This is a genomic window from Pseudomonas sp. Leaf127 (genome assembly GCF_001423155.1).
GTDB classification, from domain to species: domain Bacteria; phylum Pseudomonadota; class Gammaproteobacteria; order Pseudomonadales; family Pseudomonadaceae; genus Aquipseudomonas; species Aquipseudomonas ovata.
On record NZ_LMOA01000020.1, the window covers coordinates 56,973 to 113,622 of the forward strand.

Sequence of the window (56,650 nt, forward strand, 5' to 3'; positions counted from 1 at the left end):
CAGGCGCGCGGCGCCTGTTATATGTGTCATGTAACCCGGCAACCCTGGCCCGCGACACGGTCGAGCTGGTCAGGCAGGGCTACCGGTTAAAACGCGCCGGAATTCTCGACATGTTTCCGCAGACGGCGCATGTCGAGGCGATGGCTTTATTCGAAATGAGTGAGTGAGCAACGGTTCAGAGGATCGAGCCGGTACTGACAGGGAATCTCGTTTAATCCGACCGGCCCGCGAATGCCGGTGCTTGTGGGCCCCGCAAGTGGCATTCGCGCAAGAAGGCAGGCGACTGTCGGCGCTATTCATCGCGCCGTAGGGAAGGTAATGCATGGTACAGGTGAGAGCACACCAGCCGGTCAACACTGACGGCAGTATCAATCTCGACGCATGGCTCGATCATATCGTCAGCGTCGATCTGATTCTGGATCGCGAGGCCATGAAAGCGGCCTGCGAATTCGCCCGGCAAGCCGAGCAGCAGAACAAGGCCACCACCAACGATTGGGCGGATGGCACGTCCAGTTTCCAGACGGGACTGGAAATCGCCGAAATTCTGGCGGACCTCAAGCTCGACCAGGACACCCTGATCGCGGCGGTCATCTATCGCGGCGTGCGCGAAGGGGTCATCCCGCTGGCGCAGGTCGAAGAGCGCTTTGGTGCGACCGTGGCCAAGCTGATCGACGGCGTGCTGCGCATGGCCGCCATCAGCGCCAGCCTCAGCCCGCGCCAGTCGCTGGTGCTGGGCAGCCAGACCCAGGTCGAGAACCTGCGCAAGATGCTCGTGGCCATGGTCGACGACGTGCGCGTGGCGCTGATCAAGCTGGCCGAGCGTACCTGCGCGATTCGGGCGGTGAAGAACACCGACGAAGAAAAGCGCAACCGCGTCGCCCGTGAAGTCTTCGATATCTATGCGCCGCTGGCGCATCGCCTGGGCATCGGCCATATCAAATGGGAGCTGGAAGACCTGTCTTTCCGCTACCTGGAGCCCGAGCAGTACAAGCAGATCGCCAAGCTGCTGCACGAGCGGCGCCTGGACCGCGAGCGCTTCATCAATGATGTGATGAGCCAGCTCGACAACGAGCTGCAAGCCACCGGCGTCAAGGCCGACATCAGCGGCCGGGCCAAACACATCTATTCGATCTGGCGCAAGATGCAGCGCAAGGGCCTGGCCTTCAGCCAGATCTACGACGTGCGCGCCGTGCGCGTGCTGGTGCCGGAAATGCGCGACTGCTACACCGCGCTGGGTATCGTGCACACCTTGTGGCGGCACATTCCCAAGGAGTTCGACGACTACATCGCCAACCCCAAGGAAAACGGCTATCGCTCGCTGCACACCGCCGTCATCGGCCCGGAAGGCAAGGTGCTGGAAGTGCAGATCCGCACCCACGCCATGCACGAAGAGGCCGAGCTGGGGGTGTGTGCGCACTGGCGCTACAAGGGCACCGACGTCAAGTCCGGCTCCAACCACTACGAAGAGAAAATCTCGTGGCTGCGCCAGGTGCTGGAATGGCACGAAGAACTGGGCGATATCGGTGGCCTGGCCGAACAGCTGCGGGTCGACATCGAACCCGACCGTGTCTACGTGTTCACCCCGGACGGCCACGCCATCGACCTGCCCAAGGGGGCGACGCCGCTGGACTTTGCTTACCGGGTGCACACCGAGATCGGCCACAACTGCCGGGGCGCCAAGATCAACGGGCGCATCGTGCCGCTCAACTACAGCCTGCAGACCGGTGAGCAGGTCGAGATCATCACCAGCAAGCACGGCACGCCGAGCCGCGACTGGCTGAACTCCAACCTGGGCTACATCACCACCTCACGGGCACGGGCCAAGATCGTCCACTGGTTCAAGCTGCAGGCACGCGACCAGAACGTCGCCGCCGGCAAGACCCTGCTCGAACGCGAGCTGGCGCGTGTGGCGCTGGGCCAGGTCGACTTCGACAAGCTGGCCGAAAAAGCCAACTACAAGACCGCCGAGGACCTGTTCGCGGCCTTGGGTGCGGGCGATCTGCGCCTGACGCAACTGGTCAACCTGGCGCAACAGCAGGTCGAGCCGGAGCGCCTCAACGAAGTCGAGTTGATTCCGCGCAAGGCCACCGGCTACCGGCCGGGCAAGCGCGGCGACATCCAGATCCAGGGCGTCGGCAACCTGATGACGCAGATCGCCGGCTGCTGCCAGCCGGTGCCGGGCGACGCGATTGTCGGCTACATCACCCAGGGACGCGGCGTGACCATTCACCGTCAGGACTGCGCCTCGGTGCTGCAGCTGGGCGGCCGCGAGCCGGAACGGATCATCCAGGTCAGTTGGGGGCCGGCGCCGGTGCTCACCTACCCGGTGGACATCATCATTCGTGCCTATGACCGTTCAGGTCTGCTGCGTGACGTCACCCAGGTGCTGCTCAACGAGCGCATCAACGTGCTGGCGGTCAACACCCGCTCGAACAAGGAAGACAACACCGCGCTGATGTCGCTGACTATCGAGATTCCAGGGCTTGAGGCCCTGGGCCGGTTGCTGGGACGAATTGCCCAGTTGCCGAACATCATCGAAACCCGACGCAACAAGACATCGTAGGAGCGCACCGGCCAGGAAATCCCCCATGTATCAGTTGCAAGACCTGTTGAACCTCATGGCCCGGCTGCGTGATCCGCAGTACGGGTGCCCATGGGACGTGAAGCAGACCTACGCCAGTATCGTGCCGCATACGCTGGAAGAGGCTTATGAAGTGGCCGATACCATCGAACGGTCCGACTTTGCTCATCTTCAGGGTGAGCTGGGCGACCTGTTGTTTCAGGTGGTGTTCTACGCCCAGTTGGCCAAGGAAGAAGGGCGCTTCGAGTTCGATGCGGTGGTGGACGGCATCACCCGCAAGTTGCTGCGCCGCCATCCACATGTGTTTCCCACCGGCGAGCTGTATGCGCCGCTGGAAACCCCGCGCCTGAGCGAAAGCGAGGTCATTCGGCGCTGGGACGAGATCAAGGCCCAGGAGCGCGCTGAGCAGGCCGATGCCCCGGAGCAGTTGTCGTTGCTTGACGATGTGCCGGTGGCCTTGCCGGCGTTGTCGCGGGCCGGCAAATTGCAAAAGCGCGCGGCGCAGGTCGGATTTGACTGGCCGGCCGCCTTGCCGGTGGTCGACAAGGTCCGCGAAGAACTCGATGAAGTGCTGGAGGCCATGGCCGAAGGCGATGCCGGGCACATGGCCGATGAGATCGGTGATTTGCTGTTTTCAGTGGTGAATCTGGCGCGCCACCTTAAAGTCGACCCCGAAACTGCGCTACGCTCGGCAAACGGCAAGTTCGACCGGCGCTTTCGCTTCATCGAAGCGGTGGTGCGTGATCAGGGCCGTGCGCTTGAGGCGTGCAGCCTGGAAGAACTCGATGCCCTGTGGGGCGAAGCCAAACGACAGGAAAAGCATCCATCCCTGTGTGGTGTGGTGCGTGAAATCGAATAAGCGAGTAGACAATGAGCCTTTCCCTACGCGACCAGTTGCTCAAGGCAGGTCTGGTCAACGAAAAGCAGGCCAAGCAGGCCGGTAAAGCCAAGCAGAAAGAACAGCGCCTGGTGCACAAGGGCCAGATCGAGGCCGACGACTCGCAAAAGCGTGCCGCCCAGGAAGCGATGGCCGAAAAGGCCAGGCGTGACCAGGAGCTCAATCGCCAGCAGCAGGAAAAGGCCGAAGCCAAGGCCCGTGCCGCGCAGGTCAAGCAATTGATCGAAGTGTCACGCATTCCCAAGCTGACCACTGAAGACTATTACAACTTTGTCGACGACAAGAAGGTCAAGCGCATCCCGGTCAATGCGCTGGTGCGCAACAAGCTCAGCAGCGGCTCGCTGGCGATCGTGCACCATGGTGGGGGCTACGAGATCATCCCGCGCGAGCCGGCCCTGAAGATCCAGGAGCGCGACCCGCGCCGTATCGTGTTGCTCAATACCCCGACCGAAGCACCGGATGCCGACGACCCGTATGCGGCCTATCAGATCCCTGATGACCTGATGTGGTAAGCCTCTTCATCGGCTGATCAACGCAAAGACAAAACCCGCTCAAGGCGGGTTTTGTCTTTCAAGAGATCAGGCTCAGTGGCCTCTGCGATTTTCCTGTTCTTCGAGCTCGGCCTTGTAGCGCTGGGCATCGGACTCGTCATGGAACATGCCGACCAGTTGATCCTGCTGGTAGACGTCCCAGACGTGAATGCCGTGGGCTACGGTTTCATGGGAAAGGTGGGCATCGTCGCGCTCGGTCACTTTTACAGTCATGTCGTTCAGCTCCTGAATCTGGAAACTGCGGCGATCTGTCGCAGGCCTTCTTTATAGGTTTTGTTAGCTTCCTAAGTAAAGCCCTTGTGCAGGGCAATATGTGGCTGAACTATCCTGAAAATTATTCAAGCTATTGATTTATAAGGATTTGATTGTTTCTTAATGTTTCATGAAGCATTTTTCATGTAGGCGCCCGGCACTTTTCTACTGGCGAAAAAAAGCCCCGGTTCTCGCGAGCCGGGGCTTTTTGCTGCCGCAGGCCTGGCGCTTAGCTGCCCTTGACGGCCTTGCCGTTGACCGTACCGTCCTGAAGCATGATGTTGTACTCCTTGCCGTCGGTCTCGACCTGTTGCAGGCGCACCAGCAGGTAATCCCAGTCCTTGGCGAACCAGAGCACGGTGGTGCGTTTGCTCTGCGTCGGGTCGCGCACGCGCTCGACCTTGATGGCATCGATCTGGCCGGCCTTGGTGCTGACCTTTTCAGACCCCAGGACGCGGAAGTCATAGGTGTCCAGTTCGTCGCCGTCGACCACCTGGTAGCTCATGCTTTTCTTGCCGGCGGCCACGTCGTGCTGCAAGGCCAGTTGATAGGTGGACTTGTCGAGCACGCCGCGGTTGATCGGCAGTTTGACGGCATCGCTGCGGTCGGAGCCGGTGACGAACTTGGTCGACCAGTCGAACACCAGGTCGACCTTCTTGGACTTGCCCAGGCCGCTGCGTTCAAAGTTGTAGGTCAGCGGCACCATGACGTCTTTGTCGACCTTCAAAGTGCTCGACTCGGACAGGCTGGCAATGACCATCGACGCCTTGAAATCGAGATTCCAGACGCCATCGGCACCGGCTTTCAGGCTGCGCTCGGCGGTGCCGCTCATGGGCAGTTGCTTCCAGTCGGCGGTGTAGCTGGCGGAGAAGGGCTGAAGGTCGGCTGCCTGGCTGGCGGGCAGGGCAAGCAAAGCAGCAGCGAAGAGCAAGGCACGACGCATGGAATCTCCTAGTTTCGAATCAGATGGCCGCTGGCCGGGAGCAACTGGCCATCGAGGGAAGCGCCTTGTTCGTCAAGACGCAGACGGTCTTCGACGAACCAGCGGATGGCCAATGGGTAAATCCGGTGTTCCTGGGCATGGACACGCTGCGCCAGGGTTTCAGGGGAGTCGTGCAACTCTACCGAAACCACCGACTGTACGACCAGCGGTCCGCCATCGAGTTCCTCGGTGACGAAGTGCACGCTGCAGCCATGCTCGGTATCACCGGCCTCCAGCGCCCTTTGATGCGTGTGCAAGCCCTTGTAGAGGGGCAGCAGCGAGGGGTGGATGTTGAGCAGGCGACCCTGGTAGTGGCGCACGAAATCGCCGCTGAGGATGCGCATGAACCCGGCCAGCACGACCAGGTCCGGCGCGAAACCGTCGATCAGTTCGGCCAGGGCGGCGTCGAAGGCCTCGCGGCCCGCGAAATCCTTGTGGTCCAGGACACGGGTGCTGATACCCGCGTCCCTGGCCCGTTGCAGGCCGAAGGCATCGGCGCGGTTGGAAATCACCGCGACGATGCGCGCCGGGCTGCCGGCCTCACTGAACTGGTCGATCATCGCTTGCAGGTTGCTGCCGCTACCGGACAGCAACACCACTACATTGCGCGCCACTGGACTCGACGCTGGCATCAATGTGCCTTGAGGTTTTTCAGCTCGACCTGGGCCGCGCCTTCGGCGGCCGTGGCGATCTGGCCGATCACCCATGGCTGCTCGCCGGCCTCGCGCAGTACGTTCAGCGCCTGCTCGACGTGCTCCTGGGCCACACAGATGACCATGCCCACGCCGCAGTTCAGGACACGGTGCATTTCGTGTTCTTCGACGTTGCCCTGCTGCTGCAGCCAGTCGAAGACCGCCGGACGCTGCCAGCTGGCCACGTCGACCACGGCCTGGGCGCCTTCAGGCAGCACGCGCGGGATGTTGTCCAGCAGGCCGCCACCGGTGATGTGGGCCATGGCCTTGACCGCGCCGGTGTCCTTGATCAGCTTGAGCAGTGGCTTGACGTAGATGCGCGTCGGGGCCATCAGCAGTTCGGTCAGCGGCTTGCCGTCGAGCTGGATGTTCTCGATGTCGGCACCGGCCACTTCGATGATCTTGCGGATCAGCGAGTAACCGTTGGAGTGCGGGCCCGACGACGGCAGGGCGATCAGGGCGTCACCGCTGGCCACTTTGGAGCCGTCGATGATCTCGGCCTTTTCCACCACGCCGACGCAGAAGCCGGCCAGGTCGTAGTCTTCGCCTTCGTACATGCCGGGCATTTCGGCGGTCTCGCCGCCCACCAGCGAGCAGCCGGCCAGTTCACAGCCGGCGCCGATGCCGGTCACCACCTGAGCGGCGGTGTCGACATTGAGCTTGCCGGTGGCGTAGTAGTCGAGGAAGAACAATGGCTCGGCGCCACAGACCACCAGGTCGTTGACGCACATGGCCACCAGGTCGATGCCGATGGTGTCGTGCTTGTTCAGGTTCAGCGCCAGGCGCAGCTTGGTGCCTACACCGTCGGTGCCGGAAACCAGCACGGGCTGTTTGTAGCCGGCCGGGATTTCGCAAAGCGCGCCGAAACCTCCCAGACCGCCCATGACCTCGGGGCGCGCGGTCCGCTTGGCCACGCCTTTGATGCGTTGGACCAATGCTTCACCGGCGTCGATGTCTACACCGGCGTCTTTGTAGCTGATGGAGGGTTGCTTGCTCATAAAAAAATCCAGGCCTTCAGGGGGATTCGGAGGATCGACCGCGACACCCAGGTTTTGCACATGCATGCATGCCGTACCGGAGTCGGTGCCATTTTCGGTCTGTGAAGGCGCGCGATTTTAGCAGGCTTGCCGCGCCGGGGCCATCCTTGGGGCCGAGCGGTGCCGGTGCTCAGGTTCGGTTAAGGCGTCGACCTGTACAATAACGCCCTTGATGTGAATGATTGAGGCTTTGTTGTTGTCTCAAGCCTCGTATTGACTGCTGCCATCTTCCGTTCGGGAACTGCCCCATGCGTCTTTCCAGCTACCTTCTTCTTGGCTGCCTGAGCCTGGCAAGCCTGCCGACGCTCGCGCAGACCGTGAACAACCTTTATCAAGTGCGTGAGCCGGTGGCCAGCCAGGCGCCCGACGAGCGCGACCGTGCCACCCAGGCGGCGGTGCAGACCCTGGTGCAGCGCCTGACCGGCAATGCCAAGGCGCCGCTGGCCGAGGTGCGCAAGAACCCTCAACAGATCATCAGCCAGTACGGCTATGAAGCGGGGCCGCCGGAGAAGCTGCTGGTGGATTTCGACCCGGCCAGCACCGACCGCGCCTTGCGTCAGGCCGGGCTGCCGATCTGGGGCAGCAACCGGCCCAGCATTCTGGGCTGGTGGCTGATCGATTCCGTCGAAGGTTCCAACCTGGTTGGCGACGGCCAGGGCGCCGCCGAACCGCTGCGCCGCGCCGCCGAGCATCGCGGTCTGCCCTTGCACCTGCCGCTTGCTGACCTGGGCGAGCAGGGCGTGGGCACCGCCGAGCACCTGGCCGACAAGGACGGCGTTGACATCAAGCAGGCTTCCGAGCGTTACGGCACCGACGCGATCCTGGCCGTGCATGCCCGTGAAGAAAGTGGGCAGTGGCAAGGCACCTGGCGTCTGTGGCTGGGCGATACCCGGGAGCAGGGCAAGGCCAGCGGGGCGAGCGTCGAAGCCTTGGCCGATGCCGTGATGCTGGCAGTCAGCGAGCGCCTGGCGCCGCGCTTTGCCGTCAAGCCAGGCGCGGTCGCCAGTGCCTTGCAGGTGCAGTTCCAGGGCTCGACGCTGGAGCGTTATGCCGAGCTGCAACGCTTGCTCGACCCCTTCGGCGGGCGCCTGGCGCTGGTCGAAGGCGACCGGCTGACGTTCGACGTCAGTGCCAGTGCCGAGCAGGTCCGTTCGCAACTGGCCCTGGCCCGCTTGCAGGAAGTCCCGGCCAGCGAGGCGCTGCCGGTCCAGGCGAGCGGGCCGGTAACCGCGCCCGCAACACCACCAGGTACTGCTGCACCGGCGCCCGCGCCGGCCAATGCCCCCCAGTTATACTTTCGCTGGTAAGGGTGCAAATGATGTTTTCCAGGTGCAGAGGCATTAAATGACGGATTCGCGGCGTTGGTTCTGGCTGGGTGGTGCGGTGTTGCTGCTGGTCTTTCTGGGGGTGCTGCACACCATTCTGATGCCGTTTCTGGTGGCATTGCTGCTGGCTTATATGGGTGACCCGCTGGTCGATCGCCTGGAGCGACTCGGCCTGTCCCGTACATTGGGCGTGGTGGCGGTGTTCGGCTTGTTCACTCTGGTGCTGATGGCCTTGCTGCTGGTGCTGGTGCCGATGCTGTTCCGTCAGTTGATGCGCCTCTACGAGCTGGCGCCGCAAATACTCGACTGGCTGCAGCACACAGCGTTGCCCTGGGCCCAGGCCAAGTTTGGCCTGTCCGATGGTTTCTGGCGTTTCGACAAGCTCAAGACCTCGCTGTCCGGGCACATAGGCGAAGCGGGTGATGTCGTCAGCCTGGTGTTGTCGCAGGCCACGGCTTCAAGCCTGGCGTTGATTGGCTGGCTGACCAACCTGGTGCTGATCCCGGTGGTGTGCTTCTACCTGTTGCGTGACTGGGACGTGATGATGGGCAAGATCCACGGCCTGCTGCCGCGCCAGCGCGAGGCGCGCATCGTCAGCCTGGCCGGTGAGTGTCATGAGGTGCTGGGCGCGTTCATTCGCGGTCAGTTGCTGGTGATGGTGGCGCTGGGGGTGATCTACGCCGCCGGCCTGATGCTGGTGGGCCTGGAACTGGGCCTGCTGATCGGTGTGATCGCCGGGCTGGCGGCCATCGTGCCTTATATGGGCTTTGTGATCGGCATTGGCGCGGCGCTGATCGCCGGGCTGTTCCAGTTTGGCGGTGACCTGTATCCGATGCTGGGCATCGTGGCGGTGTTCATGGTCGGCCAGGCACTGGAAGGCATGGTGCTGACGCCGTTGCTGGTGGGCGATCGCATCGGCCTGCACCCGGTGGCGGTGATTTTCGCGATCCTGGCCGGTGGCGAACTGTTCGGTTTTACCGGCATCCTGTTGGCACTGCCGGTGGCTGCGGTGATCATGGTGCTGTTGCGTCATGTTCATACGCTATACAAGGCGTCGGATGTCTACGCCGGCACGCGCGATCCGGAGCTTTGAGCGCACTGGCACTGGGCGCGCCTGCAAGCCTTTGATTTTCCTTGGGGTGCGTCGCATTGTGCGGCCCGCCTTGCAGGTATAGACTTTGCATTCTTTTTCGCGAGGTTCGCTTGCTCCCAGGAAGCGCCCAGCCAGCATGAAACCCGTTCAGCTGCCCTTGAGTGTGCGTCTGCGTGACGACGCCACGTTCGTCAATTACTACCCCGGCGCCAATGCAGCGGCGCTGGGCTATGTCGAGCGCCTGTGTGAAGCGGACGCGGGGTGGACCGAAAGCCTGATCTACCTGTGGGGCAAGGACGGGGTAGGTCGTACGCACCTGTTGCAGGCCGCGTGCCTGCGTTTCAAGCAGCTCGGGGAGCCGGCGGTGTACTTGCCCCTGGCCCAGTTGCTCGAAGAGGGTGTGGAGCTGTTCGACCATCTGGAGCAATACGAGCTGGTGTGCCTGGACGACCTGCAGGCCATTGCCGGCAAGCCGGACTGGGAAGAAGCGCTGTTCCATCTGTTCAATCGCCTGCGCGACAGCGGCCGACGCCTGCTGATCGCCGCCTCCAAGTCGCCCCGTGAACTGCCGATCAAGCTGCCCGACCTCAAGTCGCGGCTGACCATGGCCCTGGTGTTCCAGATGCGCGGCCTGTCCGATGAAGACAAACTGCGTGCACTGCAATTGCGCGCGTCACGCCGCGGCCTGCACCTCACCGACGACGTCGGGCACTTCATCCTCACGCGCGGCACGCGCAGCATGAGCGCGCTGTTCGATCTGCTTGAGCGCCTCGACCAGGCGTCATTGCAGGAGAAGCGCAAGCTGACTATTCCCTTTCTCAAGGAAACCCTTGGGTGGTAGACCCGCAGTTGATGCGCCAGGCCGGTGCAGCGTTGCGCCATGCCCGCCGCATTCTGGTGATCACCGGGGCCGGGCTGTCCGCCGATTCGGGGTTGCCGACCTACCGGGGCGTCGGCGGCCTGTACAACGGCCGCACCGATGACGACCTGCCCATCGAAGTGGCCCTGTCGGGGCCGATGCTGCGCCGCGACCCGGCACTGTGCTGGAAGTACATTGCTCAGCTGGGCAGTGCCTGCCTGGGCGGCGAACCCAATGTCGCGCATTACGCCATTGCCCAGTTGCAGCGTCTCAAGCCCGAGTGCTGGGTGCTGACCCAGAACGTCGACGGTTATCACCGTGCCGCTGGCAGTCCGCCGGAACGACTGATCGAAATTCATGGGCAGATGGCGCCGCTGTTCTGCCAGGCATGCGGCGCACAGGATCCTCACCTGAGCGAGCACCTGCAACGACCCTTGCCGCCCCTCTGCAGGGTGTGTAATGGCATTTTGCGACCGCCGGTCGTGTTGTTTCAGGAAATGCTGCCGGAACAGGCCTTGAGCGCTCTGGAACAGCAGATGAGCCTGGGGTTCGATGCGGTTCTAAGCATTGGCACCACTGCCAGTTTTCCTTATATCCAGGAACCTGTGCTGCGCGCCCGTGTCTCAGGCGGGTTTACCTTGGAAATCAATCCTTTGGCCACTGATCACAGTGCCGCCATGGACGTGTTTCTCAAGGGGCGGGCGGCACATGTCATGCCTGAACTCATAAGTCACATTTAATTCGATAGAATTTGCAAATCACTTTCATTGAAGGCATAGTCGCGGCTCCTGAATTTTCCGCCACGGTCGTGCCCATGCAAGTTGTTCGCTTCGCACCCCTCGTGCCACTGCTTTTTGCCACGTTTCTGTTCGGTTGCTCGACCCAGTCATCGGTCACCCAGCCGCAGCCTGAACACCAGGCGCAGTACACCCATTCCATCACCGCCCAGTCCGGCGCGCGTCATGCCCACACTGCTCAATTGCAGCAGGAGCAGGAAGCCGAAGAAGAACTGGCCGGGTTCTCCAGAAACACCTCCTACCAGTTGCCGTTGCTGGCCGACTCCATTCTGGAACGCGGCAAGTCGCTGATCGGTACGCGCTACCGTTTTGGCGGCAGCTCGACTACCTCGGGCTTCGATTGCAGCGGTTTCATCAATTTCCTGTTCCGCGAAGAGGCCGGCATGAGCCTGCCGCGTTCGAGCCGGGAAATGATCAATATCGATGCACCGCAGGTTGCCCGCCGCGACCTCAAGCCGGGTGACCTGCTGTTCTTCAGCACCGCCGGTCGCGGTCGTGTCAGCCATGCAGCGATCTACCTGGGGGATGCGCAGTTCATTCATTCCAGCAGCCGCCGCAGCGGCGGAGTCCGGATCGACAGCCTGGACGACTCGTACTGGAGCAAGACCTTCATCGAGGCCAAGCGCGCCCTGGTGCTGGCACCGCCAAGCGGCGACGTGCAGACCACGGCGATGACCTCGACCAGCGTAAAACCCGCTACTATCAAACGCCATAAATAACGTGATGCCCGGTCCCTGACCGGGCTTTGTGCTTTCGGCAACAAGGCCGCATCCGAAGGGAGTAGTTGTGGTTATGTCGATGACGTTACGCCTGATGGTGATTTCCCTCGCAGCGCTGCTCGGCGCCTGCGCCAGCGCACCACCCCCCCAGAAACCCCGTATCGTTCAGCGCCCCGTGCTGGCTGCGCCCGCGACCGTAGCGTCACCGGCGGTCGAGGATGTGCTGTTTCGTGCCTTGGGGCTGGTGGGTACGCCATATCGCTGGGGCGGCAATACCCCGGATTCCGGTTTCGATTGCAGCGGGCTGATCGGCTATGTGTACCGTGACATGGCCGGCATCAGCCTGCCACGCTCGACGCGCGACATGATCGTGATGAATGCCCCCACCGTGGGGCGTGAACAGTTGCAGACCGGCGACCTGGTGTTCTTCGCCACCTCCGGCGGCTCGCAGGTGTCGCATGCCGGTATCTATGTCGGTGAAGGGCGCTTCGTGCATGCACCGGCCACCGGTGGCACGGTCAAGCTCGACAGCCTGAGCAAGCCTTACTGGCAGAAGGCCTATCTGAACGCCAAGCGCGTGATCCGCCCGGAAAGCCTGGCGCAGAACGGCCGGTGATTCACAGTCTTTATTCTGCCCGGTAGGAGCGCGCTTGCCCGCGACCGGCTGCGTTAGCAGTCGTAAAATTTCAGCGTTTAATCAATTTCTGTGAGCGCTACGCACTCGGTCGCGGTGGTCCGGCATTCCGTCCTACCTGGCTGATGTCACGCGCCAGATGCGGTTGCCTACATCGTCCGCCACCAGCAGGCCGCCACGCTGGTCGTTGACCACGCCCACCGGGCGGCCCAGGGCTTTCTCGTCCTTGTCCAGGAATCCGCTCAGCACATCGACCGGCTGGCCTGCAGGCTTTCCGGCCTTGAACGGGATGAACACCACCTTGTAGCCGCTGTGCGGCTTGCGGTTCCATGAGCCGTGCTGGCCGATGAACATTCCCTGATCGAACGGCGCGGCCAGGGTCTTGCCGTCGGCGAACACCAGCCCGAGCGAAGCGGTGTGCGGCCCCACGGCGTAATCGGGCACCAGGGCGCTGGCGACTTTCTGCGGGTCTTGTGGCTGCACGCGCTCATCGACGTGTTGGCCGTAGTAGCTGTAGGGCCAGCCATAAAAGCCGCCGTCCTGCACCGAGGTCACGTAGTCGGGCACCAGGTCGCTGCCGATTTCGTCGCGCTCGTTGACGGCGGTCCAGAGTTTGCCGGTCACCGGTTCCCAGTCCATGCCGTTGGGGTTGCGCAGCCCCGAGGCGAAGAGGCGTTTCTGCCCTGAAGCGCGGTCCACTTCCCAGATGGCGGCGCGCCCCTGTTCCTGGTCCATGCCGTTCTCGCCGACATTGCTGTTGGAGCCGACCGTGACGTACAGCTTGCTGCCGTCGAGGCTGGCGATCACGTTTTTGGTCCAGTGGTGATTCAGCTCGCCACCTGGCAGGTCAGTGATCACCGCAGGTGGCCTGCTGATCCGGGTCTGGCCGCTTTCATAGGGGAAGCCGAGCAGGCGATCGGTGTCAGCGACGTACAGCGTATTACCCACCAGCGTCATGCCGAACGGTGAGTTGAGGTTTTCCAGCAGCACCGAGCGGGTCTCGGCAACGCCGTCACGGTCGGCATCGCGCAGCAGGGTGATGCGGTTGGCGCTGGGCACGCCGGCCCCGGCGCGGCTCATGATCTTTCTGGCGATCCAGTCACGCACGCCCCCAGTATTTTCCTTAGCGGGCGTGTTGGATTCGGCCACCAGCACATCGCCGTTGGGCAAGACATACAGCCAGCGCGGATGGTCCAGGCCTTCGGCAAAGGCGGCCACTTGCGTGCCGGGGGCGGCGACCGGCTTGCCGCCCTCGGGCCAGCCGATGGCCGGGGCGATATTGACCGTCGGCAGCAGGGTCTTGTTGGGGGCGGGCAGCTGCGGGGCAGGGCCCGAGCCGTCGGCCACTTGCAGGCTGGCGGTTTCGCCACAGGCTGCCAGGCCGCCTGCGGTGAGCAGGATGATTGCGCAATGCGGGACACGCTTGAGCATGGTGAGGCCTCGCCATAAACCAAAAGCTGATTATGGATAGAGAAAGCGCCGTCCGTGAGGTTCAATTCAATACTGTTTGACGCTGTTTACCCAACCCTCTACCCTTCGCCGCTTGTTTCAGGTGCCTTGCAATCATCGATTGGCGAGGTGAAACAGGGAAGCCGGTCAGGACCTGTCCAATTCCGGCGCTGCCCCCGCAACGGTAGATGAGTCAAGGCGGTGTCCAACGCCACTGGGTTTGCCCGGGAAGGCGCACCGCCAGGGGTAACACCCGCTCATGAGCCCGGAGACCGGCCTGTCACTCTTTCCACAGCATCACGGCGGGCGATGCTCTGCAACGGGTACGCGCCTGGCGGCCCGAGGCTGTCCTGTCGTCTGCTTTCGCGTGCCCCCCAGCGGAGAGCTGAAGATGAACCCATCCCCCGAACGTGACGAACGCCACCTGGCGCGCATGCTGCGCAAGAAAGCCATCATCGACGAGCGCATTGCCAATTCGCCCAATGAGTGCGGCCTGCTGTTGGTGCTCAGCGGCAATGGCAAGGGCAAGAGCAGCTCGGCGTTCGGCATGCTGGCCCGGGCCATGGGTCACGACATGCAATGCGGCGTGGTGCAGTTCATCAAGGGCCGCAACAGCACCGGCGAAGAGCTGTTTTTCCGGCGTTTTCCCGAGCAGGTGCGCTATCACGTGATGGGCGAGGGCTTTACTTGGGAAACCCAGGACCGTCAGCGCGACATCGCCGCTGCCCAGGCGGCCTGGGAGGTGTCGAAGCAATTGCTCAGCGACCCGGCCATCAGCCTGGTGGTCCTCGATGAACTCAATATTGCCCTCAAGCACGGCTACCTGGACCTCGACCAGGTGCTGACCGACCTGCAGGCGCGCCCGCCCATGCAGCATGTGGTGGTCACCGGCCGCGGTGCCAAGCCCGAATTGATCGAACTGGCCGACACCGTGTCGGAGATCGGCATGGTCAAGCATGCCTTTCAGGCCGGCATTCGTGCGCAAAAGGGCATCGAGCTGTGAGTGACGCTGCCCGCCAGTGCCCCGCCGTATTGATTGCCGCCCCGGCCTCCGGGCAGGGCAAGACCACCGTCACCGCTGCGCTGGCCCGGTTGCATCGCAATCAGGGGCGCAAGGTGCGTGTGTTCAAATGCGGCCCGGATTTTCTCGACCCGATGATTCTGGAGCGCGCCAGCGGTGCGCCGGTCTATCAACTGGACCTGTGGATGATCGGCGTCGAAGACAGCCGCCGTCTGCTCTGGGAGGCGGCCGGTGAGGCCGACCTGATTCTGATCGAAGGGGTCATGGGCCTCTTCGACGGCACCCCGTCCAGCGCCGACCTGGCGCGGCACTTCGGGGTGCCGGTGCTGGGCGTCATCGACGGCACCGCCATGGCCCAGACCTTCGGCGCCCTGGCCTTGGGGCTGGCGCGTTATCAGCCGGACCTGCCGTTTGCCGGCGTGCTGGCCAACCGGGTCGGCACTGTGCGCCATGCGCAACTGCTGGAAAACAGCCTGACCGAAGGGCTGCGCTGGTACGGCGCGTTGTCGCGCGAGACCGGCATCGAGCTGCCCAGCCGCCATCTGGGTCTGGTGCAGGCCAGTGAATTGAATGATCTGGACGCGCGCCTGGACGCCGCCGCCCAGGCGCTGGGCAGCACTTGCGAAGTGACGCTGCCGCCGCCGGTGACCTTTGCTGCGCCCGAGCCGCAACCGGTCGAGCCGTTGCTGGCCGGGGTGCGCATCGCCATCGCCCGCGACGAAGCGTTTGCCTTTGTCTATGGCGCCAGCCTCGACCTGCTGCGGGGCATGGGCGCCGAGCTGAGTTTCTTCTCGCCGATCCATGACACGCAGCTGCCCGAGGCCGATAGCCTGTACCTGCCCGGGGGGTATCCCGAGCTGCACCATGTGGCCCTGGGCGCCAACCGTTTGATGCGCGAGGCGATTGCCGCCCATCACGCGGCAGGCAAACCGATCCTGGCCGAGTGCGGCGGCATGCTCTACCTGCTCGATGCCCTGACCGATGTCCAGGGCGTGCGCGTCGAACTGGCCGGTTTGGTGCCGGGCGAGGCGGTGATGCAAACGCGCCTGGCGGCCCTGGCGTTGCAGAACGTGGCGCTGCCCGAAGGCTTGCTGCGCGGGCACACTTACCATCACTCATTGACCAGCACTGAACTGACACCGATCGCCCGGGGCGTGAGCCCCAATGGCGGGCGCGGGGCCGAGGCGGTCTATCGCCTGGGCCGGTTGACGGCCTCGTACGTGCATTTTTATTTCCCTTCGAGCCCGCCTGCGATTGCGGCGCTGTTCACGCCATGAGCGACGCAGCCTTCAGCCCCGATGAGCGGGCGGCGGTGTACCGGGCCATTGCCGAGCGCCGTGACATGCGCCACTTCAGTGGTGGCACGGTGGCGCCCGAACGGCTGGCGCGTTTGCTGGAGGCCGCGCACCAGGCGCCCAGCGTCGGTTTGATGCAGCCCTGGCGTTTCATCCGCATCACCGACCGGACCTTGCGTGCCAGCCTGCAGGCCCAGGTCGAGCAGGAGCGGGTGCGCACTGCCGAGGCCCTGGGCGAGCGCGCCGATGACTTCATGAAACTCAAGGTCGAGGGCATCAGCGATTGCGCCGAGGTGATCGTCGCGGCGCTGATGGACGGCCGCGAACAGCATATCTTTGGCCGGCGTACCTTGCCGGAGATGGACATCGCGTCGTTGTCCTGCGCCATCCAGAACATGTGGCTGGCGGCGCGGGCCGAAGGCCTGGGCATGGGCTGGGTGTCGCTGTTCGACCCCGATGCGTTGGCCGCCTTGCTCGACATGCCCGCCGGCGCGCGGCCCCTGGCCATTTTGTGCCTGGGACCGGTCGATGGCTTTTATCCGGCACCGATGCTGGTGCTCGAAGGCTGGGCGCAGGCGCGCCCGCTCGAACAATTGCTGTATGAAAACCAATGGGGAGTGCATCCATGAGTGTGGCGCTGTTGAGCGCGGCGGGGGTGGCGCTGGATGCGTTGCTGGGCGAGCCGAAACGTTGGCATCCGCTGGTGGCGTTCGGACGCTATGCCGAGCGTATCGAGCAACGCTTCAATGCCGCTGGTCGTGGCTGGCGCAGCCATGGTGTCACCGCCTGGGTGCTGGCCGTGGTGCCGTTGACCCTGTTGATCACGCTGCTGAGCTGGTTGCCGTACCTGGGCACGCTGGTCGAGATCCTGGCGCTGTACTGCGCGCTGGGGCTGCGCAGCCTGGGCGAGCATGTGCAACCGGTGGCGGCCGCCTTGCGTGGCGATGACCTGGACGAGGCGCGCAAGCGGGTCGGCTACCTGGTCAGCCGGCAGACTTCGGAACTCGATGCCAATGGCGTGGCCCGTGCCGCCACCGAGTCGGTGCTGGAGAACGGCAGCGATGCGGTGTTTGCCGCGCTGTTCTGGTTTGTCGTGGCCGGGGCGCCGGGCGTGGTGCTGTACCGGCTGAGCAATACCCTGGATGCCATGTGGGGCTATCGCAACGAGCGTTTCGAGCGTTTCGGCTGGGCGGCGGCGAAGATCGACGATGTCCTCAACTATATGCCGGCGCGGCTGGTGGCCCTGACTTACGCGGTGCTGGGCAAGACGCGCCTGGCGCTGCGCTGCTGGCGCACCCAGGGGCCGACCTGGGACAGCCCCAATGCGGGCCCGGTGATGGCGGCCGGCGCCGGTGCGCTGGGCGTCGAGCTGGGCGGGCCTGCGGTGTATCACGGTGAGGTGCATGAGCGCCCGCCGTTGGGTGAAGGCAAGCCTGCCGATGCAGAGTCCATCGAGGCCGGCTGGCAACTGGTGCAGCGCGGCGTCTGGCTGTGGCTGCTGGTGCTGTGTGCAGGAGCACAATTGTATGCTTGAACACGGAGGCCGCTTGCGGGCGGCGGCGCAGCGTTACGGGATGGCCGAGGCCGACTGGCTGGATGTGTCCACCGGTATCGCACCCTGGGCCTGGCCGATTCCGCCCATCGAGGCGCAAGACTGGGCACGCCTGCCGCAAGCCGATGACGGCCTTGAAGCCGCGGCTTGCGCGTATTACAACGCCCCGCGTGCCTTGCCGTTGCCGGGTTCGCAAGCCGCGATCCAGGCCTTGCCGCGCCTGCGCAGTGGCGGCAAGGTCGGCGTGGTCTCGCCCTGTTACGCCGAGCACGCGCATGCCTGGCGCAAGGCCGGCTTTCTGGTGCGTGAAGTGCTGGCCCATGAGGTCGACTATTTTCTCGACAGCCTCGACATTCTGGTGGTGGTCAACCCCAACAACCCCACGGGGCTGCTGCTGGCGCCTGAGCGCTTGCTGGAATGGCACGCCCGGCTGGCCGAGCGCGGTGGCTGGCTGGTCATCGACGAGGCCTTCATGGACAGCACCCCGGCCTCAAGCCTGGCCGCCGAAACCACGCGCAGCGGCTTGATCGTGCTGCGCTCGTTCGGCAAGTTCTTCGGCCTGGCCGGGGTGCGCCTGGGCTTTGCCCTGGCCGAGCCGAGCCTGCTCAAGGCACTGGCCCGCGAGATCGGCCCCTGGGCGGTCAGCGGTCCCACCCGCAGGATTGGCCTGGCCTGCCTGAGCGACCAAGGCGGCCAGCAGCGCCAGCGCCAGCGACTTGAACAGGCCTCTATACGACTGGCCGGGTTGCTGGCCGCCCACGACCTGGCACCGACCGGCGGTTGCGCCTTGTTTCAATGGCGGGTCACGGCCCATGCGCAACCTTTATATGAGTTTGCCGCCCGGCGTGGCGTGCTGTTACGTCTGTTCATCGGCGAAAACGCCGACGCCTGCAGCCTGCGCTTTGGCTTGCCGGCCAGCGAGGCTGACTGGCAGCGCCTGGACACCCTGTTGCATGACTATTTCAAGGAACTGACATGACCACCCTGATGGTGCAGGGCACCACCTCCGATGCCGGCAAGAGCACGCTGGTGACCGGGCTGTGCCGCTGGCTGGCGCGCCAGGACGTCAGCGTGGTGCCGTTCAAGCCCCAGAACATGGCCCTCAACAGTGCCGTCACCGCCGACGGTGGCGAGATCGGACGCGCCCAGGCGGTACAGGCCCAGGGCTGCGGGCTGGCGCCGCACACCGACATGAACCCGGTGCTGCTCAAGCCCAACAGTGACACCGGGGCGCAGGTGATCATTCATGGCCGGGCGGTGACCACCATGAATGCCGTGGCCTACCACGGCTACAAGACCATCGCCATGCAGGCGGTGCTGGCTTCGCACCAGCGCCTGAGCGAGGCCTATCAGGTGGTGATGGTCGAAGGCGCCGGCTCCCCGGCCGAGATCAACCTGCGCGAGAACGACATTGCCAACATGGGCTTTGCCGAGGTGGTCGACTGTCCGGTGCTGCTGATTGCCGACATCAATCGTGGCGGGGTCTTTGCCCATCTGGTCGGCACGCTGGAGCTGCTGTCGCCCAGCGAGCAGGCGCGAGTCAAGGGCTTTGTCATCAACCGCTTTCGCGGTGACATCGCCTTGCTGCAGCCCGGCCTGGACTGGCTGGAGCAGCGCACCGGCAAGCCGGTGGTCGGCGTGCTGCCCTATCTGATGGACCTGCACCTGGAGGCCGAGGATGGCCTGGACCGGCGCCAGACCGACAAGGCCGAGCAGGTGCTCAATGTGCTGGTGCCGGTGTTGCCGCGCATCAGCAACCACACCGATTTCGACCCGTTGCGCCTGCACCCGCAGGTCAATCTGCAGTTCATCGGCGCCGGCCAGCCCATCCCGCCGGCCGACCTGATCATTCTGCCTGGCTCCAAGAGCGTGCGCAGCGACCTGGCCTGGCTGCGCGCCAACGGCTGGGACGAGGCCATCGCCCGTCACCTGCGCTACGGCGGCAAGCTGCTGGGCATTTGCGGCGGGTTACAGATGCTCGGCCAGCACCTGCACGATCCGCAAGGGCTGGAAGGCGCGCCCGGCTCCAGTGCCGGCCTGGGGCTGCTGGACATGAGCACGGTGCTGGAAAGCGAAAAGCAGCTGCGCAATGTCCGCGGTCACCTGGCGCTTGAGGGCGCCGAGGTGGCCGGTTACGAGATTCATGCCGGCGTCACCACGGGTGCAGCGCTTGAGCACTGCGCGGTGCGCCTGGACGATGGCCGTTGCGACGGCGCCCAAAGCACGGACGGGCAGATCTTCGCCACCTACCTGCATGGCCTGTTCGAATCGCCGGCCGCGTGCAGTGCGCTGCTGCGCTGGGCCGGGCTGGCCGAGGTGCAGAGCATCGACTACCACGCCCTGCGCGAATACGACATCGAGCGCCTGGCCGATCTGGTCGACCGGCACCTGGACGTGGCCTTGCTGCGCCAGCTCTGCGGCCTGGAGCACGCCTGACATGTTGCAACTGATCCTTGGCGGTGCCCGTTCCGGCAAAAGCCGCCTGGCCGAAGAACTGGCCACCCGCTCAGGGCTGGCGGTGACCTACATCGCCACCAGTCAGCCGGTGGACGGCGAACTCAACCAGCGCGTGGCCCTGCATCGCCAGCGTCGCCCGGACAGTTGGGGATTGGTCGAAGAACCGTTGGCGTTGGCCGCTGCGTTGCGTGAACAGGCCGGTGCCGACCAGTGCCTGCTGGTCGACTGCCTGACCCTGTGGCTGACTAATCTGCTGATGCTCGACAACGCCGAGCGCCTTGTCGAGGAGCGCCAGGCGCTGCTTGATGCCGTTACCGGGCTGCCCGGCGAGATCATTTTCGTCAGCAACGAAACCGGGCTGGGCGTGGTGCCCCTCGGTGAGCTGACCCGTCGCTATGTCGACGAAGCCGGCCTGTTGCACCAGGCCCTGGCCGAGCGCTGCCAGCGCGTGGTGCTGACCGTGGCCGGCCTGCCCCTGACCTTGAAAGGAACTGCTCCATGACACAGACCTGGTGGCTTGCACCGGCTCAGGCAATCAATGTGCCCGCCCGGGAAGCGGCGTTGGCACGCCAACAGCAATTGACCAAGCCGGCGGGTTCGCTGGCGCAACTGGAACGCCTGGCGGTGCAGATCGCCGGCCTGCAAGGGCGCGAGAAACCCAGTGTCGAACAGGTGTGGATCTCGATCTTCGCCGGCGACCATGGCGTGGTCAGCGAAGGCGTCTCGGCCTACCCGCAGGCGGTCACCGGGCAGATGCTCGGCAACTTCGTCAATGGCGGCGCGGCGATCAGCGTGCTGGCCCGGCAACTGGCGGCACAACTGGACGTGATCGACCTGGGCACCGTCTCGCCCGTGAACCTGCCCGGCGTGCGCCACTTGCACCTGGGCGCCGGCACCGCCAACTTCGTGCAGGGCCCGGCCATGACCGTCGAGCAAGGTCATGCGGCGTTGCTGGCCGGACGTGACAGTGTGCTGCGTGCCAAGGCGGCGGGTGGCGAATTGTGGGTGGGCGGGGAAATGGGCATTGGCAACACGGCGGCCGCCAGCGCCGTGGCCTGCTCGGTGCTCGAGTGCGCCGCGCCCTTGCTGGTCGGCCCTGGTACGGGCCTTAACGCTGAAGGCGTGCAGCACAAGATCGCGGTAATCGAGCGCGGCCTGGCCGTACACGCCGAGCACGCCGGCGACCCGTTGTGCAGCCTGTTCTGCCTGGGCGGCTTCGAGATTGCCGCGCTGGTCGGCGCTTACCTGGCCTGCGCGCAGGAGGGCATCGTGGCCCTGGTCGATGGTTTTATCTGCACCGTAGCGGCGCTGGTGGCGGTGCGGTTGAACCCGTCCTGCCGGGCCTGGCTGCTGTTCGGTCATCGGGGGGCCGAGACCGGTCATCGTCATGTGCTCGAAGTGCTGCAGGCCGAGCCTTTGCTCGACCTGGGCCTGCGCCTGGGCGAGGGCAGCGGGGCGGCGCTGGCGGTGCCGCTGGTACGGCTGGCCTGCGAGTTGCACAACGGCATGGCGACCTTTGCCGAGGCCGCCGTGGCGGATCGCCCGGCATGAGCCTCGAGGGGCGCCTGTGCCTGGACCTGCTGCGGCACGGTGAAACCGAACTGGGCGGCGGCTTGCGCGGCAGCCTGGACGACGCCCTGACTGAACAGGGCTGGTCGCAGATGCACGAAGCCGTCGTTGACGGTGGTCCCTGGACGCGTATTGTCAGTTCGCCCTTGCAGCGCTGCGCGCGTTTTGCCCAGGCCCTGGCCGAGCGCCTGGGCGTGCCCATGACACTGGCGCCGGCCTTGCAAGAGCTGCATTTCGGCGATTGGGAAGGGCGCAGCGCGGCGCAGATCATGGACACCGATGCGGCGGGGCTCGGAGCGTTCTGGGATAACCCTTATACCTTTACCCCGCCCAACGGCGAGCCGGTGCTGGCCTTTGCCGAGCGTGTGCTTGGGGGCGTGCAGCATTTGCAGCGCCAGTATGCTGGCGAGCGCGTGTTGCTGGTCAGCCACGGCGGCGTGATGCGCCTGTTGCTGGCCCATGCCCGCGGCCTGCCGCGCGAACACCTGCTGCAAGTCGAGGTCGGCCACGGCGCCTTGCTGGCCATCGACATTGATGCCGATGGCCGACTGACGGAGCGCTGACATGTTGCCGTTCTGGATCGCCCTGCAATTTCTCGGCAGCTTGCCGGTGCGCCTGCCGGGCATGCCTGAGCCGAGGCAGATGGGCCGCTCGCTGTTGTGCTATCCGCTGGTGGGCGCGTTGTTCGGCCTGATGCTGATCGGCTTGAGCCTGCTATTGAGTGGTGCGCCGCCGATGCTGCACGCCGCCTTGCTGCTCAGTGCCTGGGTGTTGCTCAGCGGTGGCTTGCACCTGGACGGCCTGGCCGACAGCGCCGATGCCTGGTTGGGTGGTTTTGGTGATCGTGAGCGCACCCTGACCATCATGAAGGACCCGCGCAGCGGGCCGATCGCCGTGGTCACGCTGGTGCTGGTGCTGTTGCTCAAGTTCACCGCGATTCTGGCCTTGCTTGATCAACAGCAACCGATTGGCCTGCTGCTGGCGCCGTTGATCGGCCGCAGTGCCTTGCTGGGATTGTTTCTGACCACGCCTTACGTACGTGCCGGCGGGCTTGGCCAGGCGCTGGCCGATCATTTGCCGCGTCGTGCCGGCTGGCGAGTGCTGGGGCTGGTTTCGCTCTTTTGTCTGTTTATGGCCGGGTTTAACGGGCTGTGGGCAGTGCTGGTGGCTGTACTGGGGTTTTATGCCCTGCGCCGGGTCATGCTGCGCCGTCTGGGCGGTACTACCGGTGATACGGCCGGTGCAATGCTCGAACTGCTTGAAGTCATGGTGCTGGTGGCGATCGCGATCTGAGTCTGCCTGCCTTGGTCGGGAAATATCTTGCAACATCGGCAGGGCCGTTATATACGCCTTGCTGCAATGATTTCTGACAATAACAGCAGGTCATCGACCGCATCACCTGCGAAGGACCGGAGGGGTAGCAATGACATCAGCCTGGCGAACCAGTGGCTGGATCATGGTGGGCAGTGCGTTGATCCTGGCGCTGTCGCTGGGCACGCGGCATGGCTTTGGCCTGTTCCTGTCGCCGATGAGCAATGATTTCGGCTGGGGCCGCGAGGTGTTTGCCTTCGCCATTGCCTTGCAGAACCTGCTGTGGGGGCTGGCGCAACCGGTTGCCGGCGCCCTGGCCGACCGCTACGGTTCGGCCCGCATCGTGGTGATCGGCGGGGTGTTGTACGCGGCGGGTCTGGCCACGATGAGCCTGGCCGATTCGCCGTTGAGCCTGTCGCTGAGCGCCGGCATCCTGATCGGGATCGGCTTGTCCGGCACCTCGTTTTCGATTCTTCTGAGCCTGGTCGGCCGCTCGCTGCCGCCCGAGAAACGCAGCATGGGCATGGGCATCGCCAGTGCCGCCGGCTCGTTCGGCCAGTTCGCCATGCTGCCGGGTACGCTGGGCCTGATTGGCGGGCTGGGCTGGTCCGGCGCCTTGCTGGTGCTGTCGGTGCTGGTGGCGCTGATCGTGCCCTTGGCGGCAATGCTCAGGCAAAGCCAGCCGGTGGTCGTCACCGGGCCCCAGCAAAGCCTGGGTGAAGCCCTGCGCGAAGCCTGTTCGCATTCGGGCTTCTGGCTGCTGGCCCTGGGCTTTTTCGTCTGCGGCTTCCAGGTCGTATTCATCGGCCTGCATCTGCCGGCCTACCTGGTGGACCAGCACCTGCCTGCGCAGGTCGGCACCACCGTGCTGGCGCTGGTCGGGCTGTTCAATATCTTCGGCACCTACACCGCCGGCTGGCTGGGCGGCAAGATGTCCAAGCCGCGACTGCTCAGCGCCATCTACCTGTTGCGTGCGGTGGTGATCGTGCTGTTTCTCTGGGTGCCCCTGAGCCAGACCACCGCTTACCTGTTCGGCATCGCCATGGGCTTGCTGTGGTTGTCCACGGTGCCGTTGACCAATGGCACCGTGGCGAGCATCTTCGGTGTGCGCAACCTGTCGATGCTGGCCGGAATTGTCTTCCTGTTCCATCAACTGGGCTCGTTCATGGGCGGCTGGCTGGGCGGGGTGGTGTACGACCGCACCGGCAGCTACGACCTGGTCTGGCAGATCTCGGTGTTGCTCAGTGTGCTGGCCGCTGCCTTGAACTGGCCGGTGCGTGAGCGTCCTGTGACGCGGCTGCAAGCCCAGGCGGTGGCGTGAAGCACATCTGGCTCTGGCTGCCGGCACTCGCTGCGGGGGCTGCGGTGCTGGCCCTGGCGTGGTGGGGCTGGCAACAGGTGGGGTTGGCCGGTTTGCAGTTGGGCATGGGCAATTGCTGAGGGCTGTCCAGACACACCTGTAATCCGTCGATCATGTTTTTGAAGTGTGCTGAGAGGGAGCGTCTAAAAACGTAGGCGAGTCAGTCAGCGCCATGCCCAGACGGTACAAGTACGTAGCGATGATCATTCAGGTGCTTCTGGGAGGTGCCTTATGGACCAGGACGTACTTGAGTGATTCCTCTATATAACATGCAGCTTGATGTTGCATGGCTATCAGGCTTCAATAAGCCATCATCTTGTGAGTGTGAGAAAGTTCTGCAAGTGTTGTAGGAAATGGCGACTAGTGAGTCTTTCGTCGTTTTGCTTGTTTTTATAATTCCAGATGCTGCTATGCTCGACTTTATCACTCAGCAGTACTTGCACACTCTTATAGAGGTTTTCTCTAACGCCTGTAAGCCTTAGGGGTTGTCCATCTTTCCAGAGACTCGCCTGCCTTGGTTCTCGGCAGGGGATGTGTGTTCTTTTGCTTTAGGAAAGGTATAAATTGTGAATGCACGCAATCGTGTTCTGGATCTGTTGAAGTCCAGGGATGCATTGATCGGTATTGTCGGCCTTGGCTATGTCGGGTTGCCCCTTATGCTTCGTTATAACCGAATCGGTTATCGCGTTCTGGGTATCGATATAGATACGTTCAAAGTTGAAACACTTGCCGCTGGTAAAAGTTACATCGAGCATATTCCTTGTGTCGATATTGCCCAGGCGCGTGCCTCGGGTTTTGAAGTCACCGCAGATTTTACTCATGCAGCGCAGTGCGATGCACTGATCCTCTGTGTGCCTACGCCACTGAACAAGTACCGTGAGCCGGACCTGAGCTTTGTGGTCGATACGATCGAAGCGCTCAGGCCCTGGTTGCGTGAAGGGCAGATCATTTCCCTTGAAAGCACCACCTACCCCGGCACCACTGAAGAAGAGCTGCTGCCGCGTATGCAGGCAGGCGGCCTTACGGTCGGTGAATCCATCTTTCTGGTGTACTCGCCGGAACGCGAAGACCCGGGCAACCCTGACTTCCAGACCCAGACAATTCCAAAAGTGATTGGCGGGCACACACCGCACTGTCTGGCGGTGGGTGTTGCGCTCTACGAGCAGGCGATCGATCGGGTGGTGCCGGTCAGTTCCACCCGGGCCGCCGAAATGACCAAGCTGCTGGAGAACATCCATCGCGCTGTCAATATCGGTCTGGTCAACGAAATGAAAGTCGTGGCCGATCGCATGGGTATCGACATTTTCGAGGTGGTCGATGCCGCCGCCACCAAGCCGTTCGGTTTCACCGCGTATTACCCGGGTCCCGGCCTGGGTGGGCATTGCATTCCCATCGACCCGTTCTACCTGACCTGGAAGGCTCGCGAATACGGCCTGCATACCCGCTTTATCGAGCTGTCGGGCGAGGTGAACAGGGCCATGCCCGAATATGTGGTCGGCAAGCTCATGGACGGCCTGAACCAGCGTGGCAAGGCGCTCAAGGGCTGTCGGGTGCTGGTGCTGGGCATTGCCTACAAGAAGAACGTGGACGACATGCGCGAGTCGCCCTCGGTTGAAATCATGGAACTGATCGAAGCCAAGGGTGGCGTAGTGGCCTACAGCGACCCCCATGTGCCGTCTTTTCCGAAAATGCGCGAGCACCGCTTCGACCTGTCCAGCGAGCCGCTGACGGCGGACAACCTGGCGTCGTTCGATGCCGTGCTGCTGGCCACCGATCATGCCGGTTTCGACTACGAGCTGATTCGCCTGCACTCGCAACTGCTGGTCGACAGCCGTGGCCGATACCGCCAGCCCGAAGCCCACATCGTAAAAGCCTGAACCGTGCAAGCCTGACTCGGCATCAGGCTCATCAACTGGAGTTGTCCATGCGACGTTTTGCTCTGCTGGGTGCTGCTGGCTACATAGCCCCCCGACATATGCGCGCCATCAAGGAGACCGGCAACCAACTGGTCAGCGCCTGTGACATCAACGACTCGGTGGGCGTTATCGACAGCCTGGCGCCCCACAGCGAATTCTTCACCGAGTTCGAACGCTTCCACGACCACGCCTGTGCCTTGAAACGGCAACCCGGTCAGGCCCTGGATTTCGTCTCGGTATGCAGTCCCAACCATCTGCATCATGCGCATATCGGTGCCGGGCTGCGCTTGGGCTGCGATGTGATCTGTGAAAAGCCGCTGGTCCCCACTGCCAATCAACTCGATGACCTGGCGCGGACCGAGCAGGAGACCGGGCACCGGCTGTGGAACATCCTGCAACTGCGTCATCATCAGGCGATCATCGACCTCAAGTCGCGTGTGCAGGGCGGTGCCGTGCACAAGCATGAAGTCGACCTGACCTACATCACCTCGCGCGGTAAATGGTACATGCAGAGCTGGAAGGGTGACCCCCGCAAATCATTCGGGGTGGCCACCAATATCGGTGTGCATTTCTACGACATGCTGCACTTTGTCTTCGGCAGGTTGCAGCGCAATGTCGTGCACTTTGCCGACCCGCTCAAGACAGCGGGTTATCTGGAGTACGAGAATGCCCGGGTGCGCTGGTTTCTGTCGATCGATGCCAAGGACTTGCCCGAGGCCGTGAGGGGCCGGCAGACGACGTGGCGCTCCATCACCGTCGATGGCCGGGAAATCGAATTTTCCGAAGGCTTCACCGACCTGCACACCGCCAGCTACCAGGCGATTCTCGATGGCAAGGGGTATGGCATTGAAGACGCGCGCCATTGTGTCGAGACCGTCGAGGCGATCCGCAGTGCGATACCAGTGACCGCCCGCGATAGCGAAGGTCATGAATTCACGTCCCGTCTGTCGAGGTCAGCATGACGTTCCAGGCTCATGCCAGCGCCATTGTCGACGAAGGCGCGCAAATCGGAGAAGGCAGCCGTATCTGGCATTTCGTGCACGTGTGTGCAGGCGCCAGGATCGGCAGGCACTGCTCGTTGGGGCAGAACGTATTCGTCGGCAACCGGGCTGTCATCGGCGACCGGGTGAAGGTCCAGAACAACGTCTCGGTCTATGACGATGTCACACTCGGTGATGGTGTGTTCTGTGGCCCCGGCATGGTCTTTACCAATGTCTACAACCCGCGCTCGCTGATCGAACGCAAGGACGAGTATCGCAGCACCTGCGTCGGCCAGGGCGCGACCCTGGGCGCCAACTGCACCATTGTCTGTGGCGTGACCATTGGTGAGTTCGCCTTCATTGGCGCAGGAGCGGTCATCAATCGGGATGTTCCGGCCTATGCACTGATCGTAGGGGTTCCAGGCCGACAGATTGGCTGGATGAGCGAGTTCGGCGAGCCATTGCATCTGCCCCTGCAGGGCGAGGGAACTGCCCGCTGCGAACACACCGGTGCACGCTACCGTTTGCAGGGCAGGGTCGTGAGCAGGGAGTCGCAGGCATGATCGAATTCATCGACCTCAAGACCCAGCAGGCACGCCTCAAGGCGTGCATCACTGACGGCATCGAGCGGGTCATGGCGCATGGTCAGTACATCCTCGGGCCCGAAGTGGCCGAGCTGGAAGACAGACTCGCGGCGTTTGTTGGCGTCGGGCATTGCATCAGCGTGGCCAACGGCACCGATGCCTTGCAGATTGCCCTCATGGCCCTCGGGGTCGGGCCGGGTGATGAAGTGATCACGCCAGGGTTCAGCTACATCGCCACCGCCGAAACCATCACTCTGCTCGGCGCCACCCCTGTGTATGTGGATATCGATCCATGTACGTTCAACCTGGCCCCGGCATTGCTGGAAGCAGCCATCACAGTGCGTACCCGTGCGATCATCCCGGTGTCCCTGTTTGGCCAGTGCGCTGACTTCGAAGCGATCAATGCCATGGCTGCCAGATACGGCATCACGGTGATCGAAGATGCGGCGCAAAGCTTCGGGGCCACCTGCAAGGGGCGTCGTTCCTGCGGACTGACCCGCATCGCCTGCACCAGTTTCTTTCCGAGCAAACCCTTGGGCTGCTACGGCGATGGCGGTGCCGTATTTACAGACGATGACGAACTGGCTGTGGTGGTGCGCCAGATTGCCCGTCATGGCCAGGACCGGCGTTATCACCATATCCGGGTGGGCGTGAACAGCCGGCTCGATACATTGCAGGCGGCGATTCTCTTGCCCAAGCTGGCAATCTTCACCGACGAGCTTGAGCGACGCCAGATTGTCGCCGATCGCTACAGCGCATTGCTGCAAGCCCAGGGTATCGACACCGTGCCGATGATCAAGGCAGGCAATACCAGTGCCTGGGCACAGTACACGATACGTGTTGCCGAGCGTGACAGGGTCAGGCAGGTACTGTCCGAGGCTGGCATTCCGACGTCGGTGCATTACCCGATACCACTGAATCGCCAGCCTGCCGTGGCCGATCCTTCGGCCCATCTGCCGGTCGGTGATCAGGCCGCCAACGAGGTCCTCAGCCTGCCGATGCACCCCTATCTGGACGAGTCGGTCCAGCAATCGATCGTCGCGGCATTGAAAGTGAGTATTTCTTCATGACCTGCAAAGTCCTTACTGTCGTCGGCGCACGTCCGCAATTCATCAAGGCGGCTGCCGTCTCCCGTGAGATGCTCAGACATCCGGGGCAGATCGAAGAAGTCATGGTCCACACCGGCCAGCACCATGATGAAAACATGTCCCAGGTGTTTTTCGATGAGCTGGATATTCCTGCGCCCAGGTACAACCTGGAAGTCTGCGGCGGGACGCACGGTGCAATGACCGGGCGAATGCTCGAAGGTATCGAACGCATCCTGCTCGACGAGCAGCCGGACTGGGTGCTCGTCTATGGCGATACCAATTCCACGCTGGCCGGGGCACTGGCAGCGGCCAAGCTGCATATCCCGGTGGCGCATGTCGAGGCGGGCCTGCGTTCGTTCAACAGGCGCATGCCTGAAGAAATCAACCGTATTGTCGCTGATCAGGTGTCGACGCTGTTGCTGTGTCCGACGGCGTTGGCCGTCGATAACCTGGCCAGTGAGGGGCGGCGCAAGGGCGTTTCCAATGTGGGGGATGTGATGTACGACGTGGCGCTGTACTGCGCTGACCGTACCCGGTCAAAAAGCCGGATTCTCGAGCAACTGGGTCTTCAGGCAGGCCAGTTTGCCTTGGCCACCTGTCATCGAGCCGAGAACACTGACGATCCCCGGCGTCTGAGCGAGATCATGGCTGCCCTTGGCGACATTGCGCAGCAAATGCCGGTTGTGCTGCCCTTGCACCCGCGCACGCGCAAGTCATTGCACGATCACGGCCTGGTCGCTTGCCTGAGGCGCCTGCGCGTGACCGACCCCTTGCCGTTTCTGGACATGATGGCGCTTGAGCAAGCCGCCAATGTCATTTTGACCGACTCCGGGGGCGTGCAGAAGGAAGCCTGCTTTTACGGCGTGCCTTGCGTGACATTGCGCAATGAAACCGAATGGGTTGAAACCGTCGAGCTGGGCTTCAACCAACTGGCCGGTGCCCGCCGTGAGGCCATTGTGGCCGCTGTGAATAATCGATCAATGCCCCGGCAACGCCCCCTTGTCTATGGTGATGGCCAGGCGGCCTCGCGAATCGTGTCAAGCCTGCGAAGTGCAGCGTCATGAGCGCTATAGTCATGATCTGGCGCCATCATCAGGTTCTCTGGGCGACGACTCTTGGCGATATTCGCAGTCGCTTTATTGGCACGATTTTCGGCGCGGCATGGATCGTCATCTACCCCCTGCTGTTTCTCGGGCTGTATGCCGTTGTCTACACCATGATCTACAAAGTGCGCGTTGCGCAATTTGGTACGTTCGACTATGTCCTGTTGATCTTTTGCGGCCTGGTTCCGTTTCTCGGCTTTGCCGAGGCATTGGGCAGCGGTGTAGGGGCCGTACTTGGCAACAAGGGGCTGGTCAGGAATACGTTGTTCCCCATCGAGCTGATTCCGGTGAAGACTGTATTGGCCAGCAGTGTGACGATGCTGGTCGGCCTGTTGATGCTGCTGGGCATTCTATGGTCCCGGGGGATCGTGCATTCAACTCAGTGGATGATCCCGCTGATCCTGATGCTGCAAATCCTGTTTACCGTCGGGCTGATATGGATCCTGTCGGCAATCAATGTATTTGTTCCCGACCTGAGTCAGATGGTAGGCGTACTCATTCTCTTCCTGATGCTGGTGTCACCCATTGCCTACACACATGAAATGATTCCACAGGAACTCATTCCTTTCATGTACCCCAACCCTTTGTACTACCTGATCATGCTGTACCGCGATGCGGCATTCATCGGGGAGGTGAAACTGGAGTTGCTGGGTGTTTTCACGATGATGTCAATCGGCACGCTGTGTCTTGGCGGATTCATCTTCTCGCGCCTCAAGCCTCTGTTTTCCGATTATGTCTAAGCCCATCATAACGCTGGCTTCGATAGCCAAAATGTACAGGGTCTTTCGTTCGCCTCGTCATCGCATGATCGAAGCACTTGGCTTGCCGGTTGCACGTTCTTCGTACGATGAGTTCTGGGCTGTGCGCAACCTGTCGCTGACAATCAATCCTGGTGAGCGGGTAGGGCTTATCGGGCGTAACGGTGCAGGCAAAAGCACCTTGCTCAAGTTGATCGCCGGCCTGATCCAGCCGACCGAAGGCGAGCTGAAAGTTACAGGTCGTGTTCAGGCACTCATGGAACTGGGTACAGGTTTTCATCCCGAGTTCACAGGGCGCGCCAACGTCCTGTCTTCATTCGCCTATCAGGGCGTTACCGGTGCACGGGCCAACAGACTGCTGGACGATGTTCTGGACTTTGCCGAGCTCGACGAGTTCATCGACAAGCCGGTCAAGACCTACTCCTCCGGCATGTATTCGCGACTTGCGTTCGCCGCCGCGACGGCGATACGTCCTGAAATTCTTATCATCGACGAAATCCTCGGGGCGGGTGACGCCTATTTTGCCGGAAAGTCTGCCAGGCGCATGCGCGCCTTGACGGCCGAGGGCTCTACGGTCCTGTTTGTCTCGCATGACATGTCGGCTGTGCAGATGATCTGTGACCGGGTGATATGGGTCGAGCGCGGCCGGATTGTTGCCGACGGTGATCCCATCGAAATCGGCCGCTCCTATGCTGCTTCCATTCGCAAGCAGGAAGAGCTTCGCCTCAGGGCCATCAACCTCCGGCTCAGTCGAGGCGATGTCAGTGAATTGCTGACCGATTCGGATCAGGATCGGGTATCGATCCTGCGTCTGATTTCAGCCAATGACACAGCGCCTGTCAGTCCGTTGAAAGTGTATGAGTTCCGGCTTGAGCATCAGGGCGAGCTTGTCGACCATGTACTGGTTGGCGAGGCGCTGGACGATGACCGTAATCAGCGTGTGCACCTGCTGACCGCTCAGGGCTACATGAACTGGGGACCGCCGTTGCTCGATGCGCAGGGCGTCAGCTTCAGGGAGTTCAAGGCGTGCGGTGGGCAATACCGGCATGCACCTGTCAGTGTCAGGGTGCCACTCGGCCTGGGAACGCTGGACGAATATTCGGTCACTGTCAGGCACAGTGGCGCTGCGGTCGATGAGCCTCTGTGGTTTCAGATATTCGATGGTCTGGAGTACGTCAGCCTTGGTGTGCTGAGCACGACCACCCAGAAGGGGCAGGTCATCACTCAGCGTTTTGCCTTGGGTGCCTCTGCGCGCCTGGCCGAAGACGCGCAAACGCCTGGGCCGACCGTACGTTCCGAATTTGAGTATGGCGAAGGCAGCGCCTGGATTGACGGAGTGGACTTCTTCGACCATACGCAGACGTCACGTCGCGTGTTCGCCTTCGGTGAGCGCCTTGATATCCAGATCCGTTGGGGGGCCAAGGTCGACATTGCCACTATGGCATTTATCGTCTGTATCTACGCAATGGATGGGCGCTGTATTTCCCAGGTGCTTTCTCCCTTTGTTGCCGCCACGCGTGAGCGCCGTACCGGGGTCGTGCATGCCCGCTTCAACCCGTTGATGATCGGTATCGGGGATTACGTGATTTCGATCGGGATCTTCGACGGCATGACGCAGGGCCAGCGCTGCGGACAACGCCCTCTGGACGTACACGATCGCATGTACCGCATTCGCGTGATTGCTCCTGGCGAGGTGCTCATGGAGCGCGGCCTGGTGGTGCACCCTGTCGACTGGAGTGACAGGGAGGTGATGGGATGAGCGCGCATTCCGGGATTCACTATTTTTCTCAGCACGAATTGTGGCGTCGCGACGCGGTCTGTGAACAGTTGACGGTCGTTGAAGACCTGATGGCCCTGATTCCTGACGATGTGATGACTATCCTCGATGCTGGCTGCGGCAACGGCACGGTTACAAACAGGCTGTATCCTCGCTGGGATGTCATGGGCTGTGATTTCAGCGAATCCGCTCTCAGGTACCTTGAGGCGCCTGCCGTAGTCGCGGACCTCTGTGCAATTCCGTTTGTCGATGGCCAGTTCGATCTCACGCTGTCCAGTGACGTGATCGAGCATCTGCCCGAGGCTGTTTATGCCCAGGCCTTGAAAGAAATCGCTCGTGTATCGGCCCGCTATATTCTGGTCGCCGTACCCTACAGGGAGTTGCTTGAAGCTTCGAGTGTCGATTGCCCGGCTTGCGGCCACCGGTATCACGCTCATTTGCATCAACGCACCTACATGATCGAGGACGTGGTGTCGCTGTTCACGCCGGAGTTCGAGGCTGTCAGCGTACGGCTTTCGGGCCAGTGCTGGACATTCGAAGACCCTGATCTGATAAGGATGGCGCATCGGTTCTCGGGTCTTGACTATCCCTTCGAAGAGGCGGTATGCCCCGATTGCGGGACACGCCGTGGGCCTGTGTTGCAATCGGATCGTGCGCAAAAGTTACACCGACGATTCGAATCCCTTCAGGCCATGCTGGTCGCTGAAGGGCTGCGCGAAAGGCCGACCAGAAGTGAAGTGCTCGTGCTATTCAAGCGCAATGCCCCAGTTGAAAGGCACGACCCGATAGTTGATGTTCCGGTACCGTTTGAGCATGCATTTGAGGTGCGCGCGCTTGGCGAGCGTACCGACCCTGTCAATTACCCACGTCATCTCTACCGTCTTCGAGGCGATCCGGATTATTGCACTCTGGTGTTTCCGGTGCGTCCTGCGACATTGCATCTTGTGACGGGCCACTTTGAGTCTATCGAGGTCTATGACCATGTCCGAAGGCGTTACGTAACCGCACCGGCCCGAAGCGACGGCACTGCATTTCAATTGCCGGGCGTGCCCTTTGGTCCCCATGGTTGCATCGTGCGGATTTACCACGCCAGTGCAGATATCAGCTTCGAACTGACGCTCACATCGAGTGACGTGCTCGGTGTGATGGATTGTTGCCTGGGCGATGATCCTGTCGCAGATCAGGTCATGCAAGCGTCTTCCAGGCTCATGGCGTTGACCGAATCGCTGGAGTCTGCCCGCGCGGGCCTGGAAATAAAGCTTCAGGAGAAAGAACGGGCATTTCAAGAGGTCTGGCAATCGAAGGTCGGGCTCAATGAAGTCGCCAACGAGATTGAAAGAAAGCGTGCCGAAATCGAGGATCGCTTTACATGTTCCAGCCTGTTGTTGAGCCAGGTACAGCAACAGTTGGCCGAGGGTCAGCAGGCAATCGAGAGGTTATCTGCCGAGCGAAGCCAGCTTGAGTCAGAGCTGTCATGCCTTGAAAGAAAAAACGATCGGTTGCATGAGGAAAACAGACGAAACCTCCAGCAACTTGAATGTGCGACCTTGAACGTAGAGCACTTGCAGGCGCAGATCAGGCAGCGCGACGAGCAATTGCAGGAAGCCGGCAAAGCCACAACGCTGGTACAGCGACTGACCGTTGAAAAGGATACGTTGCTGCTTGACCTGAAAGAACTGAACGCTGAGTGCTCACGCCTGGCCCACGATTTGAGCGAAGAGGAAAACCGGTACCGGTTAATGGTTGACGCTCTGGATATAGAGTCAGGCGCCACAGGCCCCAAGGACTCAATGCAGGCGCGCAAGGTGCTGGTCGTGTCGCATATGTATCCACGTGACTACAACCCGGCGGGTGGCATCTTCGTTCACGAACAGGTCAAGGCATTACGTGCGCAGGGCGTCGATGCCCGGGTTGTCAGTGGTGAGCCTTTCTGGATAAGCACCCTTGATCCCAGGCGGGTGAAGCACGCGCTTGCTCTCTACCGTGCGCAGAATAGTCTGGCATGGGAATGCCATGATGGCGTTCCTGTGATCCGCTTCGCGTATATCGTCAGTGCTGCACTTCCTTACCAGACACATGCGGCAACCTACACACATGGCTTGATGCGCCAGGCCAAATGGCTGCACAACGACTTCCCTTTTGAACTGGTGCATGCCCACACCGCGTATACCGACGGCACGGCAGGGCGACATCTGGCCCGAAAGTTCAGTCTTCCCCTGGTGATCACTGAGCACACCGGGCCTTTCACGACACTGACGCGCACCCCTTATCTCCGGCATATGACACAGAAGGCATTGAATGCGGCCAACAGCATTGTTGCCGTGAGTTCAGCGCTCCTGGACGATATTAAAAAACAGGTTCGACTTGATTCCCGAATCCGTTTGCAGGTTATCGCCAACCTGGTGGATACGCAGCTTTTCGCTTGTCAGGCCAAGCCCGAAAGTCACCTGATCACGGTTCTATGGGTCGGGCACTTTGTGCCCGTAAAGCGTGTGCCAATATTGATTCAAGCCTTTGCCAGTGCCTTCGCCTCACAACCTCGTTTGCGGTTACGACTGGTAGGCAGTGGGGAAGGGATGGAGGAGGCTCAACATCTGGCCCATTCACTTGGGGTGTCAGCCGTTGTCGAGTTTTCAGGGCATGCGAGCAGGGAGCAACTTGTAACGCATTACCAACACTGTGATTTCCTGGTGATTTCCAGCGAGAGCGAAACATTTGGCGTGGTCGCAATCGAAGCGATGAGCTGTGGTCGCCCAGTGCTCACAACCTGCTGCGGCGGGCCGGAGGATATCGTTACCCACCCGGCGCTGGGGCACATTGTTGATCAGTCGGTCGATGCCCTTGCCGAAGGTCTGCTGACGATGGCCCATCAACTTGATCGTTTCGATGCAACACTGATTCGAAGCGTTGCCGAGCGCAGGTTCTCTGCTTTCAGAATTGCACAAAGACTGAAGGCGACTTATTCGGACTTGTTGAGGGTGATTGATCATGAGCGCCCGTAACGGTCACGGGTGTTCTGGCAGTCAGGTGCATAAGGCGGCATGACCGTCATCATTGATGAGTAATAGCGAGATTTCTATGGCGCGGTTTAACAGGCCTGTACTTTTTATTGTGTCAGTCATGGCGCTTGTCGGGTTGGGCTTTATGTGGCTCGCCGCTGAACGCGTCAGGATTTTTTCTTGGCAAGCCAGTCCGATCATCAGGATTGAGCCCGCCTCGGATGAGTCCATGCATGTGGAATATCCGACGGTCTATCGCATGGGAAACAGCAAAGGGATGCTGTACTCGGCTTATGGTGATGATGGCCGCTGGCGGATAAAGCTGGCCGTGGCGAGCACGGGTCAGGACTTTATCAAGCAAGGTAATATTTTCGATGAGGCAGCACTACCGTTCAAGGGCGGCTATGCCTTTCCTTTCGTCAGTGTTGCCACGGTCGAGGGTAAAACGCTTTTCAACCTGTACTTTTCTGCCGCCGACGGGGATCGACCGGATCGTTATACCGCGATTTACCATTCGGTCAGCAACAATGGAACGACATGGTCGGCGCCTGAAAGGCTAGTGGTCGACAATGCCCTTGATCCTGTGGTCCTGACCCGCAACGGCAAGGACATGATTGTCTATACCAGTGTTGCAGAGGGCGTCAATGTCATCAGGTCGGCGGTCCTGGAAAGCGCTGCGACCGCAGGAAAAAGCCAGACTGTCTATTCATCTGCAAGTGGGTTCTACACGCTGGGAACCCTCATGGTCGATCAGCAACCCGTCCTGATCGTGGAGACTGCCAAGGACTGGATGGCGATGTGTTTCAACGGTGCCGGACAGCTTGTCCCGATCTCGAAAAAACCCCTGGTTGAATTCGATAAAGAGAAACAGGGGGTATGGGACAGCCTCAAGTACGGCATGCACTTTTTTCAGCAGGGCTCGCCTGCGAACGTCTATTACAACGGCATTACTGCGCATGGAGCGCCCATGGGCGGGCAGGTAGGCGTAGGAACCTATGACCCTGAGCTGCTCGCCGATCAACTGGATACGGCCCGGTGCCGGTAAATACAACAAGGTATGAACGACTGAATGTCATGAATATTTTAATGGCGACCGCCGATCATCTGATGATTGATCGACGTATCTTGCAGCAGGCGCGAACGCTTGTTGAGCAGGGGCATGAGGTCACGTTGCTGGCGGGCTTTGAATGTCCGCAGCGTGAGTCTTATAGGCATGAAGGGATCCGGATCGAACGCTTCGTTTTCGACTGGAGTGACTCGCGCTTTTCGAGATGGGCCAGGCATTGCGGGCTGGTGTCGGGGTCGAGCGTCTACACCGTGGCAGGGCGTGTATTTCGTGCCTGGGCCAACCGCATGGCGTTCCTGAACTCATTCGAGCATTTCATTCTGGAAAGAATGATGGAGTATCAGGTCGATGTGCTGCACATCCATGACTTCCCCATGCTCGCGCCTGCCGTCAAGCTGGCGGCGGCCCGGCAGGTGCCTCTGATTTATGATGCCCATGAGTTGTACTACGCCCAGGTGCAATTACCCCCGGCTGTTCAAAGGAAATACAAAAAGAAAGAGTCACGACTGATCAGGCACGTCGACGCAGCAATCACGGTCAATCCTTATATCGCCAGGTTGATGGGTGAGCGTTACAACGTGCCAGCGCCTCACGTCATCATGAATGCGGCCCCCAAGGTCCCAGTTCTCTCGGGTTCGCCTTTACGCGACCGCTTTGGCCTGGACGCGGGCGCTCATATTCTGTTGTATCAGGGGTGGATTTCCGATCATCGGGGAATTGAAAGAATTGTTCAGGCAGCCGCTCGTTTCAATGATGATATTTATTTGGTCATTGTGGGTTACGGCGAATTTGAAAGCGTCCTGAAACGTCAGGTGGCCCGCTTGGGTTTAGAAGCCTGTGTATTCTTTTATGGGGGGGTCCCGTCGGATGAATTGCATGCACTGACCTGTGATGCTGACCTTGGCATCATTCCTTATCATGGTGTCGACGAGAATAATTATTTCTGCAGCCCTAACAAGCTGTTTGAGTTCGCCATCGCCGAAGTGCCTTTCATCAGCAACGACCTGCCTTTTCTTCGTCAGGTTGCCACTCAATACGGCAATGGCTTGATGGCCGATCTGAATTCGGCTGATGCCATCGCTGAAAGTATCAATCGGCTCTTTGCTGATCCTGCACGTCTGGCCTCTTTGAAGCGTGGCGCCCGCGTTGCACGCGAGGCGCTTAACTGGGATGTAGAGGGCCGCAAACTATTGGCTGTTTATCAGCGTATTACCCGCTGATTTTTTCCTTTCATCGATTGGACTTTGCACAGTGTCAGTCATTATTTTTCGAATGTAAGGTGCCTTATGTGTGGTATCGCAGGACGTGTCGGCGTGTCGGGATCACACGCGTTGATCACTGATTCAATCTATCGAATGATGAATGTTATCGAACATCGTGGTCCTGATGGCGAAGGGCTGTGGGTCGATGCTCATCGTCCTGTTGCGTTGGGGCATCGGCGCCTGGCCATTATCGATCCCGAGCATGGCAAGCAACCCATGCTGACCGAAGACGGTCGCTTCATCGTGGTTTTCAACGGTGCTATTTATAACTATCTGGAATTGCGTCGCGAGCTCATCGGCAAAGGCCATGCGGTCCACAGTTATTCGGACACCGAAGTGCTGTTGCATGCCTACCGTGAGTGGGGCGAGTCGATGCTTGATCACTTGCTGGGTATGTTTGCCTTTGCCATTTGGGACACGCATCAACAAACGCTGTTCTGCGCCCGGGACCGGATCGGCATCAAACCGTTCTACTACCATTTCGATGGCCGGCGCCTGCTGTTCGCCTCCGAGATCAAGGCGATCCTGGCAGAGGGCTCGGTGCCCGCGCAGGCCCGCCAGGAAGGTTTACAGGATTACCTTACGTTTCAGTTCTGCCTGGATCAGAAGACCCTGTTCAAGAACATCGACAAACTTGAGCCGGGTCACTGCCTGACCGCCTGGTATGAGAACGATGCGCTAAAGATCCGTTGTCGTCCATATTGGGACGTGCAGTACATCATTGATGAGGCGCACGACGAGCGTTACTTCATCGACACCCTGTCGGGGTTGATCGACGATTCGATTCGTTTGCACATACGCTCGGATGTGCCCTTGGGAGCGCATCTGTCTGGCGGTCTGGATTCAAGCGCCATCGTCTGCCTGGCCGCGAGAATGCTCGGCGGCGAGCAGATAAACACCTTTACCGGTGCTTTCCATGAAGGTCTGCAATTCGACGAGACGCGTTATGCCAAGGAGGTGTCGGCATTTGCCGGCACGGCCTACAACGAGATCTATATTCCGGCCGGCAATGAGCTGGCCGATGTGCTGCCACGCCTGATGCACTTCATGGATGAGCCGCTGGCAGGTCCCGGAGTGATTCCCCAGTACTACGTTTCACAGCTGGCCAGCCAGCACGTGAAGGTGGTGCTGGGCGGGCAGGGGGGAGACGAGCTGTTTATCGGCTATGCCCGCTATATGGCGACCTATCTGGAAAAGTGCTTGTCAGGGGCGATCTACCAGACCTCCAGCCAGTACCGCTATGCCGTGTCGCTGGAGTCCATCGTACCCAACCTGCCATTGCTGGCGACGTACCAGCCAATGCTTCAGGGATTATGGAAAGACGGTTTGTTCGGCTCCCATGATCAACGCTATTTCAGCCTGGTCGACCGTAGCGAGGGCATGAGTCAGTTATTCAATCAGGAAGCCTTGCGCGGTGACGGTGGCTACTCACCTTTCGACTCATTCCAGCGTATTTTCAACCGCGACGGGTTGCACTCGCTGGTCAATCAGATGACCTATTTCGATCTGAAGGGCTCGTTGCCGGCGCTGCTGCATGTCGAGGACCGCACCAGCATGGCGGCGTCCATCGAGTCGCGGGTGCCACTGCTTGATCACCGCATCGTCGAGTTCATGGCGACCATTCCTCCCAATATCAAGTTTGCCAACGGGCGCATGAAGCATCTGTTCAAGGAGTCGGTACGCAGTGCCGTACCCTCCGCAATTTTCGAGCGCCAGGACAAGATGGGTTTTCCGACACCCTTGACCCAGTGGACTCACGGGGTAGCACGAGATTTTGTACGCGACACTTTGCTTAGCCAGCGTGCCCGCCAGCGCGGGCTTTATAACGTGGCGGCGGTCGAGAAAGCCCTGGCTTGCGAGCATGAATTCGGACGCGTGGTCTGGGGGCTGCTGTGCCTTGAGCTGTGGCACCGCAATTTCATCGACGCAGACAGGTAACCTCAAATGCCTGAAACACCGCATGTATTGATGCTGTGCAATGACCGCCAGATCGACCGCAGGATTCTCTTGCAGGCAGACAGCCTTCACGAGGCCGGCTGGCAGGTGACGATCCTGGCCATGCCGCATGACGCGCCCGCCATGGACGACCCGCGCGTCGTGCGCATCGGGGCCGGTCGGGAAGTGACTGCTCGTCGTGAAAATCATGTCCTGGAGGCTTATCGTCTGGTTCGGCGTTACCTGCCGATGAATGGCCGGTTGATGCGTATGCTCAAGTCGATGGCCTGGCGTTGGGTGGTCGATCAGGAGCATTTCTATCTGAATCTGTTTCTGGCGCCGGGACGTGCGCACCGTGCGCAAGTGGTCGTTGCGCATGACCTGCCGATGTTGGCCGTGGCGCACACGCTGGCTAAAGAATGGCAGGCCCGACTGGTGTACGACAGCCATGAGCTTTACAGCGAGCAGGAATTTGCCCGTTGGCAGCAGGTGACGTGGGCGGAAATCGAGCGGCGGCATATCCAGGCCTGCGACCGGATCATTACGGTCAATCCCTCGATTGCCGGTGAGCTTGAGCAACGCTATGGTCTGTCCGGTGTCTCCGTCATTTACAACGCCGAGCGGGTCGATTCGCTGTTGCCACGCTCGCGTTATTTACACGAACGCTTCGGCATCAAGGCCGATCATCGGATTCTATTGTTTCAGGGTGGGCTGTCGGCCGGTCGTCATCTGGAAGTACTGGTCCAGGCCATGGCGCAGCTCAAGACGAGCGATATTCATCTGGTCTTGCTCGGGGATGGCCAATTGGCCGAATCCTTGCGTCGCCTTATCGGCCGCCTGGGGTTGCAGGGACGGGTGCACCTTCACGCTACAGTGTCCCAGGGCCGTCTGTTGTCGATCACCTGCGCGGCCGACGCAGGCATCATTCCCTATCAGGCGATATGCCTGAACAATTACTACTGCACGCCCAACAAACTGTTCGAGTTCATCGCTGCCGGCCTGCCTGTTCTGGCCAGTGATCTTCCCGAGTTGCGTCGTCTGGTACACGACCAGCAGATCGGCCAGGTCGGCGACTTGAGCAGTGCCGCCCGATTGGCGCTTGCCATTGATGAATTCTTCAGTGACAGGCTACGCCTGCAGGCCTGGCGCAGCACCCTGCAGCAGGTGCGCCAGACCCTGAACTGGCAATGTGAGGGCGAGAAACTCAAGCAGATCTATGAGGACCTCAAGTGAAAGTGGCCGTGATCTATCAGTATTATCAGGGCCATGAGGCACCGGGACATTCGCTGGTCTATGAGCTGACCCAGCATCTGGCCGAACGCGGACATGAAGTGACCGTGGTGTCGGGCGAGACCGGTTACATGCGTACGGACCCTCCTTCACGGCCTTGGTATCGAAGGCTGTTACGCCGCGAACGCGATGGTGCGGTCAATATCATTCGTACCTTTACCTACACTCAATTGCACCGTAGTTATCTTGGTCGGTTGCTCGGTTTCATCTCGTTTTCGTTGACGGCCCCCATCGGCCTGCTGCGCGTGCCTCGACCGGACGTGGTGCTGGCCTCGTCGCCGCCGATCTTCCCGATGCTTCCGGTATGGCTGGTATGCAAGCTGCGCGGCATCCCACTGGTGTTCGAGGTGCGTGACCTGTGGCCTTCCTCGGCGGTGCAGATGGGCATCCTGCGCAACCGGCTGCTCATTTCAGTCATGTCATGGATGGAGCGATTGCTTTATCGCCATGCTGCTCGCATCGTCACGCTCACCGCCGGGATTCGCGATGACATCGCCGCCCGTGGCTGGCCGGTCGAAAAGCTGCAAGTCATTACCTGCGGCATTGACCGGCACATGCTGTTTCCGGACCTGCCGGCAGGTCAATGCATTCGTCGCGAGCTGGGTTGGGAGCACTGTCATATCGTCCTTTACCTCGGTGCGATGGGAGACGCCAATAATCTGGATGTGCTGCTTGAAGCCGCACGTCATAGCCAGGATGAACGCCTGCGTTACCTGCTGGTAGGCGATGGCATGCGCAGGCCTTGGCTGCAGGCGCGTGTCGAAGCGCTGGGGCTTGATAACGTGCGTATTCTGCCGCCTGTGCCCAAGCATCAGGCGCGTGCCTATATCAATGCAGCCGACATCTGCGTCGTGACGCTGCTGGATATTCCATTGTTCCTGGGGGCCATCCCGACCAAGCTACTCGATTACATGGCGTGTGCCCGCCCTGTGTTGTGCGGGGTGGCCGGCGAGGCCGGGCAAATTGTCGAGAAGGCCGGCGCCGGTATTCTATTTGCTCCCAATGATGCTTCGCGACTGGCCGAACTGGTGGAGCAACTGCGCCATGACCAGGATGACTGTCTGCTCATGGGGCAGCGTGCTCATGCTTATGTGCGCGAGCATTTCGATGCTCAGCACAATCGTAGCGCCATGGAAGCATTGCTGATCAGTGTCGCCAAGGGCTGAAAAGAGTACTGTGTCAGGCATCACATCGATGAACAGGGATGCCCGCATGACCATTCGCTGGATTTCGCTGCCGGCCCTGCTGCTGGCATTGAGCAGTACGGCTCAGGCCGCCGATTGCCCGGCTCTGTTGCGGGGTGAGTTGCCCATGCTGCGAGCCAAGGAGACGATCAACCTGTGCGAGCGTTATGCGGGCAAACCGCTGGTGGTGGTCAATACCGCCAGCTTTTGTGGCTTTACCTCGCAGTTCAAGGGGCTTGAGGCCCTGAACCAGCAGTACAAGGCCCAAGGCCTGGAAGTGCTGGGCGTGCCGTCCAATGACTTCAAGCAGGAGTCCGGCGATGGCGAAGAAACGGCCAAGGTCTGCTACGTCAATTACGGCGTGACCTTCACGATGACCGAGCCGCAGCCTGTGCGTGGCAGCGATGCCATACCCTTGTTCAAGGGGTTGGCCGAGCAGGGCGGGGCGCCGCGCTGGAACTTCTACAAGTATGTAATCGACCGCCAGGGCAAGGTGATTGCCTATTTTGCCAGCACGACCAAGCCGGATGATCCGGAGCTGCTGGCCGCCGTGGAAAAGGCCATTGCCTCGAAGCCTTGAGCAGACAGCGTTGAAGGCCGCCATGAAAAAGCCCACGATCCCTGGTCAGGATCGCGGGCTTTTTCATGGCTTGCCGTACGCTTAGAACTTGTAGGTCAGCGACGTACCCACCGTATGGGCGCTGTTGCGGAAGTCGGCATTGTAGGTGCCCTTGGTGGCGCTGCTGTCACGCAGCTTGGCCTCGTCTTCACGCAGGTACAGGTAGGCGACATCGATGGTGATGTCGTCGGTCGGGCTCCAGCCGGCACCGAAGCTGACAATCTTGCGATCGCCGGTCGGGATGCGTGGCGAACGGTGCGAGTTGCTGACCGGCGACTGGTCCATGGCCAGGCCGGCGCGCAGGGTCCACTCGCGGTTGACCTTGTAGGCGGCGCCGATGGCGTGGTACCAGGTGTCACGCCATTCCTGCGGCTCGGAAATCAGGCCGATGGTCGGGGTCAGCGGCGCCGGGGTCTTGTTGACCACGTCGATGGTCTCCAGGCGGCTCCAGCGTGTCCAGGTGCTGCCGGCGTAGATCGTCCACTGGTCGTCCAGTTGATGGGTGACCGAGAAGTCGACCGACTCCGGCGTGTTCAGGTCGAGCGAGGCGTCGTACTTCTGGCCACTGAAAGGCCCGAACCCAGGGCCTTCGACCTTGGTCTTGCCCTTGAGGGTGTAGTCGACCTTGGAGTGATAGGTCAGGCCCAGGCGCGTAGCGTCGGTGGCCTGGACCATCAGGCCGACGTTGAAGCCTACGGCGGTGTCGTCGCCGGTGATGGTGACCTTGCCGTCGTTGCGGCCTGGGGTGGCGGCGGTCAGGGTCCTGGAGCTCAGCTCACCTTCGATGCGGTTGATGGTCGGGCCGAAGCCGATCGAGACCTTGTCGTTGAAGGCGTAGCTGATGGTCGGCTGGATGGTCACGACCTTGACTTCGCTCTTGTCCGACCAGTAGCGGCCGGCAAAGCCGCTTTCATAGTCGGTCAGCAGGCCATAGGGGGCGTAGACGCCCAGGCCGAAGGTCCATTGCTCATTGAGCGGTTTGATGTAGTAACCCATGGGTACTGCAACCACCGGCACCATGTCGCCGTCGTTGCTGCCACCGAAGGTGCCCCGCCCATCGTTGATGTCGGTCTTGGCGAAGATGGCCGCCGCGCCGAAGCTGACCTGCTCGCGCTTGATGCGCGACATGCCGGCCGGGTTGCCGTATACGGTGCTGGCGTCTTCGCCGGCCGAGGAGCGCCCGGCGAAGCTGGTGCCCATGCCGCTGATGCTTTGTTCGTTGAGGGCGAAGCCGGAAGCGAGTAGATGGGAAGAAGCGAGACAGGCCGCAAATCCAAGTGTGGTCTTGAGCATTGGTTTTTTCATTATTAGTACTCCATGAGAATCACGGCGTCGAAAGTATCAACATTTTTTACAGTGCGCCATAGGCTGAAGAGTGCGAAATAGAGCCTTTTCTTGTAGGACAATCCGACATTTGTGTCGCGAACGTCTGCGAACGTGTCAAACGGGAAGAAACTTCACGCTGTGGCAAAGAGAGGTGCAACACTGATTTGCCATGCTGTTACGAAATCTCTCAGGCAGCCTTGGGGCTGAAATATCTGGCGCCATATTCGGGCCATGGCCAAAGGGTCGTCTTCTGCTGGCACGACAATAGCCTTGGCCTGGATCATCAGCCAGGCGATGGCCGTGGCGTAACGCAGATTGACGGTCAGTTCCAGATGAGGGCCGGTGAGAAAGGCATGCTGGCTGGCCAGGCCACGTACGCGGCTGGCGAGATCGGGGTCCCGCGCCAGGTAGGTGTCCCACAACTGCTGATGGCGTTGTTCGCGGATATGGTAAAGACCATGTCCGCGGCGGCTGTCCAGGGCGGCGCCCAGGGATGACTGGCTGGCGGCAATGCCCAGCAGCAGTGCTTCGGCACTGCAGGAGTGGTGGCCCAGGTAGGCCAGGGTTGGACGAATGACGTGACGGTGCAAATGTACGGCTGCAATACCCATAAGACAGTCCGCTCACTTTGGGAAGTGGCCGACGGGTCTGGGCGCGTGGCAGCGATTGATCAAGGCAGACCCGTCAGGAGCGGCAGGCCGCTCAAGTTCAAGTCTAGTGTCAAATTTGCGAGGTAAAGGCCTGTTTATAAATCATTTGCCGTTATTCAATCGCATGCCTAGATCGGTTGGCGATTAGCCTGCCGATCCAGGGCATTGTATTCGACTCAGGCTGCGAGGGCCTGGCGGGTGCGGTCGATGATGGCTTGCAACGGTGCGGCGCTGGCGTATTGCTCTGGATACAGGCGCTCGCTGTGGCGGGCGATGCCGTGTTCGTTGACCAGCGTGAAGCTGAAGCTGCCCTTGCGTGAGGCAAGGATCAGGCAGTTCATCGGAGCAAAGGCGTGGGTCAGGGCGCTGATGGCTTTCTGGGTGTGGATGTTTTGAATAGTCATGAGTTGAAAAATGTTTCCTGAACGGCATCCTTGGATGCCGCATATCCATAAGGATTCCAGTAAAACGCGGGCCTACAGATGATGTGTGGGCTGTGGCCGGGCGCAGAACCTGACTGGAATAAAAGCAGTCGGTTGAAGCGCGTCATATTATGAGAGGTGCGCTTGGGCTGACTGGTAGGTACTTGAGAGGACAGGCAACACGACAGGAGCTAAGGTTCCGTGCTCCGGGTGCAGATCCTGATCAATTGCAGGCGGGTTTGTGAGACATGGGCCTTGATCGTACAGCGCATCTTCGGCGGCTGCAGCAAGGGGCATGTCCGGGGAACCGGCGATGAAGTCGCTCTGTTTATCCATAATGCCTGCATGAGGTCATTGAGGAGAGCGTACGTGATCGACCTGGGAGAATTGATATTCAGCTTGGTACTAACGGCGAGCAGCCTAGCGCATTCCAAAGGCGAATAAAAGCCCCTGTCTGTATTTATTTTCCGAGACCGTACAGCGCCTTGTGACTAGGGTCTGTTGCCGTTTCATCACGGCCGCGCCGGCGCCCGTTTTGCCGCGAGGCAAGGCAGGCGCCGCGAAGTCTGGTCATTCCAGATGAGTGGCGWGCCCAATCTCGCCTGGCCTGGCGAGATTGGGCCCAGCAACGCGGCTCGTGCTGAAACGGCAACAGACCCTAGCGCACGTCAGGATAGCGAACGGGTCGTGTAAGCATTTCTTGACAAGCAGAGTGACGTTAAAGGCCGGTTGTACACATTGGCAACGCAAGCTGCCACATCACTGTCACAGGATCGCCTAAGCGCTTGATTTATTGCGTTGAATTAATAAGTCAATGAAAAACATCGCTTTTTTAAACTGGTGAAAAAATCGACAGTTTGAGCCAAAGCCCCATGCTGCGCGCCTTTGCGGGGGGCGAGGCGGGGTTGTCCACTGAGTTATCCACAGCTTCTGTGGATTGTCCCAAGGCATGTCCGGGTGTATCAGGGGGTTTACGCGACACAAAAAGCGCGTAAAGTGTTCGGCCCTTCTGAATTTCCCCTTGGTCTTTCGACCCTGGCGGCGCTGTTTCTTCCTTTGCCAGCCGTTGTGCGCATAATGCTGCCTGCCTACCATTGATGGAGTCGATATGGCGTTTGACCTTACCAGTCTGTTGCTGGGGCTTGGCCTTGCCGGGTTACCTCTGCTGGCACTGGCCTGGCAGTTGCAACGACGGCTGGCTGCACGCGAGGCGGCCAGTGCGTTGCTTGACGAGCGCCTGAGCATGGCGCAGCTGGCGCAGGACGGGCTGAACGCCCAACTGGATGCCAGTCGTGACGAAATCAGCGACCTGAGCGAAGCCAATGCGGCGCGCAAGGCTGACCTTGCAGCGGTACGACGCGAGGTCGAACTGTTGCGTGAAGAGTGTGATGAGCGCCGCGACGCGGTCCAGGCCTGGAATCAGGAGCGGGCAATCAAGGAGGCCGAGCTGCGGCAACTGGATGCCAGTCGTTCTGCGTTGCAGGCCGAGTTGCGCGAGCAGCAGGACAGCCATCAACAGCGCCTCAACGACTTGCAAGGCTCGCGCGATGAGCTTCGGGCACAGTTCGCCGAGCTGGCCGGCAAGATTTTCGATGAGCGTGAGCAACGCTTTGCCGAAACCAGCCAGCAGCAGCTCGGGCAGTTGCTCAATCCGCTCAAGGAACGTATCCAGTCGTTCGAAAAACGCGTTGAAGAAAGCTACCAGAGCGAGGCGCGCGAGCGTTTTTCGCTGGGCAAGGAGCTCGAGCGCCTGCAGCAGTTGAACCTGCGCCTGAGCAATGAGGCCACCAACCTGACCCAGGCCCTCAAGGGGCAGAAAACCCAGGGTAATTGGGGCGAGCTGATTCTGGAGCGGGTGCTGGAGCACGCCGGACTGGAAAAGGGGCGTGAATATCAGACCCAGGTCAGCCTCAAGAGCGCCGATGGCGAGCGTTTTCAGCCCGATGTGCTGATCATGCTGCCGGGCGACAAGCAAGTGGTGGTCGATGCCAAGGTCAGCCTGACCGCCTGGCAGCAATATGTCAGTGCTGCCGACGAGGTAATCGGCCAGGCGGCCCTCAAGCAGCATGTGCTGTCGTTGCGCAATCATGTCAAGGGCTTGTCCGGCAAGGACTACAAGCGTCTTGAGGGGTTGCACAGCCTGGACTTTGTCTTGCTGTTCGTGCCGATCGAGGCAGCCTTTGCCGCCGCATTGCAGGTGGAGCCGAACCTGTTTCAGGAAGCGTTCGACCGGCATATCGTGATTGTCAGTCCCACCACACTGTTGGCGACCCTGCGCGTGATCGACAGCCTGTGGAAGCAGGAGCGCCAGAGCCAGAATGCCCGGGAAATTGCCGAGCGTGCCGGTTGGCTGTACGACAAGTTCGTGCTGTTTATCCAGGACCTGGACGAGGTCGGCAACAGGCTGCAGCAACTGGACAAGGCTTACGGTGCGGCGCGCAACAAGCTGATCGAGGGACGTGGCAATCTGGTCAGTCGCAGCGAGCAATTGCGCTTGCTGGGTGCACGGGCCAGCAAGAGCCTGCCGGCGGACCTGCTGGAGCGGGCCATGACCGATGAGGACGGGTTGAGGCATTTGCCCGACGCTCAGCAAGCGCCATGAGTCCGTTCATCGCCCGGTGATGAAGTCGGGCCGGTTTAGTGTCACATTGCCCCTATGAAATATGATGTTTCCGGTTTGTATTCGGCTAAATACCAAAATGGCTCTAGAATCATTTCAGGCAGCCGATAGTCTAATCAGTCACAGGTGGCCGGTTTTTCCCTGAAGGGGGCATGTATGAACAGTAAAGTGCAGGAATGGCTTCATGATCTGGGTGTTGCCCTTGGTCTGATCGAAAGGCCGAAATTGCAACCCATACCGGTGCGTAACAACGACGAGCGTCGCCGCCCACGTCGATGATCACCGGTGGGTCGGTCGCCTGTGCAGGTCGCGAAGGCTCATGCCTGTCACGACCTGCGCTTTCCGGTTGGCGAACCTTTCTCGTCTGACCGCGAAGGCGAGTCTGTTTCCTGTTGCATCAACAGGATCAGGTCCACCAGCATAGGCAGTGATACATGTTCCGGACGCAGGCTTGCCCTTTCTCTGATAAAGCCCGGAAATCGACAGCCGAACAGGCTTTCGAGCCTTGCAAACAGATCGTCGACATCCTCCTTGTCCAGAACCAGTTCTGCGAACGTCGCCTCATCGTGGATAGGCGACTTGTCCACGAGAATGATGCCCAGCGCATCGAGTACCCGCTGCTTGATCCCCTCGCGATCCATTGGACCCCCAGGTGTGGTGTGCCTTGTCGAAGTTTTTGACGTTGGCTTCCATGCTTGCAGGCTAGCCCAGCCGGGCTGTGCTTGAATCGTATGCCGACGGACGCGCTGGCGCATCGGTATTTGGTGCGGCCACCGCTTGCGATAGACTGCGCGGTCTTGTCTGTGCGTCTGTCCTGGAGGTCCATCGATGTCCCGCGTGTGTTGCGAGCGCTGCCGGCGTCCGGCCAGTCATTGTTTGTGCTCCTTGATTCCGCAACTGGACAGTCGCACCCGGGTGCTGGTGCTGCAACATCCCAGCGAGGTCGACCATGCCCTGAATACGGCGCGCCTGGCTGCTCTGGGCCTGTGCAACGCTCAGCTGGAGGTGGGTGAAGTCTTCGGCAACCTGCCAGGCCTGCTCAATCAGCCCGGTTATCAGGCACGCTTGTTGTTTCCGGGCGAGGAGGCCGAAGTGCTAACCCCCGGCACCGGGACGACGCTGCCTACCTTGCTGGTGGTGCCCGACGGCACCTGGCGCAAGGCGCGCAAGCTGCTGCATCTCAACCCGATGCTGGCCGCCTTGCCCAGGATCACGCTGGGACAGGGTGCGGCGTCACGCTACCGACTGCGCAAGGCCCCGGGACCTGAGGCGTTGTCGACGCTGGAGTCGATCGTACAGGCGCTGAACGTGCTGGACGCCCCGTGTGATTTCAATCCCCTGCTGCGGCCTTTCGAAGCGTTGATCGAGGGGCAGATCGCGGCCATGGGCGAAGAAACCTTTCGTCGTAATCACACCTGAAGCCTGCCTGCCCGCCGTCATCTGGTGCGGAAAAAACACTTGGTCGTCGTATCTGTGCACAGCTGTAACTGTGCCATTGCACCGCGTGCACCTAAAATGACCAGCCTGTTCATTGTTCTGGATGCCCCGATGCATATTTCTTCCGGCCGCTGGCTGTTTGGCTTGAGCCTGGCACTGTTGACTGCGCTGTTATGGGGCATTCTGCCGGTCAAGCTCAAGCAGGTGCTGCTGGTCATGGACCCGGTGACGGTGACCTGGTATCGGCTGCTGGTGTCCGGCGCGCTGCTGTTCATCTGGCTCAAGGCCGTCAAGCGATTGCCGAGTTTCAAGCCCTTGGGGCGCAAGGGCAAGGGCCTGGTGGTCATGGCGGTGCTGGGACTGGTCGGCAACTATGTGCTGTACCTGATCGGCCTGCGGGTGCTGAGCCCGGGAACCACGCAACTGTTGATTCAGACCGGGCCGATCATGTTCCTGCTCGGCAGCATCCTGGTCTTCAAGGAGCGCTTCACGCTGGGGCAGGGCATTGGTTTGACCGTGATGGTCGTAGGCTTCGTGCTGTTTTTCAATGAACGGTTGGTAGAGCTGTTCACCTCGTTTGGCGAATACACCGCAGGCGTGCTGATCGTGCTGCTGGCCTCGCTGGTCTGGACCTTCTACGGCCTGAGCCAGAAGCAGTTGCTGACGGTGTGGGATTCGCGCCAGGTCATGATGGTGATCTACCTGTTCTGTGCGCTGCTGATCACCCCGTGGGCGCACCCGCTGGAGGCACTGCAATTGAGTCCGGTGCAGGGCTTTTTGCTGCTGGCTTGCTGCCTCAATACGCTGGTGGCCTACGGTGCCTTTGCCGAGGCCCTGGCGCATTGGGAGGCCTCGAAGGTCAGCGCCACCCTGGCCCTGACGCCACTGGTGACGCTGGTTACCGTCGCGGTCGCCGCCTGGCTGTGGCCCGCCGACGTCCAGGCCGAGCAGCTCAACCTGTTGGGATATGGCGGGGCGGTGCTGGTGGTGGCAGGTTCGGCATTGACGGCCCTGGGGCCGTCGCTGGTGGCCGTCTGGAAAGCCCGGCAGGTGAGGGTCTAGAGGAGGGCTGGCCGCCTATAGACTGCTAGCGGCGTCCCAATTGCTCAGCCTGACGAACCCATGCCTGCCGCTGGGCTTCATTGGCTGTATGAATGGGCGCGAACTCGGTCAGTCGGGTGGTCTTGATCCCGCAGAAACCCAGGATCGTACGCACCATCTGCCGATGTGCCGGCGCCCCGTAGACCCAGCGGAAATAGCGCGGCGGGGTGTCCAGCGTCACCAGCAGTTCGGCGCTGCGACCGCGTAGCAGTTCGTTGGATGGATCCTTGCGGCCATGCGTCTTGAACGCGAAACCGGGCGTGAAGGCCCGGTCGAAGAAGCCACTGAGCAGCGTCGGGATGCCGCCCCACCAGACGGGATAGACAAACACGATGTGCTCGGCCCAATGAATCTGGCGCTGGGCATCAAGCAGGTCGGCTTCCAGTATCTGGCTTTGCTCATAGCCGTTATGCAGCACCGGATCGAACGCCAGGGAGCCGAGCCTGATGGCGCGCACCACATGCCCCTGGCTGCGTGCGCCCTGGGCATAGGCATCACCCAGGGCATGACAGAGGCTGCTGGCCTTTGGCGTGCCATGAATCACCAGGATGCGTTTGCCATTACCTTCCAGTGGCGTAGCGCCACTGCGTGCATCAGCCATGACTGCCAGCCTCAAGCATCTTTTCCGGGCGTACCCAGGCGTCGAACTCCTCTTCGGTCAGATAACCCAGGTCCAGCGCTGCCTGGCGCAAGGTCAGGCCTTCGGTATAAGCCTTCTTGGCAATCTGCGCCGATTTGTCATAACCGATGTGCGGGTTGAGGGCGGTGACCAGCATCAGGCCGCGCTCCAGGTGCTCGGCCATCTTCTGCGCATCAGGCTCAAGGCCGACAATGCAGTGTTCGTTGAAGTTGCGGCAGCCGTCGGCCAGTAACTCGATGGACTCCAGCAGGTTATGGATGATCACCGGCTTGTAGACATTGAGCTGCAGATGCCCCTGGCTGGCGGCAAAGCCAATGGTGACATCGTTGCCCATGACCTGGCAGGCGAGCATCGACAAGGCTTCGCACTGGGTCGGGTTGACCTTGCCGGGCATGATCGAGCTGCCTGGCTCGTTGGCCGGCAGGCGCACCTCGGCCAGGCCGCCGCGCGGGCCGGAACCCAGCAGGCGCAGGTCGTTGGCAATTTTCATCAGGCTGGTGGCCAGGGTCTTGAGCGCACCCGACAGGGCGGCCAGCGGCTCGTGACCTGCCAGGGCGGCAAACTTGTTGGGTGCGGTGACGAATGGCAGGCCTGACAAGGCCGCCAGTTCTGCAGCCACGGCCTCGGCAAAGCCCTTGGGTGCATTGAGTCCGGTGCCCACGGCGGTGCCGCCCTGTGCCAGTTCGAAGACCGCCGGCAAGGTGGCGCGGATGGCTTTTTGCGAATAATCGAGCTGGGCGACAAAACCGGACAATTCCTGGCCAAAGGTGATCGGCGTGGCGTCCATCATGTGGGTGCGGCCGGTCTTGACCAGGTGGCTGTGTCGCGCGGCCTGTTCGGCCAAGCCGTTGGAGAGTTCGGCGATGGCGGGCAGCAACTGTTCTTTGACGGCTTGGGCCGCCGCGATGTGCATGGCGGTGGGGAAGCAGTCATTGGAGCTTTGCGAGCGGTTGACGTGATCGTTGGGATGCACCGGCGCCTTGCCGCCGCGGCCGTTGCCAGCCAGTTCGTTGGCGCGCCCGGCGATGACTTCGTTGACGTTCATGTTGCTCTGGGTGCCGCTGCCGGTCTGCCACACCACCAGCGGGAACTGCTCGTCATGTTCGCCGGCCAGGATCTCGTCAGCCGCCTGCTCGATCAGGCGGGCAATGTCGGCCGGCAGGTCGCCGTTGCGGTCGTTGACCCGGGCGGCGGCCTTCTTGATCAGGGTCAGGGCATGCACGACCTGCAGCGGCATGCGCTGGCGACCAATGGCGAAGTTGATCAGCGAGCGCTGGGTCTGCGCACCCCAATAGGCGTCTTCAGGGACTTCGATCGGACCAAGGCTGTCGGTTTCAGTACGGCTCACAGGGCTGCTCCTTCAATGTGCATTACGGCCATCTTCCTCTCTTGGCCGGGTGCCAGGAGAGCCACCAGTTTAGGCGCTATTGAAGGCTTTCAGTTCCCGGTGATTGAACTTTTGCGCAAAAGCACAGGGCTTGAGCCGCGTGCAGACATGGGCGCAGAATGACCGGCCTTGAGGTCATGCCTCGTCTGCTGAAAAAGGAAAATCGATGACCCGTTTTCGTGCCACATTCGCCGTGCTGGTCCTGGCCTGTGCCAGCGGTCAGGTGTTTGCCGATACCGCCAGCCATAATGCCAGCGCCGAAACGCTTCTCAACCTGACCAATGCCGACAAGCTGGCTACGCCGATGTACGCCCAGGCCCAGCAACTGTTTGCCCAGCGTTTTGCCGAAGCCAAGGCTCCGGCCTCGAAGAAGGCGCTGCTGGAAACCTACCAGGCCAAGGCCAATACCGCCCTCGACCAGGCGATCGGCTGGAACAAGCTCAAGCCGGACATGGTGCGCATCTACACCAACAATTTCACCGAGGCCGAACTCAAGGAGCTGGTCAGCTTCTACCAGTCGCCACTGGGCAAGAAAGTGCTGAGCAAGATGCCCGAACTGGCCCAGCAGTCAGTGATGCTGGTACAGACCAAGTCGCAAAGCGCCGTGCCGGTGGTCAACAAGCTGCTGACCGACATGAGCGCCGAGCTTGAGCCTGGCAAGGCCCAGGCGCCGGCCACCAAGACACCCTGAGACATTTCCATGAGCATGCAACAGCGTATCGAGGCCACTCTGGCCGTCCTGCAACCCCGGCACCTGCAGGTGCTGGATGAGAGCCACATGCATAGCCGCGGCCTGGAAACGCACTACAAGGCAGTGCTGGTCAGCGAGCAGTTCCAGGGGCTCAATGCGGTCAAGCGCCACCAGAAGGTCTACGGTGCGCTGGGCGAGCTGATGGGGCAATTCCATGCCCTGGCGCTGCACACCTACACGCCCGAGGAATGGGCGAAAACCGGCGCCGCGCCGTCGTCGCCGACCTGCGGTGGCGGTCACGCCTGACCCACAGGGCGGCCTTTGCTGGCTGCCTGGCACAGGCCACAGGCATTCGATTGATCCGGGTCATTGATCCGGATCAATTGAATGCCGCTGTCGGCCGCATGTCTGTTTTTGCTAGAATCCGCGCCGCGCCGTCCAGGCTGCCTGTTTTCCTTTCGGTTTTTCCCGTTAAGCTCTTTTTCATCCGGTAGGCCCTTTGCGAGGGTCGCCACCTGGAGATATTCATGACTCAACCGTCGATGCCCCAGCCAATCGTCGTGGCTGCCCTGTACAAGTTCGTCACCCTTGAAGATTACGTCGAGCTGCGCGAGCCGCTGCTCAAGGCGATGGTCGACAATGATGTCAAAGGCACGCTGCTGCTGGCCGAGGAAGGCATCAACGGTACGGTGTCCGGTACCCGTGAAGGCATCGATGGCCTACTGGCCTGGCTGCGCAGCGATGCACGGATGGTCGATATCGACCACAAGGAGTCGATGTGCGACGAGCAGCCGTTCTACCGCACCAAGGTCAAGCTCAAGAAAGAGATCGTGACCCTGGGCGTGCCGGGCGTCGACCCGAACAAGGCAGTCGGCACCTATGTCGAGCCCAAGGACTGGAATGCGCTGATCAGCGACCCCGAAGTGCTGCTGATCGACACCCGCAACGACTATGAAGTCTCGATCGGCACCTTCGAGGGCGCCATCGACCCCAAGACCACGTCGTTTCGCGAATTTCCCGACTACATCAAGGCCCACTTCGACCCTGCCGTGCACAAGAAAGTCGCCATGTTCTGCACCGGCGGCATTCGCTGCGAGAAGGCCTCAAGCTACATGCTGGGCGAGGGTTTCGAGGAGGTCTACCACCTCAAGGGCGGCATTCTCAAATACCTTGAGCAAGTCCCCCAGGAGCAGACCAAATGGAATGGCGACTGTTTCGTGTTCGATAATCGCGTGACCGTGCGCCACGATCTGACCGAAGGCGACTACGATCAGTGCCATGCCTGCCGCACCCCGGTCAGCGTCGAAGACCGTGCCAGCGAGCACTACACCCCGGGCATCAGTTGCCCCCATTGCTGGAACACGCTGAGCGAAAAGACCCGGCGCAGCGCCATCGACCGGCAGAAACAGATCGAACTGGCCAAGGCGCGCAATCAGCCGCATCCCATTGGCTTCAACTACCGTCAGCAACCGGAGGCCTGAGCCATGTCCGCTCGCCTGGTGTATGTCATGGACCCGATGTGTTCCTGGTGCTGGGGCTTTGCTCCGGTCGCCGAAGCGTTGGTGCACCAGGCCCGGGAGGGCGGTGTAGCCCTGCATCTGGTCATGGGGGGACTGCGTGCCAACGATGCGCCGCTGGAGGCTTCGACGCGCCGCTATATCCTCGATCACTGGCAATCGGTGGCGCAAACCACCGGCCAGCCGTTTGCGTTCGAAGGTGCCTTGCCCGAAGGGTTTGTCTACGACACCACGCCTGCCTGTCGCGCAGTGGTTGCAGCCAGGCAGCTTGATCCGGTGGCGGCCTGGCAACTGGTCGGCCTGATCCAGCAGGCGTTCTATGCCCAGGGGCGTGACGTGACCCAGCCGGCAATACTGGTCGAACTGGCCGGGCAGGCCGGTCTGCCACGCCAGGGGTTCGCCGAGGCGTTTGACAGCACCGCCAGCCTGGTCGCGACCCAGGCCGATTTCAGCTGGGCCCAGGGCCTGGGCATTGCCGGCTTTCCGACCCTGCTGGCCGAGCGCAACGGGCAACTGGCCCTGCTGACCAATGGTTATCAACCTCTGGATACCCTGGCCCCCTTGCTGGCGCGCTGGCTGGAGCGTGCCGCCAGTGCCTGACAGCCCCGGTGACACGGCCAGGCCCAGGCCGCTGACGGGTCCCGGTGATCGACTGAGCTGGGCTGAAATCCGCCGCTTGGCCCTGCAGCATAAAAAAGCCTTGTGGACGGCCAACGGGGTGGCCGTCATGGCCACATTGTGCAGTGTGCCGATTCCGTTGCTGTTGCCGCTGCTGGTCGATGAGGTGTTGCTCGGTCACGGTAATACGGCCCTGCGCTACATGGACCGGCTGCTGCCCGAAGGCTTGCAGAAGGCGGTCGGCTACATCGGCCTGATGCTGCTGCTGACCTTGTTGCTGCGCCTGGGCGCCTTGCTCTTCAACGTTTTGCAGGCCCGTCTGTTTGCCCGCTTGTCCAAGGACATTGTCTACCGCATCCGCCTGCGGCTGATCGAGCGCCTCAAGCGCATTGCCTTGCGTGAATATGAAAGCCTGGGCAGTGGCACGGTGACCACGCATCTGGTCACCGACCTGGACACGCTGGACAAGTTCGTCGGCGAAACCCTGAGCCGTTTTCTGGTGGCCATGCTGAGCCTGGCGGGAACTTCGGCCATTCTGGTATGGATGCACTGGAAGCTGGCGCTGCTGATTTTGCTGTTCAATCCACTGGTGATCATGGCTACGGTGCGCCTGGGCAAGCGGGTCAAGCACCTCAAGAAGCAGGAAAACGACAGCACCGCGCGGTTCACCGAGAGCCTGAGCGAGACCCTGGACGCGATCCAGGAGGTGCGGGCCAGCAACCGGCAGGAATTCTTTCTGGGGCGCCTGGGGTTGCGTGCCCGTGAAGTGCGCGATTATGCCGTCAATTCGCAGTGGAAAAGCGATGCGTCAAGTCGTGCCAGTGCGCTGCTGTTTCAGTTTGGCATCGACATCTTTCGTGCGGCCGCGATGCTTACGGTGCTGTTCTCGGACCTGTCCATCGGCCAGATGCTGGCAGTGTTCAGCTACCTGTGGTTCATGATCAGTCCGGTCGAACAATTGTTGAACCTGCAATACGCCTTTTATGCTGCCGGGGGGGCATTGAGCCGGATCAACGAGCTGTTGGCGCGGGCTGACGAGCCGCATTACCCGGGCGGCGCCGACCCTTTCAAAGACGCTCGGACCGTGGGCATCGAGGTGCGCGGCCTGAGCTTCGGGTATGGCGCCGAGCGGGTGCTTGACCAGTTGAGCCTGTCCATTGCGCCGGGCGAGAAAGTGGCCATTGTCGGTGCCAGCGGGGGCGGCAAGAGCACGCTGGTGCAATTGCTGCTGGGCCTGTACACGCCT

56 protein-coding genes and 1 riboswitch (2 of these 57 only partly in view) are annotated in these 56,650 nt (G+C 61.2%); of the genes, 45 read left to right on the forward strand and 11 right to left on the reverse strand.

What is annotated here, in order from left to right:
* From rlmD to ASF84_RS10910, 4 genes are all read left to right on the forward strand, one after another.
* Nucleotides 1-167 carry the final stretch of a 23S rRNA (uracil(1939)-C(5))-methyltransferase RlmD gene (gene rlmD, locus ASF84_RS10895; RefSeq protein WP_056838147.1) on the forward strand. Its footprint begins 1,189 nt before the window's first position, so only the last 167 of its 1,356 coding nucleotides appear in the window; the start codon falls outside the window, past its left edge; it ends in the stop codon at nt 165-167.
* A 155-nt stretch (nt 168-322) separates the two neighbouring features.
* Nucleotides 323-2,563, forward strand: a complete 2,241-nt coding sequence (gene relA / locus ASF84_RS10900) for a GTP diphosphokinase (RefSeq protein WP_056838150.1) — start codon at nt 323-325, stop codon at nt 2,561-2,563.
* 25 nt (nt 2,564-2,588) lie between these two features.
* Complete coding sequence (gene mazG / locus ASF84_RS10905) at nt 2,589-3,440, forward strand: nucleoside triphosphate pyrophosphohydrolase (RefSeq protein WP_056838152.1); 852 nt, start codon at nt 2,589-2,591, stop codon at nt 3,438-3,440.
* A gap of 11 nt (nt 3,441-3,451) precedes the next feature.
* Nucleotides 3,452-3,991, forward strand: a complete 540-nt coding sequence (locus ASF84_RS10910) for a DUF2058 domain-containing protein (RefSeq protein WP_056838154.1) — start codon at nt 3,452-3,454, stop codon at nt 3,989-3,991.
* A 72-nt stretch (nt 3,992-4,063) separates the two neighbouring features.
* Here the strand turns inward: ASF84_RS10910 and ASF84_RS10915 are convergent, their stop codons facing one another.
* From ASF84_RS10915 to purM, 4 genes are all read right to left on the reverse strand, one after another.
* Nucleotides 4,064-4,243 carry a DUF3110 domain-containing protein gene (locus tag ASF84_RS10915; protein ID WP_056838156.1) on the reverse strand — a complete coding sequence of 60 codons (180 nt, stop codon included), beginning with the start codon at nt 4,241-4,243 and terminating at the stop codon, nt 4,064-4,066.
* Between the two features lie 268 nt (nt 4,244-4,511).
* Nucleotides 4,512-5,225 carry a DUF3108 domain-containing protein gene (locus ASF84_RS10920; RefSeq protein ID WP_056838158.1) on the reverse strand — a complete coding sequence of 238 codons (714 nt, stop codon included), beginning with the start codon at nt 5,223-5,225 and terminating at the stop codon, nt 4,512-4,514.
* A gap of 8 nt (nt 5,226-5,233) precedes the next feature.
* Nucleotides 5,234-5,896 carry a phosphoribosylglycinamide formyltransferase gene (gene purN, locus ASF84_RS10925; RefSeq protein WP_056838160.1) on the reverse strand — a complete coding sequence of 221 codons (663 nt, stop codon included), beginning with the start codon at nt 5,894-5,896 and terminating at the stop codon, nt 5,234-5,236.
* Nucleotides 5,896-6,954, reverse strand: coding sequence for a phosphoribosylformylglycinamidine cyclo-ligase (gene purM, locus ASF84_RS10930; RefSeq protein WP_056839050.1), 1,059 nt, complete (start codon nt 6,952-6,954; stop codon nt 5,896-5,898). Before purM ends, purN begins: the two co-directional genes overlap by 1 nt.
* Nucleotides 6,955-7,241: 287 nt before the next feature.
* On the opposite strand from purM, the gene ASF84_RS10935 reads away from it, so the two are divergent.
* From ASF84_RS10935 to ASF84_RS10960, 6 genes are all read left to right on the forward strand, one after another.
* On the forward strand, nt 7,242-8,300 hold the full coding sequence (locus ASF84_RS10935; protein WP_056838162.1) for a DUF2066 domain-containing protein: 1,059 nt from the start codon (nt 7,242-7,244) through the stop codon (nt 8,298-8,300).
* Nucleotides 8,301-8,337: 37 nt separating this feature from the next.
* Nucleotides 8,338-9,411 (forward strand): AI-2E family transporter, encoded by a 1,074-nt coding sequence (locus tag ASF84_RS10940; protein ID WP_056838164.1) that lies wholly within the window; start codon nt 8,338-8,340, stop codon nt 9,409-9,411.
* 136 nt (nt 9,412-9,547) lie between these two features.
* Nucleotides 9,548-10,252: a DnaA regulatory inactivator Hda gene (gene hda, locus ASF84_RS10945; protein WP_056838166.1), complete on the forward strand. Its 705-nt coding sequence runs from the start codon at nt 9,548-9,550 to the stop codon at nt 10,250-10,252.
* Complete coding sequence (locus ASF84_RS10950) at nt 10,246-11,010, forward strand: NAD-dependent deacylase (RefSeq protein ID WP_056838168.1); 765 nt, start codon at nt 10,246-10,248, stop codon at nt 11,008-11,010. Before hda ends, ASF84_RS10950 begins: the two co-directional genes overlap by 7 nt.
* Before the next feature lie 74 nt (nt 11,011-11,084).
* Nucleotides 11,085-11,786: a C40 family peptidase gene (locus tag ASF84_RS10955; protein ID WP_056838171.1), complete on the forward strand. Its 702-nt coding sequence runs from the start codon at nt 11,085-11,087 to the stop codon at nt 11,784-11,786.
* 73 nt (nt 11,787-11,859) lie between these two features.
* Complete coding sequence (locus ASF84_RS10960) at nt 11,860-12,402, forward strand: C40 family peptidase (protein ID WP_056838173.1); 543 nt, start codon at nt 11,860-11,862, stop codon at nt 12,400-12,402.
* A 132-nt stretch (nt 12,403-12,534) separates the two neighbouring features.
* Here ASF84_RS10960 and ASF84_RS10965 read toward each other — a convergent pair whose 3' ends face one another.
* Entirely contained in the window at nt 12,535-13,851 is a 1,317-nt protein-coding gene (locus ASF84_RS10965) for a PQQ-dependent sugar dehydrogenase (RefSeq protein ID WP_056838175.1), read from the reverse strand.
* Between the two features lie 102 nt (nt 13,852-13,953).
* A riboswitch (cobalamin riboswitch) is annotated at nt 13,954-14,164 on the forward strand.
* Nucleotides 14,165-14,260: 96 nt separating this feature from the next.
* On the opposite strand from ASF84_RS10965, the gene cobO reads away from it, so the two are divergent.
* From cobO to ASF84_RS11090, 26 genes are all read left to right on the forward strand, one after another.
* A complete protein-coding gene (gene cobO, locus ASF84_RS10970) occupies nt 14,261-14,872 on the forward strand; it encodes a cob(I)yrinic acid a,c-diamide adenosyltransferase (RefSeq protein ID WP_056838177.1) in 612 nt (203 codons plus the stop codon).
* The gene (locus tag ASF84_RS10975; protein ID WP_056838179.1) at nt 14,869-16,167 is read left to right on the forward strand and encodes a cobyrinate a,c-diamide synthase; all 1,299 of its coding nucleotides are present in this window, start codon (nt 14,869-14,871) and stop codon (nt 16,165-16,167) included. The genes cobO and ASF84_RS10975 overlap by 4 nt, the downstream gene beginning before the upstream one ends.
* On the forward strand, nt 16,164-16,814 hold the full coding sequence (gene bluB, locus ASF84_RS10980) for a 5,6-dimethylbenzimidazole synthase (RefSeq protein ID WP_056838180.1): 651 nt from the start codon (nt 16,164-16,166) through the stop codon (nt 16,812-16,814). Before ASF84_RS10975 ends, bluB begins: the two co-directional genes overlap by 4 nt.
* On the forward strand, nt 16,811-17,719 hold the full coding sequence (cbiB, locus tag ASF84_RS10985) for an adenosylcobinamide-phosphate synthase CbiB (RefSeq protein WP_056838182.1): 909 nt from the start codon (nt 16,811-16,813) through the stop codon (nt 17,717-17,719). The genes bluB and cbiB overlap by 4 nt, the downstream gene beginning before the upstream one ends.
* Nucleotides 17,712-18,716, forward strand: coding sequence for a threonine-phosphate decarboxylase CobD (gene cobD, locus ASF84_RS10990; protein WP_056838185.1), 1,005 nt, complete (start codon nt 17,712-17,714; stop codon nt 18,714-18,716). Before cbiB ends, cobD begins: the two co-directional genes overlap by 8 nt.
* On the forward strand, nt 18,713-20,173 hold the full coding sequence (locus ASF84_RS10995; RefSeq protein WP_056838187.1) for a cobyric acid synthase: 1,461 nt from the start codon (nt 18,713-18,715) through the stop codon (nt 20,171-20,173). The genes cobD and ASF84_RS10995 overlap by 4 nt, the downstream gene beginning before the upstream one ends.
* Before the next feature lies 1 nt (nt 20,174).
* On the forward strand, nt 20,175-20,696 hold the full coding sequence (cobU, locus tag ASF84_RS11000) for a bifunctional adenosylcobinamide kinase/adenosylcobinamide-phosphate guanylyltransferase (RefSeq protein WP_056838189.1): 522 nt from the start codon (nt 20,175-20,177) through the stop codon (nt 20,694-20,696).
* Complete coding sequence (gene cobT / locus ASF84_RS11005) at nt 20,693-21,745, forward strand: nicotinate-nucleotide--dimethylbenzimidazole phosphoribosyltransferase (RefSeq protein ID WP_056838191.1); 1,053 nt, start codon at nt 20,693-20,695, stop codon at nt 21,743-21,745. The genes cobU and cobT overlap by 4 nt, the downstream gene beginning before the upstream one ends.
* A complete protein-coding gene (gene cobC, locus ASF84_RS11010; RefSeq protein WP_056838194.1) occupies nt 21,742-22,326 on the forward strand; it encodes an alpha-ribazole phosphatase family protein in 585 nt (194 codons plus the stop codon). Before cobT ends, cobC begins: the two co-directional genes overlap by 4 nt.
* Nucleotide 22,327: 1 nt before the next feature.
* Complete coding sequence (locus ASF84_RS11015; protein ID WP_056838196.1) at nt 22,328-23,056, forward strand: adenosylcobinamide-GDP ribazoletransferase; 729 nt, start codon at nt 22,328-22,330, stop codon at nt 23,054-23,056.
* 130 nt (nt 23,057-23,186) lie between these two features.
* The gene (locus ASF84_RS11020; protein ID WP_056838198.1) at nt 23,187-24,395 is read left to right on the forward strand and encodes an MFS transporter; all 1,209 of its coding nucleotides are present in this window, start codon (nt 23,187-23,189) and stop codon (nt 24,393-24,395) included.
* Nucleotides 24,392-24,514, forward strand: coding sequence for a hypothetical protein (locus ASF84_RS29910; protein WP_269084915.1), 123 nt, complete (start codon nt 24,392-24,394; stop codon nt 24,512-24,514). Before ASF84_RS11020 ends, ASF84_RS29910 begins: the two co-directional genes overlap by 4 nt.
* Nucleotides 24,515-25,000: 486 nt before the next feature.
* The gene (gene wbpA / locus ASF84_RS11025; RefSeq protein ID WP_442963042.1) at nt 25,001-26,311 is read left to right on the forward strand and encodes a UDP-N-acetyl-D-glucosamine 6-dehydrogenase; all 1,311 of its coding nucleotides are present in this window, start codon (nt 25,001-25,003) and stop codon (nt 26,309-26,311) included.
* 47 nt (nt 26,312-26,358) lie between these two features.
* Nucleotides 26,359-27,312, forward strand: coding sequence for a Gfo/Idh/MocA family protein (locus ASF84_RS11030; protein WP_056838201.1), 954 nt, complete (start codon nt 26,359-26,361; stop codon nt 27,310-27,312).
* Nucleotides 27,309-27,893, forward strand: a complete 585-nt coding sequence (locus tag ASF84_RS11035) for an acyltransferase (protein WP_056838203.1) — start codon at nt 27,309-27,311, stop codon at nt 27,891-27,893. Before ASF84_RS11030 ends, ASF84_RS11035 begins: the two co-directional genes overlap by 4 nt.
* The gene (locus ASF84_RS11040) at nt 27,890-28,984 is read left to right on the forward strand and encodes a DegT/DnrJ/EryC1/StrS family aminotransferase (protein ID WP_056838205.1); all 1,095 of its coding nucleotides are present in this window, start codon (nt 27,890-27,892) and stop codon (nt 28,982-28,984) included. Before ASF84_RS11035 ends, ASF84_RS11040 begins: the two co-directional genes overlap by 4 nt.
* Nucleotides 28,981-30,066 (forward strand): non-hydrolyzing UDP-N-acetylglucosamine 2-epimerase, encoded by a 1,086-nt coding sequence (wecB, locus tag ASF84_RS11045; protein WP_056838206.1) that lies wholly within the window; start codon nt 28,981-28,983, stop codon nt 30,064-30,066. The genes ASF84_RS11040 and wecB overlap by 4 nt, the downstream gene beginning before the upstream one ends.
* Nucleotides 30,063-30,845: an ABC transporter permease gene (locus ASF84_RS11050; protein ID WP_056838209.1), complete on the forward strand. Its 783-nt coding sequence runs from the start codon at nt 30,063-30,065 to the stop codon at nt 30,843-30,845. Before wecB ends, ASF84_RS11050 begins: the two co-directional genes overlap by 4 nt.
* Nucleotides 30,838-32,622, forward strand: coding sequence for an ABC transporter ATP-binding protein (locus tag ASF84_RS11055; RefSeq protein WP_082481529.1), 1,785 nt, complete (start codon nt 30,838-30,840; stop codon nt 32,620-32,622). The genes ASF84_RS11050 and ASF84_RS11055 overlap by 8 nt, the downstream gene beginning before the upstream one ends.
* Nucleotides 32,619-35,642, forward strand: a complete 3,024-nt coding sequence (locus ASF84_RS11060; protein ID WP_056838214.1) for a glycosyltransferase — start codon at nt 32,619-32,621, stop codon at nt 35,640-35,642. Before ASF84_RS11055 ends, ASF84_RS11060 begins: the two co-directional genes overlap by 4 nt.
* A 55-nt stretch (nt 35,643-35,697) precedes the next feature.
* Nucleotides 35,698-36,684, forward strand: a complete 987-nt coding sequence (locus tag ASF84_RS11065) for a hypothetical protein (RefSeq protein ID WP_056838216.1) — start codon at nt 35,698-35,700, stop codon at nt 36,682-36,684.
* 29 nt (nt 36,685-36,713) lie between these two features.
* Nucleotides 36,714-37,925: a glycosyltransferase gene (locus ASF84_RS11070; RefSeq protein WP_082481531.1), complete on the forward strand. Its 1,212-nt coding sequence runs from the start codon at nt 36,714-36,716 to the stop codon at nt 37,923-37,925.
* A 66-nt stretch (nt 37,926-37,991) separates the two neighbouring features.
* Complete coding sequence (gene asnB, locus ASF84_RS11075; protein WP_056838220.1) at nt 37,992-39,905, forward strand: asparagine synthase (glutamine-hydrolyzing); 1,914 nt, start codon at nt 37,992-37,994, stop codon at nt 39,903-39,905.
* Nucleotides 39,906-39,911: 6 nt separating this feature from the next.
* Nucleotides 39,912-41,135: a glycosyltransferase gene (locus tag ASF84_RS11080; protein WP_056838222.1), complete on the forward strand. Its 1,224-nt coding sequence runs from the start codon at nt 39,912-39,914 to the stop codon at nt 41,133-41,135.
* Entirely contained in the window at nt 41,132-42,358 is a 1,227-nt protein-coding gene (locus ASF84_RS11085) for a glycosyltransferase family 4 protein (RefSeq protein WP_056838224.1), read from the forward strand. The genes ASF84_RS11080 and ASF84_RS11085 overlap by 4 nt, the downstream gene beginning before the upstream one ends.
* A gap of 46 nt (nt 42,359-42,404) precedes the next feature.
* Nucleotides 42,405-42,956 carry a glutathione peroxidase gene (locus ASF84_RS11090; protein WP_056839053.1) on the forward strand — a complete coding sequence of 184 codons (552 nt, stop codon included), beginning with the start codon at nt 42,405-42,407 and terminating at the stop codon, nt 42,954-42,956.
* An 81-nt stretch (nt 42,957-43,037) separates the two neighbouring features.
* Here the strand turns inward: ASF84_RS11090 and ASF84_RS11095 are convergent, their stop codons facing one another.
* From ASF84_RS11095 to ASF84_RS11105, 3 genes are all read right to left on the reverse strand, one after another.
* Nucleotides 43,038-44,300 (reverse strand): OmpP1/FadL family transporter, encoded by a 1,263-nt coding sequence (locus tag ASF84_RS11095; RefSeq protein WP_056838226.1) that lies wholly within the window; start codon nt 44,298-44,300, stop codon nt 43,038-43,040.
* Between the two features lie 152 nt (nt 44,301-44,452).
* Nucleotides 44,453-44,932 (reverse strand): hypothetical protein, encoded by a 480-nt coding sequence (locus tag ASF84_RS11100; protein WP_056838228.1) that lies wholly within the window; start codon nt 44,930-44,932, stop codon nt 44,453-44,455.
* 215 nt (nt 44,933-45,147) lie between these two features.
* Complete coding sequence (locus ASF84_RS11105; RefSeq protein ID WP_056838230.1) at nt 45,148-45,375, reverse strand: hypothetical protein; 228 nt, start codon at nt 45,373-45,375, stop codon at nt 45,148-45,150.
* 1,240 nt (nt 45,376-46,615) lie between these two features.
* Between ASF84_RS11105 and rmuC the strand changes: the two genes are divergently transcribed.
* A complete protein-coding gene (rmuC, locus tag ASF84_RS11115) occupies nt 46,616-47,995 on the forward strand; it encodes a DNA recombination protein RmuC (RefSeq protein WP_161959165.1) in 1,380 nt (459 codons plus the stop codon).
* A gap of 174 nt (nt 47,996-48,169) precedes the next feature.
* Complete coding sequence (locus ASF84_RS29980) at nt 48,170-48,292, forward strand: PA1414 family protein (RefSeq protein WP_109512008.1); 123 nt, start codon at nt 48,170-48,172, stop codon at nt 48,290-48,292.
* A gap of 47 nt (nt 48,293-48,339) precedes the next feature.
* Here the strand turns inward: ASF84_RS29980 and ASF84_RS11120 are convergent, their stop codons facing one another.
* The gene (locus ASF84_RS11120; RefSeq protein WP_056838237.1) at nt 48,340-48,654 is read right to left on the reverse strand and encodes a hypothetical protein; all 315 of its coding nucleotides are present in this window, start codon (nt 48,652-48,654) and stop codon (nt 48,340-48,342) included.
* A 187-nt stretch (nt 48,655-48,841) separates the two neighbouring features.
* Between ASF84_RS11120 and ASF84_RS11125 the strand changes: the two genes are divergently transcribed.
* Nucleotides 48,842-49,432, forward strand: a complete 591-nt coding sequence (locus ASF84_RS11125) for a tRNA-uridine aminocarboxypropyltransferase (RefSeq protein WP_056838239.1) — start codon at nt 48,842-48,844, stop codon at nt 49,430-49,432.
* 129 nt (nt 49,433-49,561) lie between these two features.
* Complete coding sequence (locus ASF84_RS11130) at nt 49,562-50,512, forward strand: DMT family transporter (RefSeq protein ID WP_056839056.1); 951 nt, start codon at nt 49,562-49,564, stop codon at nt 50,510-50,512.
* Nucleotides 50,513-50,537: 25 nt separating this feature from the next.
* Here the strand turns inward: ASF84_RS11130 and ASF84_RS11135 are convergent, their stop codons facing one another.
* Both ASF84_RS11135 and ASF84_RS11140 read right to left on the reverse strand, forming a co-directional pair.
* Nucleotides 50,538-51,152 (reverse strand): NAD(P)H-dependent oxidoreductase, encoded by a 615-nt coding sequence (locus tag ASF84_RS11135; protein WP_056838241.1) that lies wholly within the window; start codon nt 51,150-51,152, stop codon nt 50,538-50,540.
* Nucleotides 51,145-52,539 carry a class II fumarate hydratase gene (locus ASF84_RS11140; RefSeq protein ID WP_056838243.1) on the reverse strand — a complete coding sequence of 465 codons (1,395 nt, stop codon included), beginning with the start codon at nt 52,537-52,539 and terminating at the stop codon, nt 51,145-51,147. The genes ASF84_RS11135 and ASF84_RS11140 overlap by 8 nt, the downstream gene beginning before the upstream one ends.
* A gap of 205 nt (nt 52,540-52,744) precedes the next feature.
* Between ASF84_RS11140 and ASF84_RS11145 the strand changes: the two genes are divergently transcribed.
* The 5 genes from ASF84_RS11145 to ASF84_RS11165 form a co-directional block, all read left to right on the forward strand.
* The gene (locus ASF84_RS11145) at nt 52,745-53,269 is read left to right on the forward strand and encodes a DUF2059 domain-containing protein (RefSeq protein ID WP_056838245.1); all 525 of its coding nucleotides are present in this window, start codon (nt 52,745-52,747) and stop codon (nt 53,267-53,269) included.
* A 9-nt stretch (nt 53,270-53,278) separates the two neighbouring features.
* Nucleotides 53,279-53,575, forward strand: a complete 297-nt coding sequence (locus ASF84_RS11150; RefSeq protein WP_056838247.1) for a BolA family protein — start codon at nt 53,279-53,281, stop codon at nt 53,573-53,575.
* A gap of 236 nt (nt 53,576-53,811) precedes the next feature.
* A complete protein-coding gene (trhO, locus tag ASF84_RS11155) occupies nt 53,812-54,750 on the forward strand; it encodes an oxygen-dependent tRNA uridine(34) hydroxylase TrhO (protein ID WP_056839057.1) in 939 nt (312 codons plus the stop codon).
* A 3-nt stretch (nt 54,751-54,753) separates the two neighbouring features.
* Nucleotides 54,754-55,386, forward strand: coding sequence for a DsbA family protein (locus ASF84_RS11160; protein WP_056838249.1), 633 nt, complete (start codon nt 54,754-54,756; stop codon nt 55,384-55,386).
* A gap of 31 nt (nt 55,387-55,417) precedes the next feature.
* Nucleotides 55,418-56,650: the 5' portion of an ABC transporter ATP-binding protein gene (locus tag ASF84_RS11165; protein ID WP_162241259.1), read on the forward strand. Its footprint extends 558 nt past the window's final position; only the first 1,233 of its 1,791 coding nucleotides appear in the window; its start codon is at nt 55,418-55,420; the stop codon falls past the right edge of the window.

Coding starts and splice junctions, on each gene's coding strand:
- relA (WP_056838150.1), top strand. CDS start 323: ATGGTACAGGTGAGAGCACACCAGCCGGTCAACACTGACGGCAGTATC.
- mazG (WP_056838152.1), top strand. CDS start 2,589: ATGTATCAGTTGCAAGACCTGTTGAACCTCATGGCCCGGCTGCGTGAT.
- ASF84_RS10910 (WP_056838154.1), top strand. CDS start 3,452: ATGAGCCTTTCCCTACGCGACCAGTTGCTCAAGGCAGGTCTGGTCAAC.
- ASF84_RS10915 (WP_056838156.1), bottom strand. CDS start 4,243: ATGACTGTAAAAGTGACCGAGCGCGACGATGCCCACCTTTCCCATGAA.
- ASF84_RS10920 (WP_056838158.1), bottom strand. CDS start 5,225: ATGCGTCGTGCCTTGCTCTTCGCTGCTGCTTTGCTTGCCCTGCCCGCC.
- purN (WP_056838160.1), bottom strand. CDS start 5,896: ATGCCAGCGTCGAGTCCAGTGGCGCGCAATGTAGTGGTGTTGCTGTCC.
- purM (WP_056839050.1), bottom strand. CDS start 6,954: ATGAGCAAGCAACCCTCCATCAGCTACAAAGACGCCGGTGTAGACATC.
- ASF84_RS10935 (WP_056838162.1), top strand. CDS start 7,242: ATGCGTCTTTCCAGCTACCTTCTTCTTGGCTGCCTGAGCCTGGCAAGC.
- ASF84_RS10940 (WP_056838164.1), top strand. CDS start 8,338: ATGACGGATTCGCGGCGTTGGTTCTGGCTGGGTGGTGCGGTGTTGCTG.
- hda (WP_056838166.1), top strand. CDS start 9,548: ATGAAACCCGTTCAGCTGCCCTTGAGTGTGCGTCTGCGTGACGACGCC.
- ASF84_RS10955 (WP_056838171.1), top strand. CDS start 11,085: ATGCAAGTTGTTCGCTTCGCACCCCTCGTGCCACTGCTTTTTGCCACG.
- ASF84_RS10960 (WP_056838173.1), top strand. CDS start 11,860: ATGTCGATGACGTTACGCCTGATGGTGATTTCCCTCGCAGCGCTGCTC.
- ASF84_RS10965 (WP_056838175.1), bottom strand. CDS start 13,851: ATGCTCAAGCGTGTCCCGCATTGCGCAATCATCCTGCTCACCGCAGGC.
- cobO (WP_056838177.1), top strand. CDS start 14,261: ATGAACCCATCCCCCGAACGTGACGAACGCCACCTGGCGCGCATGCTG.
- bluB (WP_056838180.1), top strand. CDS start 16,164: ATGAGCGACGCAGCCTTCAGCCCCGATGAGCGGGCGGCGGTGTACCGG.
- cbiB (WP_056838182.1), top strand. CDS start 16,811: ATGAGTGTGGCGCTGTTGAGCGCGGCGGGGGTGGCGCTGGATGCGTTG.
- cobD (WP_056838185.1), top strand. CDS start 17,712: ATGCTTGAACACGGAGGCCGCTTGCGGGCGGCGGCGCAGCGTTACGGG.
- ASF84_RS10995 (WP_056838187.1), top strand. CDS start 18,713: ATGACCACCCTGATGGTGCAGGGCACCACCTCCGATGCCGGCAAGAGC.
- cobU (WP_056838189.1), top strand. CDS start 20,175: ATGTTGCAACTGATCCTTGGCGGTGCCCGTTCCGGCAAAAGCCGCCTG.
- cobT (WP_056838191.1), top strand. CDS start 20,693: ATGACACAGACCTGGTGGCTTGCACCGGCTCAGGCAATCAATGTGCCC.
- cobC (WP_056838194.1), top strand. CDS start 21,742: ATGAGCCTCGAGGGGCGCCTGTGCCTGGACCTGCTGCGGCACGGTGAA.
- ASF84_RS11015 (WP_056838196.1), top strand. CDS start 22,328: ATGTTGCCGTTCTGGATCGCCCTGCAATTTCTCGGCAGCTTGCCGGTG.
- ASF84_RS11020 (WP_056838198.1), top strand. CDS start 23,187: ATGACATCAGCCTGGCGAACCAGTGGCTGGATCATGGTGGGCAGTGCG.
- ASF84_RS11030 (WP_056838201.1), top strand. CDS start 26,359: ATGCGACGTTTTGCTCTGCTGGGTGCTGCTGGCTACATAGCCCCCCGA.
- ASF84_RS11035 (WP_056838203.1), top strand. CDS start 27,309: ATGACGTTCCAGGCTCATGCCAGCGCCATTGTCGACGAAGGCGCGCAA.
- ASF84_RS11040 (WP_056838205.1), top strand. CDS start 27,890: ATGATCGAATTCATCGACCTCAAGACCCAGCAGGCACGCCTCAAGGCG.
- wecB (WP_056838206.1), top strand. CDS start 28,981: ATGACCTGCAAAGTCCTTACTGTCGTCGGCGCACGTCCGCAATTCATC.
- ASF84_RS11050 (WP_056838209.1), top strand. CDS start 30,063: ATGAGCGCTATAGTCATGATCTGGCGCCATCATCAGGTTCTCTGGGCG.
- ASF84_RS11055 (WP_082481529.1), top strand. CDS start 30,838: ATGTCTAAGCCCATCATAACGCTGGCTTCGATAGCCAAAATGTACAGG.
- ASF84_RS11060 (WP_056838214.1), top strand. CDS start 32,619: ATGAGCGCGCATTCCGGGATTCACTATTTTTCTCAGCACGAATTGTGG.
- ASF84_RS11065 (WP_056838216.1), top strand. CDS start 35,698: ATGAGTAATAGCGAGATTTCTATGGCGCGGTTTAACAGGCCTGTACTT.
- ASF84_RS11070 (WP_082481531.1), top strand. CDS start 36,714: ATGAATATTTTAATGGCGACCGCCGATCATCTGATGATTGATCGACGT.
- asnB (WP_056838220.1), top strand. CDS start 37,992: ATGTGTGGTATCGCAGGACGTGTCGGCGTGTCGGGATCACACGCGTTG.
- ASF84_RS11080 (WP_056838222.1), top strand. CDS start 39,912: ATGCCTGAAACACCGCATGTATTGATGCTGTGCAATGACCGCCAGATC.
- ASF84_RS11090 (WP_056839053.1), top strand. CDS start 42,405: ATGACCATTCGCTGGATTTCGCTGCCGGCCCTGCTGCTGGCATTGAGC.
- ASF84_RS11095 (WP_056838226.1), bottom strand. CDS start 44,300: ATGAAAAAACCAATGCTCAAGACCACACTTGGATTTGCGGCCTGTCTC.
- ASF84_RS11100 (WP_056838228.1), bottom strand. CDS start 44,932: ATGGGTATTGCAGCCGTACATTTGCACCGTCACGTCATTCGTCCAACC.
- ASF84_RS11105 (WP_056838230.1), bottom strand. CDS start 45,375: ATGACTATTCAAAACATCCACACCCAGAAAGCCATCAGCGCCCTGACC.
- ASF84_RS29980 (WP_109512008.1), top strand. CDS start 48,170: ATGAACAGTAAAGTGCAGGAATGGCTTCATGATCTGGGTGTTGCCCTT.
- ASF84_RS11120 (WP_056838237.1), bottom strand. CDS start 48,654: ATGGATCGCGAGGGGATCAAGCAGCGGGTACTCGATGCGCTGGGCATC.
- ASF84_RS11125 (WP_056838239.1), top strand. CDS start 48,842: ATGTCCCGCGTGTGTTGCGAGCGCTGCCGGCGTCCGGCCAGTCATTGT.
- ASF84_RS11130 (WP_056839056.1), top strand. CDS start 49,562: ATGCATATTTCTTCCGGCCGCTGGCTGTTTGGCTTGAGCCTGGCACTG.
- ASF84_RS11135 (WP_056838241.1), bottom strand. CDS start 51,152: ATGGCTGATGCACGCAGTGGCGCTACGCCACTGGAAGGTAATGGCAAA.
- ASF84_RS11145 (WP_056838245.1), top strand. CDS start 52,745: ATGACCCGTTTTCGTGCCACATTCGCCGTGCTGGTCCTGGCCTGTGCC.
- ASF84_RS11150 (WP_056838247.1), top strand. CDS start 53,279: ATGAGCATGCAACAGCGTATCGAGGCCACTCTGGCCGTCCTGCAACCC.
- trhO (WP_056839057.1), top strand. CDS start 53,812: ATGCCCCAGCCAATCGTCGTGGCTGCCCTGTACAAGTTCGTCACCCTT.
- ASF84_RS11160 (WP_056838249.1), top strand. CDS start 54,754: ATGTCCGCTCGCCTGGTGTATGTCATGGACCCGATGTGTTCCTGGTGC.